The sequence below is a fragment of the Nocardia tengchongensis genome, assembly GCF_054781395.1.
The window spans coordinates 1,366,410-1,423,919 of record NZ_BAAGUM010000006.1 but is presented as its reverse complement, the minus strand read 5'-3'; the positions used below and the strand labels follow the sequence as shown (position 1 = coordinate 1,423,919).

At 66.6% G+C, this 57,510-nt stretch carries 54 protein-coding genes and 4 tRNA genes (2 of these 58 running past the window's edge); 41 read left to right on the top strand and 17 right to left on the bottom strand.

Going from position 1 to position 57,510, the window contains the following annotated elements:
* The 3 genes from ACYVKL_RS17425 to ACYVKL_RS17415 all read right to left on the bottom strand — a co-directional run.
* On the bottom strand, window positions 1-118 hold the 5' portion of the coding sequence (locus tag ACYVKL_RS17425; protein WP_379164585.1) for a bifunctional nitrate reductase/sulfite reductase flavoprotein subunit alpha. Its footprint begins 4,289 nt before the window's first position; the window shows 118 of its 4,407 coding nt (coding positions 1-118); its start codon is at window positions 116-118; its stop codon lies off the left edge, out of view.
* 146 nt (window positions 119-264) lie between these two features.
* Complete coding sequence (locus ACYVKL_RS17420) at window positions 265-978, bottom strand: demethylmenaquinone methyltransferase (RefSeq protein WP_379164583.1); 714 nt, start codon at window positions 976-978, stop codon at window positions 265-267.
* A 9-nt stretch (window positions 979-987) separates the two neighbouring features.
* Entirely contained in the window at window positions 988-1,506 is a 519-nt protein-coding gene (locus tag ACYVKL_RS17415; protein ID WP_379164581.1) for a DUF3592 domain-containing protein, read from the bottom strand.
* A 39-nt stretch (window positions 1,507-1,545) separates the two neighbouring features.
* Between ACYVKL_RS17415 and ACYVKL_RS17410 the strand changes: the two genes are divergently transcribed.
* A complete protein-coding gene (locus ACYVKL_RS17410; protein ID WP_379164579.1) occupies window positions 1,546-2,049 on the top strand; it encodes a DUF2505 domain-containing protein in 504 nt (167 codons plus the stop codon).
* Window positions 2,050-2,100: 51 nt separating this feature from the next.
* On the opposite strand, the gene ACYVKL_RS17405 is transcribed toward ACYVKL_RS17410, so the two are convergent.
* Entirely contained in the window at window positions 2,101-2,544 is a 444-nt protein-coding gene (locus ACYVKL_RS17405; RefSeq protein WP_357192370.1) for a VOC family protein, read from the bottom strand.
* Between the two features lie 223 nt (window positions 2,545-2,767).
* On the opposite strand from ACYVKL_RS17405, the gene ACYVKL_RS17400 reads away from it, so the two are divergent.
* Complete coding sequence (locus ACYVKL_RS17400) at window positions 2,768-4,411, top strand: purine-cytosine permease family protein (protein WP_379164577.1); 1,644 nt, start codon at window positions 2,768-2,770, stop codon at window positions 4,409-4,411.
* A gap of 3 nt (window positions 4,412-4,414) precedes the next feature.
* Here ACYVKL_RS17400 and ACYVKL_RS17395 read toward each other — a convergent pair whose 3' ends face one another.
* Both ACYVKL_RS17395 and ACYVKL_RS17390 read right to left on the bottom strand, forming a co-directional pair.
* Window positions 4,415-4,834 carry a helix-turn-helix transcriptional regulator gene (locus ACYVKL_RS17395; protein WP_213559188.1) on the bottom strand — a complete coding sequence of 140 codons (420 nt, stop codon included), beginning with the start codon at window positions 4,832-4,834 and terminating at the stop codon, window positions 4,415-4,417.
* Window positions 4,831-6,105 carry a geranylgeranyl reductase family protein gene (locus ACYVKL_RS17390; protein ID WP_379164575.1) on the bottom strand — a complete coding sequence of 425 codons (1,275 nt, stop codon included), beginning with the start codon at window positions 6,103-6,105 and terminating at the stop codon, window positions 4,831-4,833. Before ACYVKL_RS17390 ends, ACYVKL_RS17395 begins: the two co-directional genes overlap by 4 nt.
* A 178-nt stretch (window positions 6,106-6,283) precedes the next feature.
* Here ACYVKL_RS17390 and ACYVKL_RS17385 point away from each other — a divergent pair, with 178 nt between their 5' ends.
* A complete protein-coding gene (locus ACYVKL_RS17385; RefSeq protein WP_379164573.1) occupies window positions 6,284-7,306 on the top strand; it encodes a polyprenyl synthetase family protein in 1,023 nt (340 codons plus the stop codon).
* 178 nt (window positions 7,307-7,484) lie between these two features.
* Window positions 7,485-8,369, top strand: a complete 885-nt coding sequence (htpX, locus tag ACYVKL_RS17380; protein ID WP_213559190.1) for a zinc metalloprotease HtpX — start codon at window positions 7,485-7,487, stop codon at window positions 8,367-8,369.
* On the opposite strand, the gene ACYVKL_RS17375 is transcribed toward htpX, so the two are convergent.
* Window positions 8,370-8,861 (bottom strand): YajQ family cyclic di-GMP-binding protein, encoded by a 492-nt coding sequence (locus ACYVKL_RS17375; protein WP_213559191.1) that lies wholly within the window; start codon window positions 8,859-8,861, stop codon window positions 8,370-8,372. It abuts the gene before it with no gap.
* A gap of 138 nt (window positions 8,862-8,999) precedes the next feature.
* Here ACYVKL_RS17375 and ACYVKL_RS17370 point away from each other — a divergent pair.
* The 10 genes from ACYVKL_RS17370 (at window position 9,000) to rplA (ending at window position 13,987) form a co-directional block, all read left to right on the top strand.
* Window positions 9,000-9,084: transfer RNA gene (locus tag ACYVKL_RS17370), tRNA-Tyr, on the top strand.
* A 209-nt stretch (window positions 9,085-9,293) separates the two neighbouring features.
* Window positions 9,294-9,366 (top strand) — tRNA-Thr (locus tag ACYVKL_RS17365).
* 55 nt (window positions 9,367-9,421) lie between these two features.
* A tRNA-Met gene (locus ACYVKL_RS17360) sits at window positions 9,422-9,494 on the top strand.
* 42 nt (window positions 9,495-9,536) lie between these two features.
* A complete protein-coding gene (rpmG, locus tag ACYVKL_RS17355; RefSeq protein WP_029925945.1) occupies window positions 9,537-9,707 on the top strand; it encodes a 50S ribosomal protein L33 in 171 nt (56 codons plus the stop codon).
* 198 nt (window positions 9,708-9,905) lie between these two features.
* The gene (locus tag ACYVKL_RS17350; protein WP_379165766.1) at window positions 9,906-10,952 is read left to right on the top strand and encodes a fused (3R)-hydroxyacyl-ACP dehydratase subunits HadA/HadB; all 1,047 of its coding nucleotides are present in this window, start codon (window positions 9,906-9,908) and stop codon (window positions 10,950-10,952) included.
* 213 nt (window positions 10,953-11,165) lie between these two features.
* Window positions 11,166-11,238 (top strand) — tRNA-Trp (locus ACYVKL_RS17345).
* 29 nt (window positions 11,239-11,267) lie between these two features.
* Window positions 11,268-11,657, top strand: a complete 390-nt coding sequence (gene secE, locus ACYVKL_RS17340; RefSeq protein ID WP_213559192.1) for a preprotein translocase subunit SecE — start codon at window positions 11,268-11,270, stop codon at window positions 11,655-11,657.
* 138 nt (window positions 11,658-11,795) lie between these two features.
* Entirely contained in the window at window positions 11,796-12,608 is an 813-nt protein-coding gene (gene nusG / locus ACYVKL_RS17335; protein WP_357190492.1) for a transcription termination/antitermination protein NusG, read from the top strand.
* A 163-nt stretch (window positions 12,609-12,771) separates the two neighbouring features.
* Entirely contained in the window at window positions 12,772-13,206 is a 435-nt protein-coding gene (gene rplK / locus ACYVKL_RS17330; protein WP_379164570.1) for a 50S ribosomal protein L11, read from the top strand.
* Between the two features lie 70 nt (window positions 13,207-13,276).
* Complete coding sequence (gene rplA, locus ACYVKL_RS17325; RefSeq protein WP_213559195.1) at window positions 13,277-13,987, top strand: 50S ribosomal protein L1; 711 nt, start codon at window positions 13,277-13,279, stop codon at window positions 13,985-13,987.
* Window positions 13,988-14,074: 87 nt separating this feature from the next.
* On the opposite strand, the gene ACYVKL_RS17320 is transcribed toward rplA, so the two are convergent.
* Window positions 14,075-14,347, bottom strand: a complete 273-nt coding sequence (locus ACYVKL_RS17320; RefSeq protein WP_379164568.1) for a hypothetical protein — start codon at window positions 14,345-14,347, stop codon at window positions 14,075-14,077.
* A 386-nt stretch (window positions 14,348-14,733) separates the two neighbouring features.
* Between ACYVKL_RS17320 and rplJ the strand changes: the two genes are divergently transcribed.
* The 16 genes from rplJ to ACYVKL_RS17240 all read left to right on the top strand — a co-directional run bounded on the left by rplJ (window position 14,734) and on the right by ACYVKL_RS17240 (window position 36,168).
* Window positions 14,734-15,297 (top strand): 50S ribosomal protein L10, encoded by a 564-nt coding sequence (gene rplJ, locus ACYVKL_RS17315; protein WP_213559196.1) that lies wholly within the window; start codon window positions 14,734-14,736, stop codon window positions 15,295-15,297.
* 64 nt (window positions 15,298-15,361) lie between these two features.
* On the top strand, window positions 15,362-15,739 hold the full coding sequence (gene rplL, locus ACYVKL_RS17310) for a 50S ribosomal protein L7/L12 (protein WP_213559197.1): 378 nt from the start codon (window positions 15,362-15,364) through the stop codon (window positions 15,737-15,739).
* A gap of 277 nt (window positions 15,740-16,016) precedes the next feature.
* Window positions 16,017-17,075, top strand: coding sequence for an ABC transporter ATP-binding protein (locus ACYVKL_RS17305; RefSeq protein WP_379164565.1), 1,059 nt, complete (start codon window positions 16,017-16,019; stop codon window positions 17,073-17,075).
* Between the two features lie 10 nt (window positions 17,076-17,085).
* Window positions 17,086-17,880: an MlaE family ABC transporter permease gene (locus ACYVKL_RS17300; protein ID WP_379164563.1), complete on the top strand. Its 795-nt coding sequence runs from the start codon at window positions 17,086-17,088 to the stop codon at window positions 17,878-17,880.
* A gap of 82 nt (window positions 17,881-17,962) precedes the next feature.
* Window positions 17,963-18,751 carry an MlaE family ABC transporter permease gene (locus ACYVKL_RS17295; protein WP_213560828.1) on the top strand — a complete coding sequence of 263 codons (789 nt, stop codon included), beginning with the start codon at window positions 17,963-17,965 and terminating at the stop codon, window positions 18,749-18,751.
* On the top strand, window positions 18,748-20,082 hold the full coding sequence (locus tag ACYVKL_RS17290; protein WP_379164561.1) for an MCE family protein: 1,335 nt from the start codon (window positions 18,748-18,750) through the stop codon (window positions 20,080-20,082). The genes ACYVKL_RS17295 and ACYVKL_RS17290 overlap by 4 nt, the downstream gene beginning before the upstream one ends.
* A gap of 8 nt (window positions 20,083-20,090) precedes the next feature.
* Window positions 20,091-21,167, top strand: a complete 1,077-nt coding sequence (locus tag ACYVKL_RS17285) for an MCE family protein (RefSeq protein ID WP_379165765.1) — start codon at window positions 20,091-20,093, stop codon at window positions 21,165-21,167.
* A complete protein-coding gene (locus tag ACYVKL_RS17280; RefSeq protein WP_379164559.1) occupies window positions 21,168-22,175 on the top strand; it encodes an MCE family protein in 1,008 nt (335 codons plus the stop codon).
* Window positions 22,176-22,178: 3 nt separating this feature from the next.
* Complete coding sequence (locus ACYVKL_RS17275) at window positions 22,179-23,438, top strand: MCE family protein (RefSeq protein ID WP_379164557.1); 1,260 nt, start codon at window positions 22,179-22,181, stop codon at window positions 23,436-23,438.
* Window positions 23,435-24,667 (top strand): MCE family protein, encoded by a 1,233-nt coding sequence (locus ACYVKL_RS17270; RefSeq protein WP_213559203.1) that lies wholly within the window; start codon window positions 23,435-23,437, stop codon window positions 24,665-24,667. The genes ACYVKL_RS17275 and ACYVKL_RS17270 overlap by 4 nt, the downstream gene beginning before the upstream one ends.
* Window positions 24,664-25,908: an MCE family protein gene (locus tag ACYVKL_RS17265; protein WP_213559204.1), complete on the top strand. Its 1,245-nt coding sequence runs from the start codon at window positions 24,664-24,666 to the stop codon at window positions 25,906-25,908. The genes ACYVKL_RS17270 and ACYVKL_RS17265 overlap by 4 nt, the downstream gene beginning before the upstream one ends.
* Before the next feature lie 29 nt (window positions 25,909-25,937).
* Entirely contained in the window at window positions 25,938-26,657 is a 720-nt protein-coding gene (locus ACYVKL_RS17260) for a hypothetical protein (RefSeq protein WP_379164554.1), read from the top strand.
* Between the two features lie 12 nt (window positions 26,658-26,669).
* Window positions 26,670-27,446 carry a hypothetical protein gene (locus ACYVKL_RS17255; protein ID WP_379164552.1) on the top strand — a complete coding sequence of 259 codons (777 nt, stop codon included), beginning with the start codon at window positions 26,670-26,672 and terminating at the stop codon, window positions 27,444-27,446.
* Window positions 27,447-28,022: 576 nt separating this feature from the next.
* Entirely contained in the window at window positions 28,023-31,511 is a 3,489-nt protein-coding gene (rpoB, locus tag ACYVKL_RS17250; RefSeq protein WP_213559207.1) for a DNA-directed RNA polymerase subunit beta, read from the top strand.
* A 95-nt stretch (window positions 31,512-31,606) separates the two neighbouring features.
* A complete protein-coding gene (locus tag ACYVKL_RS17245; RefSeq protein ID WP_379164550.1) occupies window positions 31,607-35,560 on the top strand; it encodes a DNA-directed RNA polymerase subunit beta' in 3,954 nt (1,317 codons plus the stop codon).
* A 134-nt stretch (window positions 35,561-35,694) separates the two neighbouring features.
* The gene (locus ACYVKL_RS17240; protein WP_379164548.1) at window positions 35,695-36,168 is read left to right on the top strand and encodes a hypothetical protein; all 474 of its coding nucleotides are present in this window, start codon (window positions 35,695-35,697) and stop codon (window positions 36,166-36,168) included.
* A 1-nt stretch (window position 36,169) separates the two neighbouring features.
* On the opposite strand, the gene ACYVKL_RS17235 is transcribed toward ACYVKL_RS17240, so the two are convergent.
* The 3 genes from ACYVKL_RS17235 to ACYVKL_RS17225 all read right to left on the bottom strand — a co-directional run bounded on the left by ACYVKL_RS17235 (window position 36,170) and on the right by ACYVKL_RS17225 (window position 38,660).
* Complete coding sequence (locus tag ACYVKL_RS17235) at window positions 36,170-36,736, bottom strand: universal stress protein (RefSeq protein ID WP_379164546.1); 567 nt, start codon at window positions 36,734-36,736, stop codon at window positions 36,170-36,172.
* A gap of 83 nt (window positions 36,737-36,819) precedes the next feature.
* Window positions 36,820-37,443: a response regulator gene (locus tag ACYVKL_RS17230; protein WP_379164544.1), complete on the bottom strand. Its 624-nt coding sequence runs from the start codon at window positions 37,441-37,443 to the stop codon at window positions 36,820-36,822.
* The gene (locus ACYVKL_RS17225; RefSeq protein ID WP_379164542.1) at window positions 37,440-38,660 is read right to left on the bottom strand and encodes a sensor histidine kinase; all 1,221 of its coding nucleotides are present in this window, start codon (window positions 38,658-38,660) and stop codon (window positions 37,440-37,442) included. The genes ACYVKL_RS17230 and ACYVKL_RS17225 overlap by 4 nt, the downstream gene beginning before the upstream one ends.
* A gap of 748 nt (window positions 38,661-39,408) precedes the next feature.
* On the opposite strand from ACYVKL_RS17225, the gene ACYVKL_RS17220 reads away from it, so the two are divergent.
* From ACYVKL_RS17220 to ACYVKL_RS17190, 7 genes are all read left to right on the top strand, one after another.
* Window positions 39,409-39,690, top strand: coding sequence for a phosphopantetheine-binding protein (locus ACYVKL_RS17220; RefSeq protein ID WP_357190519.1), 282 nt, complete (start codon window positions 39,409-39,411; stop codon window positions 39,688-39,690).
* Window positions 39,687-41,390 carry an AMP-binding protein gene (locus ACYVKL_RS17215; protein ID WP_379164540.1) on the top strand — a complete coding sequence of 568 codons (1,704 nt, stop codon included), beginning with the start codon at window positions 39,687-39,689 and terminating at the stop codon, window positions 41,388-41,390. Before ACYVKL_RS17220 ends, ACYVKL_RS17215 begins: the two co-directional genes overlap by 4 nt.
* Before the next feature lie 33 nt (window positions 41,391-41,423).
* Entirely contained in the window at window positions 41,424-43,031 is a 1,608-nt protein-coding gene (locus tag ACYVKL_RS17210; RefSeq protein WP_379164538.1) for a class I adenylate-forming enzyme family protein, read from the top strand.
* A complete protein-coding gene (locus ACYVKL_RS17205; RefSeq protein WP_379164536.1) occupies window positions 43,022-43,912 on the top strand; it encodes a hypothetical protein in 891 nt (296 codons plus the stop codon). Before ACYVKL_RS17210 ends, ACYVKL_RS17205 begins: the two co-directional genes overlap by 10 nt.
* Window positions 43,913-44,058: 146 nt before the next feature.
* Window positions 44,059-44,427: a hypothetical protein gene (locus tag ACYVKL_RS17200; protein ID WP_379164534.1), complete on the top strand. Its 369-nt coding sequence runs from the start codon at window positions 44,059-44,061 to the stop codon at window positions 44,425-44,427.
* Window positions 44,428-44,452: 25 nt separating this feature from the next.
* The gene (locus tag ACYVKL_RS17195) at window positions 44,453-46,699 is read left to right on the top strand and encodes an MMPL family transporter (protein ID WP_379164532.1); all 2,247 of its coding nucleotides are present in this window, start codon (window positions 44,453-44,455) and stop codon (window positions 46,697-46,699) included.
* Complete coding sequence (locus ACYVKL_RS17190) at window positions 46,696-47,784, top strand: NAD(P)/FAD-dependent oxidoreductase (protein WP_379164530.1); 1,089 nt, start codon at window positions 46,696-46,698, stop codon at window positions 47,782-47,784. The genes ACYVKL_RS17195 and ACYVKL_RS17190 overlap by 4 nt, the downstream gene beginning before the upstream one ends.
* Here the strand turns inward: ACYVKL_RS17190 and ACYVKL_RS17185 are convergent.
* From ACYVKL_RS17185 to ACYVKL_RS17175, 3 genes are all read right to left on the bottom strand, one after another.
* Entirely contained in the window at window positions 47,754-49,286 is a 1,533-nt protein-coding gene (locus tag ACYVKL_RS17185; protein ID WP_379164528.1) for a flavin-containing monooxygenase, read from the bottom strand. The genes ACYVKL_RS17190 and ACYVKL_RS17185 overlap by 31 nt on opposite strands.
* Window positions 49,287-49,475: 189 nt before the next feature.
* Window positions 49,476-50,168: a DUF8020 domain-containing protein gene (locus tag ACYVKL_RS17180; RefSeq protein WP_379164526.1), complete on the bottom strand. Its 693-nt coding sequence runs from the start codon at window positions 50,166-50,168 to the stop codon at window positions 49,476-49,478.
* A 79-nt stretch (window positions 50,169-50,247) separates the two neighbouring features.
* Complete coding sequence (locus ACYVKL_RS17175; RefSeq protein WP_379164524.1) at window positions 50,248-51,204, bottom strand: EamA family transporter; 957 nt, start codon at window positions 51,202-51,204, stop codon at window positions 50,248-50,250.
* A 39-nt stretch (window positions 51,205-51,243) separates the two neighbouring features.
* Here ACYVKL_RS17175 and ACYVKL_RS17170 point away from each other — a divergent pair, with 39 nt between their 5' ends.
* From ACYVKL_RS17170 to ACYVKL_RS17160, 3 genes are all read left to right on the top strand, one after another.
* Window positions 51,244-51,780, top strand: a complete 537-nt coding sequence (locus tag ACYVKL_RS17170) for a CGNR zinc finger domain-containing protein (protein WP_379164522.1) — start codon at window positions 51,244-51,246, stop codon at window positions 51,778-51,780.
* 141 nt (window positions 51,781-51,921) lie between these two features.
* Complete coding sequence (gene mqo / locus ACYVKL_RS17165; RefSeq protein WP_379164520.1) at window positions 51,922-53,427, top strand: malate dehydrogenase (quinone); 1,506 nt, start codon at window positions 51,922-51,924, stop codon at window positions 53,425-53,427.
* A gap of 123 nt (window positions 53,428-53,550) precedes the next feature.
* Window positions 53,551-54,021 carry a PaaI family thioesterase gene (locus tag ACYVKL_RS17160; RefSeq protein ID WP_379164518.1) on the top strand — a complete coding sequence of 157 codons (471 nt, stop codon included), beginning with the start codon at window positions 53,551-53,553 and terminating at the stop codon, window positions 54,019-54,021.
* Window positions 54,022-54,031: 10 nt separating this feature from the next.
* Here ACYVKL_RS17160 and ACYVKL_RS17155 read toward each other — a convergent pair whose 3' ends face one another.
* On the bottom strand, window positions 54,032-55,039 hold the full coding sequence (locus ACYVKL_RS17155) for an aldo/keto reductase (RefSeq protein WP_379164516.1): 1,008 nt from the start codon (window positions 55,037-55,039) through the stop codon (window positions 54,032-54,034).
* A 250-nt stretch (window positions 55,040-55,289) separates the two neighbouring features.
* Here ACYVKL_RS17155 and ACYVKL_RS17150 point away from each other — a divergent pair, with 250 nt between their 5' ends.
* Window positions 55,290-56,129, top strand: coding sequence for a helix-turn-helix transcriptional regulator (locus tag ACYVKL_RS17150; protein ID WP_379164514.1), 840 nt, complete (start codon window positions 55,290-55,292; stop codon window positions 56,127-56,129).
* Window positions 56,130-56,169: 40 nt separating this feature from the next.
* Here ACYVKL_RS17150 and ACYVKL_RS17145 read toward each other — a convergent pair whose 3' ends face one another.
* Together ACYVKL_RS17145 and ACYVKL_RS17140 are read right to left on the bottom strand one after the other, a co-directional pair.
* Window positions 56,170-57,180 carry a pirin family protein gene (locus ACYVKL_RS17145; protein WP_379164512.1) on the bottom strand — a complete coding sequence of 337 codons (1,011 nt, stop codon included), beginning with the start codon at window positions 57,178-57,180 and terminating at the stop codon, window positions 56,170-56,172.
* Between the two features lie 15 nt (window positions 57,181-57,195).
* On the bottom strand, window positions 57,196-57,510 hold the 3' portion of the coding sequence (locus tag ACYVKL_RS17140) for a GNAT family N-acetyltransferase (RefSeq protein ID WP_246598326.1). 6 nt of this gene lie beyond the right edge of the window; 315 of the gene's 321 nt are visible here — the last part of the coding sequence; its start codon lies beyond the right edge, outside the window; the stop codon is at window positions 57,196-57,198.

Below are 57,510 nucleotides of genomic sequence, written 5' to 3'. Positions count from 1 at the left end.
TGGTGATCACCGGCAGGCCGAGCGGGCCGGTCGTGGTTTCGACGGTGATGCCGCAGCCCACCCCGCAGTACGAGCACGCGGTCCGGGTGCTCGTCGGGGGCATGGGCTGCTCGGGCATGCTTCCGAGTTAAGCCACCCCGAGTTGCGGGGGATTTACCAAACGTTATCGGCAGATGACGATCCACCTCACAGCCGTTTTTCGCGGCTGTGAGGTGCAGGTCGGCCCGCTACCGTGAGTAAGGCCACAGGCCGGACCTTGGGGTATCAGCCCAGCTTGTAGCCGCGGTGCAGGGCCACGATGCCGCCGGTGAGATTGCGCCACCGTACCGAGGACCAGCCCGCGTCGGCGATCCGCATGGCCAGCTGCGGCTGGTTCGGCCAGGCCCGGATGGACTCGGCCAGGTAGACGTAGGCGTCCGGATTGGAGCTGACCGTGGTGGCCAGCTTCGGCAGCGCCTTCATCAGGTATTCCATGTACACGGTCCGGAACGGCGCGAAGGTCGGGGTGGAGAACTCGGCCACCACCAGCCGGCCACCGGGCTTGGTCACCCGCAGCATCTCGCGCAGCGCCAGGTCCGGGTCGGACACATTGCGCAGACCGTAGGAGATGGTCACCGCGTCGAAGGAGTCGTCGGCGAAGGGCAGGGCCATCGCGTCGCCCGCCACCATAGGCACGTTCCGCCAGCGTCCGGCGGCGAGCATGCCCTGGGAGAAGTCGGCGGCCAGGCACCAGGCCCCCGATTTGGCCAGCTCCACCGTCGAAACACCGGTTCCGGCCGCCAGATCGAGCACCCGCTCACCGGGACGCAGCGCCAGCGACTTCCGCGTCACCGACCGCCAGTAGCGGTCGATGCCGCCGGTCATCACCGTGTTGGTGATGTCGTACCGCTTGGCCACCCCGTCGAACATGGACGCGACTTCATTCGGCTGCTTGTCCAGCTGGGCCCGAAACGACTCCCGCTGCCTGATTTTCGCCACCTTCGCACCCTAACCGGCGACGCCCGGACGCGACGATCGCGTCCGCACGCCACGCAGCCGCGTCCGCGCCGCCCGCAGCCACCGCGTCGGGGGCGAGCCGCACAGCCAGAGCGCGGGGATGGCGATGGCCCAGGAGACCACGATGACCGACAGTGCGGGAATGATGGCGACACGCGCATCGCGACCCGCCACACGCACCAGATCGGGATCGCTGCGCCGGTATTCGACGTTGATGCGTTCGCCGACGGTCAATTTGGTCGGGTACAGCACGCCGGTCTTCGGATTGTGGGTCTCACCGTCGGGCGTGACGAAGATGACCGCGGACCGCAGGGTGCCGGCCGACAGCACTTCCGCGCTGGTCACGCCCCGATCGGCATTGATGAGGTGGTCGTCGCGCCAGGCCGCGAGCACCAGCAGCACGGCCAGGAAGCTGACCGAGGCGGCCGCGATGACGATCCCGAGCCGAGCCCGCCGCCACTGAACCGCCTGCCGCTGTTCAGTCCTGGGAGACTGGCTAGTTTCCGACACTTCAGCAGGCTATTCCATCGCTGGGCTACGGTCTTCGCCATGTCCCGAAAATTCAGCTTCACCGTGCAGTACAGCGTCCCGGTCGAAGAGCTTCACCGGGCACTCACCAATGACGAGATGTGGCAGTCCCGCTTCGCCGATGCGCCGACCGCCACGCTGGAGCTCAGCCACCCGGACGGGCCCGGCACCATCCAGATCCAGATGACCGAGAAGGCCCCCGAGGACCAGATTCCCGGCATCGTCAAGAAGGTCCTCAAGAGCGAGCTCATGCTCGAGCGCACCGACATCTGGGGCCCGCTGGCCGACGGCGTCGCGCGGGGCAGCTTCAACGGCCGCTCCGGCGGCATCACCACCGAGATGGCGGGCGCGTTCGAATTGCGGCCCACCGCCGAAGGTTCCGAGATCGAGGCCACCGGCACCGTCGACGTGAAGGTCCCGCTGGTCGGTGGGGCCATCGAACCGCTGGTCGAGAACCTGCTCAAGAAGGTCATGAACAGCGAACGCAAGTCCGTCGAATCCTGGTTCGCCGCACAGAACGCCTGATCCCGGTAAATCCGTGGATGCGGGGGTGGTCCCGCATCCACGGGGGACGGGTTACTCCGGGCCGAACTGGGCGGTGGCCGGGTCGAAGTCACGCGGTTCCACCAGGACCAGCCAGTTGCCGGAGTTGTCGCGGACGATGGCCTCCACGCCGTAGGGACGTTCGGCAGGCGGCTGCACGAACTCCACGCCCTTGGCGGTGAGTTCCTCGAAAGCCTTCTGGCAGTTGTCGGTTCGCAGGCCCAGCGCGCCGTGCGTGCCATTGGCCATGGAGCGCCGGATCGCCTCGGCCAGCTCATCGGTCAGCGGGGGACCCGGGATCATGAGCGTGACCTCCAGCTCCGGATGATTCGGGTGCACCACGGTGACCCAGCGGAACCCGTTGTCGCCCATGGTCACATCGCTGGCCTCCACGAAACCCAGATTGTCGATGTACCACTGTTTGGCCGCGGACTGATCGGTGACGTACACGGTCACGAGCGAGACATTGGTGATGATCGTCATGCCCCCAGGCTATGGAAGGCCGGGCGCCGCGTGCTTCTCCGAAATTGCGCGATTCCCCGGCCGCCGGATTCACGCTCCGATAGCTGAGTTCACACACTCGGAACCTCGGTGAGGCTGACGTAACAGACGCGCAATGGCTCGGAAAGCCATGATCAACATTCACTGACCACTCTCGAATCGGAAAACAGCTCGCGACGAGCCCGAACGAGGAGTGCCGGTGGTTCAAGTAGAAGCCCCGACTGCCAACGCGGTCGCCGCGTCCAAGGAGACGCTGGAGGATTACACGCTGCGGTTCGCGCCCCGCAGCTACCGCAAGTGGAGTCCGGCGGTGGTCGGCGTCTCGGCCCTCGGCGGCATCGCCTACCTGGCCGACTTCTCGATCGGCGCGAACATCGGCATCGCCAACGGCACCGGCAACGCGCTGCTGGGCATCGGAATCTTCGCCGTCGTGGTCATGCTGACCGGCTTCCCGCTGGCCTACTACGCCGCGCGCTACAACATCGACCTGGACCTGATCACCCGCGGCAGCGGCTTCGGGTACTACGGGTCGGTGGTGACGAACATCGTGTTCGCCTCCTTCACCTTCATCTTCTTCGCGCTCGAGGGCTCGATCATGGCGCAGGGCCTGAAACTCGGCCTGCACGTGCCACTTCCGCTCGGCTACCTGGTGTCCACGGTGATGATCTTCCCGCTGGTCATCTACGGCATGAACACCCTGGCCAAACTGCAGGTGTGGACCACCCCGCTGTGGCTGGTGCTGATGGTGCTGCCGTTCGGCTTCCTGCTGGTGCGCCACCCCGACTCGGTCGGCACCTTCCTGTCCTACGGCGGCCAGGACGGCAAGGGCGTCAGCCTCTCGGGCGCGCTGCTCGCCGCCGGCGTCTGCCTCTCGCTCATCGCCCAGATCGCCGAACAGATCGACTACCTGCGCTTCATGCCGCCCCGCACCCCGGAGAACGCCCGCCGCTGGTGGGGCTGGATGCTGCTGGCCGGACCCGGCTGGGTGCTGTTCGGCGCGATCAAGCAGGTCGTCGGCCTGTTCCTGGCGGTCTACCTGATCGCGAGCCTGCCCGGCGCGCAGGACATCGCCAACCAGCCGGTGCACCAGTTCCTGGAGATCTACCGCGACATGATGCCGGCCTGGCTGGCCATGACCCTGGCCGTGGCGCTCGTGGTCATCAGTCAGATCAAAATCAATGTGACCAACGCGTATTCGGGTTCGCTGGCATGGACCAACTCCTTCACCCGGGTCACCAAGACCTACCCGGGCCGGCTGGTGTTCCTGGGCCTGAATCTGGCCATCGCGCTGATCCTGATGGAAGCCAACATGTTCGACTTCCTCAACAACATCCTCGGCTTCTACGCCAACTGCGGCATCGCCTGGATCGTCACCGTCGCAACCGATATCGCGGTCAACAAGTACGTGCTGAAGCTCTCGCCCAAGGAGCCGGAGTTCCGGCGCGGCATGCTCTACGACTTCAACCCGGTCGGCCTGGTCGGCTTCGGCCTGTCGGCGGTGTTGTCGATCATGACCTTCTTCGGCCTCTTCGGTGACACCCTGAAGCCGTACTCGCCCATCGTGGCCGTGGTGGTCTCGTTCCTCGCCACCCCGGCGACCGCCATCCTCACCAAGGGCAAGTACTACCTGCGCCGCGACCACGACGGCATCGAACTGGACATGTTCGACGAGCACGGCAACCCGTCGGGGGAGACCCTCACCTGCGCGGTCACCGGCATGGAATTCGAGCGCCCCGACATGATCGCCTCCGCGGTCCCGGGACCCGAAGGCGAGATCCAGTACATCAGCTCGCTGGCCCTCTCCACCGACAAGACCGGCATCCACGTGCTGCCACCGAAGTAGCTGCTAGCCAGGCGGTTTCCGATCCGAGAGACCGTGCATGAAGACGTAGCAACCCGGGATATGGGGTGCGCCCTCGGCCGCGAATTTCGCTTGATACTCCGAGGGCGACATCCCGACCAGGTCGGTGAACTTGCGGCTGAACGAGCCCAGACTGCTGTAACCGACCAGCATGCAGGCCTCGGTCACCGTCACATTGGTGGCGCGCAACAGATCCTGCGCCCGCTCGATGCGGCGCTCGGCCAGATACAGGGCGGGCGTCTTGCCGTAGGTGGCGGCGAAACACCGCAGGAAGTGGTATTTCGACACCCCCGCGGCCGCCGCCAGCGCCCCCAGATCCAGCGGTTCCGCGTAATTCCGATCGGCCAGATCCCGCGCTCGCCGCAGATGCGGCAGCAGCTCCTCGGGAACCGGCCGCTCCGTCATGCGAACGGCTGGATCTTGTCGGCCCGCATCGAGGCCCGGCCCGCACCCCGCCACAGCCGGGCGGTCAGATCCAGATCCTCGTCGGTGACCAAATTGCCCATCACCCGGACCGCGGTGCGCTGCAACAGCTTCGACCGCATCAGCGGCGGCCCGCCCAGCGGCACCGTGCGCGGATTGGTGGCCAGCGCCGCCAGCCGCCGCGCCACCGAATAGGTGCGGCCGTAGCGTTCCCGCAGCAGCTCCGGCCAGCTGTGGGTGAGATCGGGCTGGTCCAGCAGGCCGGCCAGCAGGTGCCCGCCCTCCAGGCCGTAGTCGATGCCCTCACCGTTGAGCGGGTTCACACAGCCCGCGGCATCGCCGACCAGCGCCCAGTTGCGGCCCGCCAGATTCGAGACCGCGCCGCCCATCGGCAGCAGCGCCGACGCCACCGCCCGCGCCTCGCCCTCGAAACCCCATTCCGCGCGGCGCTGGGAAACGTAGTGCTGCAACAGCGGTTTCAGTGCGATATGCGAGGGCCGCTTTTCGGTGGCCAGCGAACCGACCCCGATATTCACCTCGCCATTGCCGAGCGGGAACACCCAGCCGTAGCCGGGAATCAATTCGTTCTGCGCATCACGCAATTCCAGATGTGAGGTGATCCACTCGTCGGCACTGCGCTCGGACCTGATGTACGCCCGCGCCGCCGTCCCGTACGCGTACTGCCGATGCCAGGTCCGGCCCAGCATCTTCCCGACGGGGGAGCGCACGCCGTCGGCCACGATCAGCGTCCGGCACGACACCGCCCGCAGGCCGGCATCGGTCTTGATCGTCACCCCGGTCACCCGGTCACCCTCGCGGGCCACCTCCACCACCTTTGCGCCGTCCACCATCCGGGCCCCCGACTTCACCGCGGTCTCGCGCAGTTTGTCGTCGAGTTCGGTTCGCGGAACAGCACTTCCGTAACTGGGGAAGGACCCTTCGGGCCAGGGCAGCAGGGCCTCGCGTCCGAATCCGGCCATCCGCAACCCGCGATTGACCGTGTGCGCCCGCACCCAGTCGCCGAGCCCCAGATGCTCGAGCTCGGCGGCGGCCCGCGGGGTCAGTCCGTCGCCGCAGGTCTTGTCCCGGGGGAACAGCGCGGAGTCGGTCAGCAGTACGTCACGGCCCGCCCGGGCCGCCCACGCGGCCGCCGCGGAGCCCGCCGGACCAGCCCCGACGACCAAGATATCGGCGTGCGCCGGCAGAACATCCGATGATTTCCCCTGCTCGGGCGCGACTTCCGGTGAACCCATGCGACCAATACTCGCAGCACATCACCGCGTGTGCCTATTCACCCCGCGCTACATCACAGGCGTTTCGATTCACGTGGCGGCTGTTTCGTTGGTCGCACTACGGTGGTGTCCATAGGGGGTTATCGATGCACACGCTAGGTTCTTTGGCGTGGGGTCGGACGCGGCACTGGGAGAAGAAATGAGCGCATCAGCTGTGAGCGATGAGAGCACCGTGGTCGCGGGGGTGGATCTCGGTGATCCCGAGCTCGCCGCCACAGTGCGCAAGGGCCTGATCGAAGTCGAGGACCTGCTCATCACCGAGCTGTCCGACGGCGAGGAGTTCCTGCAGGAAGCGGCGCTGCACCTGGCCAAGGCCGGCGGCAAGCGCTTCCGCCCGCTGTTCACCATCCTCACCGGTCAGCTCGGACCCGACCCGACCAGCCCCGACCTGGTCGTGGCCGGCACCGTGGTGGAGCTCGTGCACCTGGCCACCCTGTACCACGACGACGTCATGGACGAGGCGTCCATGCGGCGCGGGGCGCCCAGCGTGAACTCCCGCTGGGGCAACAGCGTCGCCATCCTGGCGGGCGACTACCTGTTCGCGCACGCCTCCCGCCTGGTCTCCACGCTCGGACCCGACGCGGTCCGGATCATCGCCGAGACCTTCGCCGAACTGGTCACCGGCCAGATGCGGGAAACCATCGGCGCTCGGCAGTCCCAGGACCCGGTCGAGCACTACCTGCGCGTGGTGTGGGAGAAGACCGGCTCGCTGATCGCGGCCGCGGGCCGCTTCGGCGGCACCTTCTCCGGCGCCGGCCTCGACCACGTGGAGCGGCTGGCCCGCCTCGGCGACGCGGTGGGCACCGCCTTCCAGATCGCCGACGACATCATCGACATCTCCTCGGCGTCCGAGCAGTCCGGCAAGACCCCTGGCACCGACCTGCGCGAGGGCGTGCACACCCTGCCGGTCCTCTACGCCCTGCGCGAGGAGGGCTCCGAGGGCGACCGGCTGCGCAAGCTGCTGGCCACCCCGCCGCAGACCGACGCCGCCGTCGACGAGGCCCTGTACCTGCTGTCCCGCTCGCGCGGCCTGGTGCTGGCCAAGGAGAAGCTGCACGGCTACGCCGACCTCGCGCACGCCGAACTCTCCGCCCTGCCCGGTGGCCCGGCCAACGACGCCCTCGAACAGCTGGTCCGCTACACCATCGAACGCGTCGGCTGACGATTCCGGGGGAACCGCAGGGCTAGCTTTATCGTTGACCTGATGTAACGACCTGGTGGTTCGCGGCCCGTCTCGTTCTGGACTGAGCGGAGCGGGGGAGCGAAGCGGAGGAGCGGAGGGAGGGAAGAACGAGACCTCCAGGGCCGCGAACCCGCCCGGAGCGAAGCGGAGGGCAAATATGCACAGCCACGGGTATGCGAACGGGTTGAAGACGTTCGGACTTCTGGTCGGGATGTCGGCCCTGATCGTGTTCGTTGGGGCGCTGTTCCGCAGCCCCACGATCCTGATCCTGTCGATCGTGCTGGCCGTGGGCATGAACGCCTACGCCTACTTCAACAGCGACAAGCTCGCGTTGAAGGCCATGCACGCGCAGCCGGTGACGGAGCTGGAAGCGCCCGCCATGTACCGCATCGTGCGCGAACTGGCCACGGCCGCCCGCCAGCCCATGCCGCGGCTCTACATCAGCCCCACCAACGCGCCCAATGCCTTCGCCACCGGCCGTAATCCGCGCAATGCCGCGGTCTGCTGCACCACCGGCATCCTGCAGATCCTCGACGAGCGGGAACTGCGCGCGGTGCTGGGTCACGAGCTGTCCCACGTCTACAACCGCGACATCCTGATCTCGTCGGTCGCGGGCGCGCTCGCCTCGGTCATTTCCGGCCTGGCGAACCTGGCCTTCTTCGCGGGCGCCTTCGGCGGCGGCAACCGCAATGGCGAGGGCCCGAATGTCATTGCGATGCTGCTGGTTTCGCTGCTGGGCCCGCTCGCCGCCTCGCTCATCAAACTGGCCGTCTCGCGCTCTCGCGAGTACCAGGCCGACCAGGACGGCGCGGAACTCACCGGCGACCCCCTGGCCCTCGCCTCGGCCCTGCGCAAGCTGGAGCGTGGCACCCAGGCCGCCCCGCTGCCCCCCGAGCCGCAGCTGACCGCCCAGTCGCACCTGATGATCGCCAACCCCTTCCGGGCCGGCGACAAGATGGCCCGCTGGTTCTCCACCCACCCCCCGATGGCGGACCGTATCGCCCGCCTCGAGGAGATGGCCGGTGGGAACCGGAACTACTAGCTAGCGGTAGTTCACGAACTGCAGGGCGATCTCGAAATCGCCGCCCTTGAGCAGTGCGATGACGGCCTGCAGGTCGTCGCGGTTCTTGCTGCTGACCCGCAGCTCCTCGCCCTGGATCTGCGCCTTGACGCTCTTGGGGCCCTCGTCACGGATCTTCTTGGCGATCTTCTTCGCGTGCTCGGTGCTGATGCCCTCGACCAGGGTTCCTGTGATCTTGTACACCTTGCCGGAGGCCTGCGGATCGCCGGCGTCGAACGCCTTGAGCGAGATGTCGCGGCGAATCAGCTTCTCCTTGAACACGTCCAAGGCCGCCTTGACGCGGTCCTCGGACTCGGCGCTGAGGACGATCTTCTCCTCGCCGGACCATTCGATGCTCGCGCCGGTGCCACGGAAGTCGTAGCGCTGGCCCAGCTCCTTGGCGGCCTGGTTCAGGGCGTTGTCCACCTCCTGGCGATCGATCTTGCTGACCACATCGAACGACGAATCCGCCACACTCTTCTCCTGTCCGAGATCGGAAATTCCGGGATGTTCCCCGCCGACGCTAGCCGCTCCGGCGTGCCTGTATCCAGCCGGTTTGCATTCCGGGCGTGGGTTCGTTGTATTCTGCTGGAGCGCTGCAAGGCGCACCCTGGCGGATTGCCCGAGCGGCCAAAGGGAGCTGACTGTAAATCAGCCGCGTAATGCTTCGGAGGTTCAAATCCTTCATCCGCCACCACGAAGAGCCCCGTAGACGAGAGTCTGCGGGGCTCTTCTGGTTTCGCGGGGTGCGCGGCTGCGTGGCCGGGTCGGGCGGGTAGCCCCCGGCGAGTGTCTGCCGGTGGCTGGAAACCGGCGGTGACCAGCCGGTTTGGATAGTCGGCGGGGATGTGTGTAATCTCGTTCAAGTCGTCAGCGCCCCGGCCGAGACCGGAGCAAGACAGACACGCCCCCTTAGCTCAGTCGGCAGAGCGTTTCCATGGTAAGGAAAAGGTCAACGGTTCGATTCCGTTAGGGGGCTCGCCGGATTGCCGGTGGTGACCGACCCGTCCCGCCGTCAAGTACCGACACCAGATGGCGGTGTAGCTCAGTCGGTAGAGCAAACGACTCATAATCGTTGTGTCGCCGGTTCAAGTCCGGCCATCGCTACATACTGATATCCCAATCAGGCTGACCGGAAAGAAGGCAATCGTGGCCGCGAAGTCCACTGATATCCGGCCAAAGATCACCTTGGCCTGCGAGCAGTGCAAGCACCGCAACTACATCACCAAGAAGAATCGGCGTAACGACCCGGACCGTCTCGAGCTGAAGAAGTTCTGCCCGAACTGCGGTACCCACCGGGCGCATCGCGAGTCTCGCTAACTTAACCCCGCGCGAATCAACCGCGTGGACAGAGTGCCGGATCGGTAAGTCATCTCGTCTCTTAGAAAGGGACTGTGGCCCCGGTCCGGCACTTGGCGTATATAGCGGTGGTTCAGCGTCTTGCCCGTTCCCTTTGCCGGGATCAGATAGGGACTTCCTGCCGTGACGATCAACACCGATATCGACATCGAGGCCGACATGGTCGAATCCAGCGAGGTTTTCGACCCCGCCGCGCACGCCGCCGCCATGGTCGGCCATCACTACCGCGTCGATGACTACTACGAGGTCGGCCGCGAGAAGGTGCGTGAGTACGCCCGCGCCGTGCAGGACTACCACCCGGTGCACTGGGACGAGGGCATCGCCCGCAGCCACGGCCACGACGCCCTGGTCGCCCCGCTCACCTTCATCTCCCTCGTCGGAATCCTGGCCCAGCGCAAGCTGTTCGAGCAGATCGTCACCGGCTACGACCTGAGCCAGATCATGCAGACCGACCAGATCCTGGAGTTCCACCGCCCGATCCGGGCCGGCGACAAGCTGTCCTGCGTCGTCTACCTGCACTCGTTCCGCCAGGCCTTCGGCGGCGACATCATCGTCACCCGCAACGACGTGCTGGCCGAGAACGACGAGCTGGTGCTCACCACCTACACCACCCTGATCGGCCGCAGCGGCGGTGACATCGATCCCAATATCGGTGACGCCGTGCGCAATGTGCTCATGCACGGAGTCGGCCCGGACGCCGCCGACGCCGGTCAGCCCGTCGAGATCGAGACCCCCGACCAGTCCGTGTCGGCGGTCCCGGCCGCCGCCGTGGTGGCGGGCCCGCACACCCGTCGCTTCGAGGACATCGCCGCCGGCGACGAATTGCCCGCGCGCACCGTGCTGCTCACCCGCGGCGACCTGGTGAACTACGCCGGCGTCTCCGGCGACGCCAACCCGATCCACTGGAGCGACGAGGTCGTGAAGCTGGTCGGCCTGGAAAACGTTGTCGCGCACGGCATGCTGACGATGGGCCTGGGTGGCGGCTTCGTCACTTCCTGGCTGGGTGACCCGGGCGCGGTCAAGGAGTACAACGTCCGTTTCACCAGCCCCGTGTACGTCCCGATCGACCGCCCCGCGGCGATCGAGTACACCGGCAAGGTCAAGTCGGTGGACCCCGAGACCCGCACCGCCGTGGTCGCCATCGTGGCGAAGTCGGAGGGCCGCAAGATCTTCGGCCGCGCCACCGCGACCGTCCAGCTCGCCTGACCAACTTCCCGAGGTACGCGGCGAAACCGCAGGGTCCGCCGCGACACCCCGATTGGCGATCGCCGCGCGGGGTAACGTACACTCGAAAATCTGGGGTCACCAGCCGATGCGCGCTGCTCCGAGGAGCGGCGCGTGTTGTATGAAAAGCCCCGGTGTGCAATGCCGTAGTACAACTGAACAGATCAGTGGCTGGAATCAACCCCGTCCAGCCGAAGGGGCGTAGCTCAACTGGCAGAGCAGCGGTCTCCAAAACCGCAGGTTGCAGGTTCAAGTCCTGTCGCCCCTGCCCTGGATGCCGACTTAGAGAGGATCGACGTGAGCGACGAGCGGGACACTCGCCACGAAGATGGCGATGACACCGCCGCGGTGGCTCGGCCGAGCGGCAAGCGGTCCGCCCGGCGCACACGCGCCGCGTCGTCCAGCGCCGTCGCGACGATCGAACGACCGTCGGATTCGGCCAAGGCAACCACGAAGCAGTCCGGCAAAGGCAAGAAGGCCGGGCAGAGCGGTACGGGCAATCCGTTCAAGCGCCTGATGAAGTTCCTCAAGGAAGTCATCGCGGAACTTCGCAAGGTCATCTGGCCCAACCGCAAGCAGATGGTCACCTATACGAGCGTTGTCCTGGTGTTCGTGATTTTCATCATCTCGTACATCAGCGGGTTGGATCTGGCGTTCATCAAGGGTGTCAACTGGCTTTTCGGCTAGGCGGCACGATGACCGCGTCTGACCGTCGCGGCCGGTGACCGGCCCCCGGGCAGAGGCGGGGAGCGGGACCATCCGCCGGGCTGTTTGTTGCCCCGGCGCGCAGAGGATTACGTGACGACTAAGGAAGCGAGTGCCCCAGTGAGCACCCCGGAGAACGGCACAACCGAGGAATTCCCGGTGGATGACGTGGTGATCGAAGAGACCACCGCGGACGTCGAGGACGACGCTGAGGGCTTCGCCGACGCCGCCGCCGACGAGTTCGCAGCGGACGCCGAGGAAGCCGAGCCCGCGCGCCCGGCCGCCGAGCTCTCCGACGAGCCCGCCGACCCCGTCGCCGAGATGACCGCCGCGCTGCGTCGCGCGCCCGGCGACTGGTATGTCATCCACTCTTACGCCGGTTACGAGAACAAGGTGAAGACCAATCTCGAGACCCGCGTGCAGAACCTCGGTCTCGAGGACTACATCTTCCAGGTCGAGGTTCCGACCGAAGAGGTCACCGAGATCAAGAACGGCCAGAAGAAGAACGTCAACCGCAAGGTGCTGCCGGGTTACATCCTGGTCCGCATGGAGCTGAACGACGAGTCATGGGGCGCGGTGCGCAACACGCCCGGTGTCACCGGTTTCGTCGGCGCCACCTCGCGGCCTTCGGCGCTGACCATCCCCGACGTGGTGAAGTTCCTGGTCCCGGCCGCGCAGCAGAAGAAGGCCGCCGCGCCCGCCGCTGCCGCTGCCGCCGCCTCGACCGGTGGCGACAGCCACGTCGCGAAGCCCATCATCGAGGTCGACTTCGAGGTCGGCGAGTCGGTCACCGTCATGGACGGCCCGTTCGCGACCCTGCCGGCCAGCATCTCCGAGGTCAACGCCGAGCAGCAGAAGCTCAAGGTGCTGGTCTCGATCTTCGGCCGTGAGACCCCGGTCGAGCTCGCGTTCACGCAGGTCGCCAAGATCTGAGCGTAAAGAGGCGGTGGCCCGGGTTTCACCCGGTGTCACCGCCTTTTTTGCGTTCACGTAGACTTGCCGGGTTGTGCCTTGGGCTGAACCTTGACAGTCCCAGGGCGCAAGTCCCGGAAAAGGCTTACGGGTAATCCGTAAGGAACCTAACCAAGGAAGAAAGATGCCCCCGAAGAAGAAGAAGGTCTCTGGGCTTATCAAGCTCCAGATCCAGGCCGGTGCCGCTAACCCGGCCCCGCCGGTCGGTCCCGCGCTGGGCCAGCACGGCGTCAACATCATGGAGTTCTGCAAGGCGTACAACGCGGCGACCGAGTCGCAGCGTGGCAACGTCATCCCGGTCGAGATCACGGTCTACGAAGACCGCACGTTCGACTTCAAGCTGAAGACGCCGCCCGCCGCGCGTCTGCTGCTGAAGGCCGCCGGGATCCAGAAGGGTTCCGCCGAGCCGCACCGCGTGAAGGTCGCGCAGATCACCATGGACCAGGTCCGTGAGATCGCCAAGACCAAGCAGGAAGACCTCAACGCCAACGACATCGACGCCGCGGCGAAGATCATCGCCGGCACCGCCCGCTCGATGGGTATCACCGTCGCGGAGTAGAGCTTTCGAGCTCATGTGGGAGGGACGGCCAGTCCCGCACCACTTCTGACTTAGACAAGGACAGAGAATTATGGCAAAACGCAGCAAGGCTTATCTCGAGGCGGCCGCCAAGGTCGACCGCGACTCGCTCTACGCTCCGCTGGCCGCCGCGCGCCTGGCGAAGGAGACCGCGACCACCAAGACCGACGCGACCGTCGAGGTCGCCGTCCGTCTGGGCGTTGATCCCCGCAAGGCCGACCAGATGGTCCGTGGCACCGTCAACCTGCCGCACGGCACCGGTAAGACCGCCCGCGTCATCGTGTTCGCCGTCGGCGACAAGGCCGCCGAGGCCGAGGCCGCCGGTGCCGACGCCGTGGGCGCCGAGGACCTGATCGAGCGCATCCAGGGCGGTTGGCTGGACTTCGACGCCGCGATCGCCACCCCGGACCAGATGGCCAAGGTCGGTCGTATCGCTCGTGTGCTGGGCCCGCGTGGCCTGATGCCGAACCCGAAGACCGGCACGGTCACCCCCGATGTCACCAAGGCTGTCAACGACATCAAGGGCGGCAAGATCAACTTCCGCGTCGACAAGCAGGCCAACCTGCACTTCGTGATCGGCAAGGCTTCCTTCGACGAGAAGAAGCTGGCCGAGAACTACGGCGCTGCCCTCGACGAGATCCTGCGTGTCAAGCCCTCCACTGCGAAGGGCCGCTACGTCAAGAAGGTGACGTTCTCGACGAACACCGGACCGGGCATCCCGGTGGATCCGAACCGCACCCGCAACTTCGCCGAAGAGGACTGAGTCCCCTTCGCGGAGCTTGCGTAGCAACGCAAAGCAAGCCGAGGGCCCGCACGCAATCGCGTGCGGGCCCTCGGTCTTTGGCGTCGATCAGTTGTAGATGATGTTGGTGCTGCCTGCGGTGAGATCCAGCAGTGCCTGGCAAAGGGAATTGTGTACCTTGCTGTCGCCGTCGGCGAAGCAGGCGCTGAAGATGACGAAACCGAGAGGCCAGGCCAGTGCTGCCTTGGCGGAACCCGTGGCGGATCCGGTCTGGCTGCCGGTATCGGCCACCGCCTCGGGGGCGGGCGCGGCTTCGGCGGGGGCCGCGCCGGCCAGGACTGCGGCGGAAATGGCCGCTGCGGCAAGGGCTTTGGTGAGCATGATGGGAAAGTACCGACCTGCGCGGCATTTTGAAATGCCATAGTTCCATAGTCTTGCGAAGCCGGCCGCGCCCCCGTTTTGGTGTATCGATGCTGGTCGGCTATATTGGACGACGGTCATCGACATGCTCTCCGGAGCTTCCGGTGATCACCCCACATCGTTCTACCGAAGACCGTTGGTTGCTGCCGTCAGGCGGCTGAAGGTCCGGCGATATTGCCGGCGGCCCACGCAGGGAGAGCCGAGGTCGGGAAACCCGCGAGAAATCGCGATTGTTTCTTGTGCGCCCCGGGTTCGCTCTGCGACCGGGGCGTTAGCTTTGTCGCCGGCCCCTGTGGCGGAACTCGGTAGTTCATACGAGAACCGACCATCCAGAGAGGAGGCGAAGTATGGCAAAGCCTGAGAAGGTCACCGCGGTTGCGGAGATCACCGAGCAGTTCAAGTCGTCCACCGCGACTGTCGTCACGGAATACCGTGGTCTGTCCGTCGGCAAGATCACTGAGCTGCGTCGTGCCCTCGGCGCGAACGCTACCTACTCCGTCGCCAAGAACACCCTGGTCAAGCGCGCTGCCGCCGAGGCGGGCGTGGAAGGCCTGGATGACTTGTTCGTCGGTCCGACCGCCATCACCTTCATTACGGGTGAGCCGGTCGACGCCGCGAAGGCGCTGAAGGCGTTCGCCAAGGACAACAAGGCGCTCATCATCAAGGGCGGCTACATGGACGGCGCTGCGCTGTCCGTGTCCGAGGTCGAGCGTATCGCCGACCTCGAGTCGCGCGAGGTGCTGCTGGCCAAGCTGGCCGGTGCCATGAAGGGCAACCTGTCCAAGGCTGCCGGCCTGTTCGCCGCTCCCGGCAACCAGGTCGCTCGCCTGCTGGCGGCCCTGCAGGAGAAGAAGGTCGCGGAGGGTGGCGCTGCCGCTCCCGCCGCCGACGCTCCGGCCGACGCCGAATAAGTCACTACCCCAAACCTCTTCGTCGCCGTTCGCGCGGTGACGGAACTACCGAAAGGAAATATCAATGGCCAACGTTGATGAGCTGCTCGAGACCTTCGCCGGCATGACCCTGCTGGAGCTGTCCGAGTTCGTGAAGGCGTTCGAGGACAAGTTCGAGGTCACCGCTGCCGCTCCGGTCGCCGTCGCCGTCGCCGGTGGCGCTGCCCCCGCCGAGGCCGCCGAGGAGCAGGACGAGTTCGACGTCATCCTCGAGGGTGCCGGCGACAAGAAGATCCAGGTCATCAAGGTCGTGCGTGAGATCGTCTCCGGCCTGGGCCTGAAGGAAGCCAAGGACCTGGTCGAGGGCGCCCCGAAGGCGATCCTGGAGAAGGTCGCCAAGGATGCCGCCGAGGCCGCCAAGGCGAAGCTCGAAGAGGCCGGCGCCAAGATCACCATCAAGTAAGACGGTGTCTTTGCCGGGGTTCACACCCCGGTGGCGTAGCTATTGTGAAAAGGGCGGTTTCCTTTGGGAGGCCGCCCTTTTCGCGTATTCTGCTGCCGTGATTGGCGCGTGATCGGGATAGCAATACGAATGTTGCTACCGACCGGTCAGGTCCCGGTGTCCGAGACGGTATATATGCGATACAGTGACCGGACCTACTGTGACGCGCCACACCGCGCGATATTTGTGGCGGAACGTCCCACATGTAGGGCGCTCGTCGGAGAAAGTGGAGGTTGGCGTGGGCGTCGAGGTCAGGACCGAAGGCATCACGAAGTCGTTCGGATCCCAGCGTATTTGGCAGGACGTCTCGCTGACGCTGCCGTCGGGGGAAGTAAGCGCTCTGCTCGGCCCTTCGGGTACCGGTAAGTCCGTCTTCCTGAAGTCGTTGATCGGTCTGCTCCGTCCGGAGAAGGGCTCGATCTACATCGATGGCACCGACATCACCACCTGCTCGAACAAGGAGCTCTACGAGATCCGCAAGCTGTTCGGCGTCCTCTTCCAGGACGGCGCGCTGTTCGGGTCGATGAACCTGTTCGACAACACGGCCTTCCCGTTGCGCGAGCACACCAAGAAGAGCGAATCCGAGATCAAGAAGATCGTCATGGAGAAGCTCGAGCTGACCGGTCTGCTCGGCGCCGAAGGCAAGCTGCCCGGCGAGATCTCCGGTGGTATGCGCAAACGCGCCGGCCTGGCCCGCGCGCTGGTGCTGGACCCGCAGATCATCCTCGTCGACGAGCCGGACTCCGGTCTGGATCCCGTTCGCACCACGTACCTCTCGCAGCTGTTGATCGATATCAACGCGCAGATCGACGCGACGATCCTGATCGTCACGCACAACATCAACCTGGCCCGTACGGTGCCGGACAACATCGGCATGCTGTTCCGCCGCAACCTGGTCATGTTCGGTCCCCGCGAGGTGCTGCTCACCTCGGAGGAGCCGGTGGTCAAGCAGTTCCTCAACGGCCGCATGCAGGGCCCCATCGGTATGTCCGAGGAGAAGGACGAAGCCCAGATGGCCCGCGAGCAGGCCCTGTTCGACTCGGGTCACCACGCCGGTGGCGCCGAGGAGATCGAGGGCATCATCCCGCAGATGCAGGCGCAGCCGGGCATGCCGGTTCGTGGCGCCGTGCACCGTCGTCGTGAGCGGGTTCGCCAGATCATGCACACCCTGCCGCCTGCCGCGCAGGAGGCGATCCGGGAGTCGATGTCGCAGAACGGCGATGACGACACGCAGGTGATGCCCGCGTATCAGGGTGGCTACGACACCACGGTTCGACAGAACCTAACTAACGGGTAACATACGCGGCGTGAACCCCACCCTGACGCGACTGCGCACCCCGGTCGAGTCGGGACTTGCCCAGGCAGGCAACATTTTCGGACTCTTCTTGGACGTGCTCCGGAAGACGTTCCGCCGGCCTTTCCAGTGGCGGGAGTTCATCGAGCAATCGTGGTTCATCGCGAGTGTCTCGATCCTCCCGGCCGCACTGGTGGCAATCCCGTTCGGCGCCGTGGTGGCCCTGCAGACCGGCTCGCTCATCAAGCAGCTGGGGGCGGAGAACTTCACCGGTGCGACCAGTGTGCTGGCCACGGTCCAGCAGGCCGCGCCGGTCGTCACCGCATTGATCATCGCCGGAGCCGCGGGCTCCGCCGTGGCCGCCGATCTCGGTTCGCGCACCATCCGCGAGGAGATCGACGCCATGGAGGTGCTCGGCATCGATCCCATTCAGCGCCTGGTGGTTCCACGCGTGCTGGGCATGATGCTGGTCGCCTTCCTGCTCAACGGCATGGTCTCGGTCGTCGGCATCTGCGGCGGCTACTTCTTCAACGTGGGGCTGCAGGGCGGCACCCCGGGCGCCTACCTGGCGTCCTTCTCCGCCCTCGCGCAGATCCCCGACCTGGTGATCGGTGAGATCAAGGCACTGATCTTCGGCGTGGTGGCGGGCGTGATCGCCGCCTATAAAGGCTTGCATCCCAAGGGGGGACCGAAGGGCGTGGGCGACGCGGTGAACCAATCGGTGGTCATCACGTTCCTCGTGCTTTTTTTCCTGAACCTCGTCCTCACCCTGATCTATCTTCAGGTCGTACCCGCAAAGGGCGCGTGACTAAATGGTCGTTTCGCAGCGCTCCACCGTTTTCTCCCGGTCGGCGCGCCGGGTCAAGCCCGCGCTCATGGCTCCGGTCAACATGGTCGACAGGGCCGGCGACCAGATGTCGTTCTACTCGCGGGCCATCGGCGCCATCCCGAAGACGATGGTGCACTTCCGCAAGGAGGTCACCCGGCTGCTGGCCGAGGTGACCTTCGGGTCGGGTGCGCTCGCGGTCATCGGCGGCACCATCGGCGTCATCATCTTCATGTCGGCCTCGGTCGGCGTGGTGGTGGGCCTGCAGGGCTTCAAGGCGCTCGACGCGCTCGGCTCCGGCGTGCTCACCGGCTTCCTCACCGGGTACATCAACACCCGTGAGCTCGCGCCCCTGGTTGCGGCACTGGCACTTTCGGCGACAGTGGGCTGTGGTTTCACCGCCCAGCTGGGCGCCATGCGGATCTCGGAGGAGATCGACGCGCTCGAGGTGATGGCGGTGCCGTCGGTGCCGTTCCTGGTGACCACGCGCGCCATCGCGGGCTTCCTCGCGGTGATCCCGCTGTACGTGGTCGGCCTGCTGGGCACCTACCTGGCCTCGCGGTTGATCAGCATCTACTTCAACGGGCAGTCGAGTGGCTCCTACGACCACTACTTCAGCCTGTTCCTGCCACCCGAGGACGTGCTCTATTCGTTCGTGAAGGTGCTGATCTTCGCCTTCGTGATCATCCTCGTGCACTGCTACTACGGCTACAACGCCACCGGCGGCCCCGCGGGCGTCGGCGTGGCCGTGGGCCGCGCGGTGCGTGCCGCGATCGTGCTGATCAACGTGCTGGACTTCTTCCTGTCCCTGGCGATCTGGGGCACGACCACGACGGTGCGGGTGGCCGGATGAGCCACCCCGAGCGCGGGCAGACGCTGCGCAAACGGACCCTCGGCGTGCTCTTCTTCGCCCTGGTCGCGCTGTTCCTGTGGACCACCATCGCCATCTACAACAAGCAGTTCGTGGACACGGTGCGGGTCAATCTGGTCACCGACACCGTCGGCAACGCGCTGACCCGCAACGCGGACGTGAAGGTCCGCGGCGTCACCGTCGGCGAGCTGCGCTCGAGCAGCTACGACGGCAAGAACGTGCACCTGGACCTGGCCATCGATCCGTCCAAGGCGGAGAAGATCCCGTCCAACGTGACCGCGCGACTGCTGCCCAAGACCCTCTTCGGCGAGCGCTACATCGACCTGGTGTGGCCGGACAGCCCGCAGGGCCACCTGACCGCGGGCGCCACCCTGCACCAGGACACCTCCGGCAATGCCGTCGAGGTGAGCCAGCTGCTCGACCACATCCTGCCGCTGCTGCAGGCGATTCCGCCGCAGTACCTGTCCTCCACACTGGGCGCGCTGTCCAACGCGTTGCAGGGTCAGGGCGAGGAACTGGGCAAGACCATCGACCGGCTCGACGACATCGTCACCCAGGTGAACGGCGAGATGCCGACGCTGCAGGACGATCTGAAGAGCCTGGCCGACGTGGCCACCACCTATGCCGATGCCGCGCCGCAGCTGGTGTCCGCGCTGGACAACCTGCGCACCACCAACGCGACCGTGGTGCAGAAGAAGTCGCAGATCGACACCCTGCTGGCGACGCTCACCCCGAGCGCCCAGACCACCGCCGACTTCCTGGTGCTCAACCGCGACAACATCATCGACGTGGCCGCGGACTCGCGGCCCGCGCTGGAGGCGCTGGCCAAGTACTCGCCCAGCTACAGCTGCGCGCTGGCCGGTTTCGCGGAGCTCAAGCCGCGCATCGACACGCTCTTCGGCAAGGGCACCGATATGCCGGGTTCCCGGGTGAGCGTCTCGATCGTGAACCCCCGCGGCCGCTACGTCCCCAACCAGGACGAGCCCCGCTGGTTCGATTCGCGCGGCCCGCTGTGTGTCCCGATGTACCCGCCCTTCACCGATCCGGGCCAGTACACCGACGGTTCCGCCAATGACGGCTCCTACCAGCCGCCGAGCCGGAACCCGGGCGACCAGAACATCGGCCGCATGCAGCAGCCGCAGTACAAGGTGTACGGGCCCCAGACGCCGACCACCGCGTACTCGCCGGCCGAGTCCCAGGCGCTGGGCACGATCTACGGTGCCGCGCACGGCGTTTCGCCCGAGGAGGTGCCCAGCTGGGTCACCAGGATCGCGGCTCCCGCCTTCCGCGGCAGTGAGGTGAGCGTCAAGTGAAGGATGTGTTGCGCGGCCTCGGGCCGACGCTGACCAAGCTCATCGCCTTCATTCTCGTCACGGTCTTCCTGACGGGCGTGCTGGCGCTGACCATCGCCAACTACGGTGGCGGCGGCACCAAGTTCAATGCCCGCTTCACCGACGTCACCTCCCTGAACAAGGGTGACGAGGTGCGCGTCGCGGGTGTCCGCGTCGGCAAGGTGACCAATGTGGCCATCGTGGACAAGCGCCTGGCCAATGTGGAATTCGAACTGACCGACCGGGATTGGCTGCCCGCCTCGGCCACCGCGACCATCAAGTACCGGAACCTGGTGGGCCAGCGCTACATCGCGCTCGACCAGGGCACCGGTGAGCAGGGCCGCAAGCTGAACAAGGGCGGGACCATCCCGCTGGAGCGCACCAAGCCCGCGGTCAACCTGACCGAGCTGTTCAACGGGTTCCGGCCGCTGTTCCAGACCCTCACGCCCGAAGACGTGAACAAGCTGTCCTACGAGATCATCCAGGTCTTCCAGGGCGAGTCCGGCACCATCGCGGACCTGGTGGCCAACACCGCCTCGCTGACCAACAAGATCGCCGACAAGGACGCGGTGATCGGCGAGCTGATCAAGAACCTGAATCTGGTGCTGGACAGCATCAATTCGCGCGGCGACCAGCTCGACCAGTTGATCGTGAACACCGAGGCGCTGGTCTCCGGCCTGAACGCCGAGCGCGGCACCATCGGTTCGGCGGTCTCCTCGCTGGGCAGCCTGGCCTCGGCCACCGCCGACCTGCTGGTCCCGGTCCGGCCGAACCTGCAGGGCGCGATCGCGGGCCTGAACCAGCTCACCGGCACGCTCAACGACCGCAAGGACGAGGTCGACGAGGGCCTGACCAACCTGCCCATCAAGATGGAGAAGCTGGGCCGCGCCGCCTCCTACGGCTCCTGGTTCCAGTTCTATCTGTGCGGCATCGACATCGTCGCCGGCCCGGGCCTCAAGGACGCGCCGCAGCTGAACTTCCCGCCCGCACTACAGAACATGCCGACGGTGAATCAGCCGATCTACACGAATCCGGCCCCGCGCTGCCACGGGAAGGGAGGCCGCTAGATGGATGACCGCATTGTCATGGGCAAGCGCAGTCCGGCATTCATGGGCGGGCTCGGCCTGATCCTGGTGCTGCTGGTGACCTTGTCCGCGTTCAACCTGGACAAGCTGCCGCTGATCGGCGCCGGCACCAAGTACACCGCCGAGTTCTCCGAGGCCGCCGGCCTGAAGAAGGGCAACGAGGTCCGCATCGCCGGCGTGAAGGTGGGCGCGGTCTCCGACGTCCGCCTCGACGGCGACAAGGTGCTGGTCGACTTCCGCACCCAGGACGCCTGGATCGGCAACGAGACCACCGCGTCCATCCAGATCAAGACGCTGCTCGGCCAGAAGTACCTGGCGCTCGATCCCAAGGGTGACCGCACCGCGAATCCGCGCGACCGGATTCCGCTGTCGCGCACCGTGTCTCCCTACGACGTGGTCGACGCCTTCAGCGACGCCGCGAAGAACATCGAGGAGACCAACACCGGTCAGCTGGCGCAGAGCTTCCAGGTGCTGTCGGACGCCTTCTCGGCGACCCCGCCGCAGCTGCGCGGTTCCATCGACGGCGTGGCCCGGCTCTCGGAGTCGCTGGCCAAGCGCGACGACCAGCTCAAAAAGCTGTTCGCCGCCACCAAGACCACCTCCAAGGTGCTCGCGGACCGCAATCAGGAGTTCGAGCGGCTGCTCGCCAACGGCGGCCAGCTGATCGCGGAACTGAACGTGCGCCAGCAGGCCATCCACCAGTTGCTCACCGGCGCGAAAACCGTTGCGGCGGAACTGACCGCGCTGGTCAAGGACAACGAGGCGCAGATCGGCCCGGCGCTGACCAACCTGAACAAGACGATCGACCTGCTCAACAGTCACCAGGCCGACCTGTCCAAGACCCTCACCCTGGCGGCGCCCTTCTACGGGCTGTACTCCAATGTGCTGGGCACCGGCCGCTGGTTCGACGCGGTCATCACGAACCTGATTCCGCCCGCGCTGCCGGACATTCCGGGCAACCGCGATCCGATTCGCAAGTTGGGAGGGTAACCCGTGGCGAAGAATCCGCTGACCGCGTTGAGCGGCACCAGCCGTAAGAGCAAGATCATCGCCCTGGTGGCCGCCCTGGCGGTCGCGCTCGCGGGGGTCGCGTGGTGGAGCTACGACCGGCTCGAAACCACCAAAATCACCGCCTATTTCGACAAGTCGATCGGCATCTACAAGGGCTCGGATGTCCGGGTCCTGGGTGTGCCGGTGGGACACGTGGATTCGGTGACACCCAAGGGTGACGTGGTCGAGGTCGTCATGAAGGTCGACCGCAAGTACGACATCCCCGCCGACGCCAAGGCCGCCCAGATCACCCCGTCGGTGGTCTCGGACCGCTACATCCAGCTCGCGCCCGCCTACAAGGGCGGACCGAAGATGGGGCGCAACGCCACCATCCCGAAGGAGCGCACCGCGACCCCCGTCGAGGTGGACCGGCTCTACAAGAGCATCACCGAACTGTCGCAGGCGCTCGGCCCGACCGGCGCCAACAAGGACGGCGCGCTGAACCAGCTGGCCCGCACCGGCGCCGAGAACCTCTCCGGCAACGGCGAGGCGCTGGGCAACAGCTTCACCCAGCTGTCCAAGGCCGCGCACGCGCTCTCCGATTCGCGCACCGACATCTTCGACACGGTCAAGAACCTGCAGACCTTCGTGCAGACCCTGGCCGACAACGACGCGCAGGTGCGGACCTTCAACACCCAGCTGGCCTCGCTGGCCGGGTTCCTGTCCGACGAGCGCCAGACCCTCGGCGACGCGCTGAGCCTGCTGTCGGTCGCGCTCGGCGACGTGGCCCGGTTCATCGACGACAACCGGGACCTGGTGCAGTCCAACGCGGACGCGCTGACCAAGCTCACCCAGACCCTCGCCGATCAGCGCGACGACCTGGCCAAGGCGCTGCCGCTGATCCCGACCGCGCTGAGCAACCTGATCAACGTGCACAACGGTGAGACCGGCACGCTCGACATGCGCCCCAACTTCACCGACCTGCAGGACCCGTTCGGCGTCATCTGCAAGATGCTGGACCTGGGCAAGCTGCGTCCCGGCGACCCCAAGTTCGAGGCCATCTCGCGGCAGCTGGGTCCGATCCTGAACAACTGCAAGCTGATCACCGATCAGCTCACCGCGGGCGTGAAGACGCCGTCGCTGGTGCTGCCCTTCGGCATCCTCAGCGGCGAGAACGAACAGCGCAACGCGGTGCCCGGCTCGGTGCCCGGCAATCCGTCCGGCCAGCTGCCCCCGTCGCAGCAGGAAGGTGGACAGCGATGAGCGCCAACCGGATTCGCGTGAAGCGGGCGGGCCTGCTGGCCACCTCGCTCGGCGCGGTGACGCTGCTGGCCACCGGCTGTGGCGCGGAGAGCATTCCGCTGCCCGGCGGCCCGAACATCGGCAAGCACCCGCTGCACCTGGACATCCGCTTCGGTGACGTGCTCGATCTGGTCCCGCAGTCCACCGTGAAGGTGGACGGCGTGGCCGTGGGCCGGGTCGACAAGATCCGCATCGCACCCGACAACGCCTGGGAAGCCAGCGTGCAGGTGCTGGTCAACGATGACGTCGACCTGCCCGCCAATGCCCGCGCCGAGGTCAAGCAGACCAACCTGCTGGGCGAGAAGTACATCGAGCTCTCCGCCCCCGCCAAGGATGCCGACACCGCGCGCCTGAAGGACGGGGCCAAGATCCCCGTCGAGAACACCCGCACCGCCACCGAGGTGGAGCAGGTGCTCGGCGCGCTGTCGCTGCTGCTCAACGGCGGCGGCGTCGCGCAACTGCAGCCCATCGTGTCCGAGCTCAACAAGGCCCTGGCGGGTCGCGAGGGCAAGGTCCGGGATCTGCTGAACCAGGCCAACATCCTGATCAAGGGCCTCGACGACCAGGTCGGCAACATCACCCGCGCGCTGGACAGCCTCAACACGCTGAGCAGCCGGGTCAGCACGCAGACCACCCAGATCTCCAAGATCCTCGACGAGCTGCCCGGCGGCATCAAGATCCTCAATGAGCAACGGCCGCAACTGATCCAGCTGCTCACCCAGCTGGACCGGGTGGGCCAGGCCGGGATCGACGTGCTCGACAAGTCCAAGGAAAACCTGATCACCGACCTGTCCTCGCTGCGGCCCACGCTGCAGGCGCTGGGCGCGTCGGCCGGCGACCTGGTGACCGCCTTCCCGCTCATCCCGACCTATCCGTTCCCCGACGAGGCGATCAAGTCCGCCTTCGGCGGCCAGGTCAACACCTGGCTCTCGGTGGACCTGCAGATCGGCACCCTGCTGTCGAATCTCGGTGTGGGCAAGGGCGATCCGCAGTACCTGCCGCCCTCGGGCCGCCAGGTGAACGTGGATCCGACCAACCCGTACTACAACGGCAACGGGCCGCGCGGCGGCTGGCCGACGGTCTCGCTGCTGCCCCTGCCGCCCACCGTGGCGCGGCCGACCGGGCAGCCGGGACCGACCGATCCGCTCGGATCGATCCTCGAGCAGCTGGGAGTGGGTGGTCCGCGATGACTCGTCTGGTGCGCAATCAGCTGATCGCCTTCGCGATCATCGCCGTGCTCGGCGTCGTCTTCGTCGGCGCCAAGTACGTGCGGCTGGACAATATGCTCGGCTTCGGGCTGTACAAGGTGAAGGTGCAGGCCACCGAGACCGGCAACCTGTCCAAGGGCGCCGAGGTCACCTACCGCGGCGTCCCCGTGGGCCGGGTCGGCGACCTCGACATCACCCCCGACGGCGTGCTCATCACCCTGGAGATGAACTCCTCCAAGCCCAAGGTCCCCGCCAACGCCAAGGCCGTGGTCGCCGACCGCTCCGCCATCGGCGAGCAGTACGTGGACCTGATGCCCTCCAGCGACGGCGGACCGTACCTGAAGGACGGCTCGGTCATCTCCGGCGCGCAGCTGCCGATCCACGTGGAGGAACTGCTCACCAGCGTCGACACCTTCGCCGGTACCACCGACCTGAAGGCGTTGTCCACCACAATCACCGAGCTGGGCAAGGCCTTCGACGGCAAGGGCGACGACCTCAAGATCCTGGTCGACTCGCTCAACAAGTTCACCGCCACCGCCAGCGGCGAGAACCTGCAGCAGACCCTGGCCCTGATCCGCTCCGCGCACACCGTGCTGGGCACCCAGGCCGAGCAGTCCCCGGCGATCCTGCAGTTCAGCGACGGACTCGACAAGCTCACCGCGCAGCTGAAGTCCAGTGACCCGGACATCCGCCGCCTGATCGGCACCGGCACCGACGCGGGCTCCGCGATCAACCGCCTGCTGCAGGAGAGCGGCCCGGCCCTCACCAAGGACCTCACCAACCTGCGCGTGCTGTTGCAGGCCATCTCGCCGAAGTTCTACGCCCTCGGCCCGGTCCTGCAGATGCTGCCGCTGCTGCCGCTCGGTGGCTCCTCCACCGCGCCCGGTGATGGCACCACCCACTTCGGCCTGGTGCTCGAGACCAACAACCCGCCCGCCTGCACGCTGGGATACGAAGGCACGCAACGGATTCTGGATCAGATGAAGGCCCAGAACCCGAACTTCGACGACAGCCGCGACGACTTCCCGTTCAACACCCAGGCCGGGTGCACGGTGCCGCAGGGCAGCGAGTCCGCCGTTCGCGGCGGGGCCCGCGCCGACCTCGCCGACCCCAGCGTCGCGCAGCCGTGGGACGACAAGCCCAAGTACGACCCGGACAAGCTCAACCTGAACCCGGTGGCCACCCAGCTGTCCACCCTCATGGGCGTCACGCCCAAGCACTGACGTACAGGAGAGGTAAGTATGGTGGCGGCGTGAGCCAGGACAAGGACAGCGAATCGGGGGCGAACCTCGAGAAGCCGGCGACCGAGCCCGTGGACGGGCCCGAAGTGACGGTTCCCGAAACGACCCCGGACGCGTCCCCGGCCGACGCCGTCACCGCCGAGGCCCCTGCGCCCCCCGAACCCACCGACGTCCGCAAGCTCGCCCGCATCGGCGCGGCCGCCCTGCTGGCCGTGTCGGTCGTCGCGGCCGGCGCGATCGGGTTCCTCTGGATCGGCGACCGCAAGGACGAGTCCCGGGCGCAGGCCCGCGACAGCGCCCTCACCGACGCCCGTCAGGCCGCGGTAAACCTGATGTCGATCAATCCCGACGATATCGACGGGTCGCTGGCGAACATCCGGTCATCGATGACGGGCGACCTGCTCAAGCAGCAGGAAGACGGTCAGGAACAGCTCAAGAAGACCGCCCAGGACTCCAAGACCAAGATCGAGTCCGCGGTCGAGGGCATCACGCTCACCTCGCTCAACAGTGAACGCGACCACGCCTCGGCCTTCGCGGTCCTGAAGATCACCCGCAGCTGGCCCGGCGGCCAGCCCGCCACCTTCCGCCAGCTGTGGACCCTCGACATGATCAAGCTCGGCAGCACCTGGAAGGCCGAGAAAGCCCAGAACCTGGGTGAGCCGGTGCCGCTGGGCACCGGTCAGCCGAGTGCCACCCAGCAGCCGACTTCGGCCCCCAAGCCGGGCAACTAGGAGGGAGTGACCATGGCCAACCGGAAACGACCCGTCAATCGCGTCACCCCGCGCCGCCCGGCCGCCCAGCGCGGCACCGCGTCGCGAACCACCGCCGCGGACGTGCGGGGCACCGAATCCGAACAGGCGACCGGGTCGAGCGCCCGGTCCACCACCGAGCGCTCCGATCGCACCGCTGCGCGCGCCACCCCGCGCGGGCGGGTCCCGGCCGGTATCCGTGGTCGGGGCCCGGCCAAAAACCGTGCCTCGCAACAGTATTCCAAGTCGAGCGGGTCCGGCGGGTTTTGGCCCGACTGGGGCATCGCCACCGTGTGCGCGGGTCTGTCGGCCCTGCTGCTGGCCTTCGCGATCGTCGGCGCGGTCAATCACTGGGTGAGCAAGCCCAACTCCGACTCGGGCAATCTCGCCTACGTCGACAACGCGGCCACCGACGAGGTGAAGGCCGCCGCCGACCACGCCCTGACCACGCTCTACGGCTACAAGGCCGCCGAGATCGACAAGTGGAAGGGCTCGGTCAACTCGGTCCTCACCGAGAAGATGCAGAAGGACTTCGCGAAGTTCGTCGACACCACCGTCGAGACCATCAAGCAGACCCAGACCGACACCCAGGTCAAGACCGACCCGATCGGTGTCACCCTGCTCACCGGCGACCGCGCCGAACTGCTGGTCAACCTGAACATCTCCGCCGTCAAGGACGGCAAGCCCGAACCCCTGGCCTCGGGCCCGATCGTGCTGCGCATGCAGAAGACCGACGGCCACTGGCTGGCCTCGGAGATCACCGACAAATAGGCCGTGCGGGTCCCCGGCGAGAGCCGGGGATCACCGGTAAGTCGCTCGTCACACCCCGTCCCGGCCGGTGTCTTTCCGGCATCGCGCGACGTCGGAAGGTGATCTTGCTCTGGGACAGGCGATCTCGCGTTTTGTCAACTCGTGCCGCCACTTGACGACTTTCGTCCGAGCCGTCACGCTATTCACAACAGCGGCGGCTGTCACAGGAGACAACTCGCCGGCGTGGGCCATGTGAACGCAGCCAGCGGACTCTGGAGCCCGGCCGGACACTTGTGAAGACCGCCACTCGGCTGTGCTGATATCGGCGCTCGGACGCCGGGAATATCGACACAGACACACCGGGGCGAAGTTGCCGCCCGCGGATCGCCACGGGTGGTACTTTGACACCCCCGTAGGTTTGGGTGTAGTTTTGGACGTTGCGCTGGCTGCCTCCTGTCCATACCTCGATCGCATCACGAAAGTTTCGCCTTCCGGTGTTACTTCCGCTGTCTGCTGTTCGGGTTTCGTTCGGGTCGTAACCAGCGGAATTCGTAGCAGACAAGCGACGGTCGCGGACCACCACGCGACGCGCGTTAGGTGCTGGAAGGACGCATCTTGGCAGTCTCCACCCAGACCAAGGCCGGTATCCCCGGAGCCCCGAAGCGGGTGTCTTTCGCGAAGATTCGTGAACCCCTCGAGGTTCCCGGACTTCTCGATCTACAAACCGAATCGTTCGCCTGGCTGGTCGGTTCAGCAGACTGGCGTGAGCGTGCCACCGCGCGCGGCGACGTCACCAACCCCACCGGGGGCCTCGAGGAGGTGCTCGAGGAGCTGTCTCCGATCGAGGACTTCTCCGGCTCCATGTCGCTGTCCTTCTCCGACCCGCGCTTCGAAGAGGTCAAGGCCTCCATCGAGGAGTGCAAGGACAAGGACATGACCTATGCGGCTCCGCTGTTCGTGACCGCGGAGTTCATCAACAACAACACCGGTGAGATCAAGTCTCAGACGGTCTTCATGGGTGATTTCCCGATGATGACCGACAAGGGCACGTTCATCATCAACGGCACCGAGCGCGTCGTCGTGTCGCAGCTCGTCCGTTCGCCGGGTGTGTACTTCGACTCCTCCATCGACAAGTCGACCGAGAAGACGCTGCACTCCGTGCGTGTCATCCCGTCGCGTGGCGCGTGGCTGGAGTTCGACGTCGACAAGCGCGACACCGTCGGTGTCCGTATCGACCGCAAGCGTCGCCAGCCGGTCACCGTGCTGCTCAAGGCGCTGGGTCTGACCACCGAGGAGATCACCGAGCGCTTCGGTTTCTCCGAGATCATGATGTCCACCCTCGAGAAGGACTCCACCCCGGGTCAGGACGAGGCGCTGCTCGACATCTACCGCAAGTTGCGTCCTGGCGAGCCGCCGACCAAGGAGTCCGCGCAGACCCTGCTGGAGAACCTGTTCTTCAAGGAGAAGCGCTACGACCTGGCGCGCGTCGGTCGCTACAAGATCAACAAGAAGCTGGGCCTGAACCTGGACCAGCCGGTCACCGGCTCGACGCTGACCAAGGAAGACATCGTCGCGACGATCGAGTACCTGGTCCGTCTGCACCAGGGCGATCGCATGATGACCGCCCCCGGCGGCTCCGAGGTCCCGGTCGACGTCGACGACATCGACCACTTCGGCAACCGTCGTCTGCGGACGGTTGGCGAGCTGATCCAGAACCAGATCCGCGTGGGCCTCTCGCGTATGGAGCGTGTCGTGCGTGAGCGCATGACCACCCAGGACGTCGAGGCGATCACCCCGCAGACCCTGATCAACATCCGCCCGGTCGTGGCGGCGATCAAGGAGTTCTTCGGCACCTCGCAGCTGTCGCAGTTCATGGACCAGAACAACCCGCTGTCGGGTCTGACCCACAAGCGTCGCCTCTCGGCGCTGGGCCCGGGTGGTCTGTCCCGTGAGCGCGCCGGCCTGGAAGTTCGTGACGTCCACCCGTCGCACTACGGCCGCATGTGCCCGATCGAGACCCCGGAAGGCCCGAACATCGGCCTGATCGGTTCGCTCTCGGTCTACGCGCGGGTCAACCCGTTCGGTTTCATCGAGACCCCGTACCGCAAGGTCGTCGACGGCCGCGTCACCGATGAGGTCAAGTACCTCACCGCCGACGAAGAGGACCGCCACATCCGCGCCCAGGCGAACTCGCCGGTCGACGCGGACGGCAACTTCCTCGAGGCGCGCGTTCTCGCCCGCCACGGCAACGAGGAAATGGAATACGTCGACGCGCACGCGGTCGACTACATGGACGTCTCGCCGCGCCAGATGGTGTCGGTCGCGACCGCCATGATTCCGTTCCTCGAGCACGACGACGCCAACCGTGCCCTCATGGGCGCGAACATGCAGCGTCAGGCCGTGCCGCTGATCCGTTCCGAGTCGCCGCTGGTCGGCACCGGTATGGAGCTGCGTGCCGCGGTCGACGCCGGCGACGTGGTCGTGAACCAGAAGGCCGGTGTGGTGGAAGAGGTCTCGGCCGACTTCATCACCGTCATGCACGACGACGGCACTCGCCGCAGCTACCGCCTGCGCAAGTTCGAGCGCTCCAACCAGGGCACCTGCGCGAACCAGCGTCCGATCGTGGACGAGGGCACCCGCGTGGAGGCCGGGCACGTGCTCGCCGACGGTCCTTGCACCGAGAACGGTGAGATGGCCCTGGGCAAGAACCTGCTCGTGGCGATCATGCCGTGGGAAGGCCACAACTACGAGGACGCGATCATCCTGTCGCAGCGCCTCGTGGAGGACGACGTGCTCACCTCGATCCACATCGAGGAGCACGAGATCGACGCTCGCGACACCAAGCTCGGTGCCGAGGAGATCACCCGGGACATCCCGAACGTCTCCGACGAGGTCCTGGCGGACCTGGACGAGCGCGGCATCGTGCGCATCGGCGCGGAGGTCCGTGACGGCGACATCCTGGTCGGCAAGGTCACCCCGAAGGGTGAGACCGAGCTGACCCCCGAGGAGCGCCTGCTGCGCGCCATCTTCGGTGAGAAGGCTCGCGAGGTTCGCGACACCTCCCTGAAGGTGCCCCACGGTGAGTCCGGCAAGGTCATCGGCGTGCGCGTCTTCTCGCGTGACGACGACGACGATCTGCCCCCGGGTGTGAACGAGCTGGTGCGCGTCTACGTCGCGCAGAAGCGCAAGATCCAGGACGGCGACAAGCTCGCCGGTCGCCACGGCAACAAGGGTGTCATCGGCAAGATCCTCCCGCAGGAGGACATGCCGTTCCTCCCGGACGGCACCCCGGTCGACATCATCCTGAACACCCACGGTGTGCCGCGTCGTATGAACATCGGTCAGGTGCTGGAAACCCACCTGGGTTACATCGCCAAGACCGGTTGGCAGGTCGAGGGTTCTCCCGATTGGGCGAAGAACCTGCCGGCCGAGATGATCGGACAGCCCGCCGACACGAACATCGCCACCCCGGTGTTCGACGGTGCGCGCGAGGAGGAGCTGACCGGCCTGCTCGGTTCGACTCTGCCGAACCGCGACGGCGAGAAGATGATCAACGACGACGGCAAGGCGATCCTGCTGGACGGCCGCTCCGGCGAGCCGTTCCCGTACCCGGTGTCCGTCGGCTACATGTACATCCTGAAGCTGCACCACCTGGTCGACGACAAGATCCACGCGCGTTCGACCGGTCCGTACTCGATGATCACGCAGCAGCCGCTGGGTGGTAAGGCGCAGTTCGGTGGTCAGCGCTTCGGTGAAATGGAATGTTGGGCCATGCAGGCGTACGGCGCGGCCTACACCCTGCAGGAACTCCTCACCATCAAGTCGGACGACGTGGTCGGCCGCGTGAAGGTGTACGAGGCCATCGTCAAGGGCGAGAACATTCCGGAGCCGGGTATCCCGGAGTCGTTCAAGGTTCTGCTCAAGGAGCTCCAGTCGCTGTGCCTGAACGTGGAGGTGCTGTCCTCGGACGGCGCCGCCATCGAGATGCGCGACGGCGACGACGAGGACCTGGAGCGCGCCGCGGCGAACCTGGGTATCAACCTGTCCCGCAACGAGGCTGCGACGGTCGACGACCTGGCGCAGTGAGCGATCGGTCGCGGAGCGCCCTGAAAAGCGCTCCGCGGCAACGGATTTAGCGAACTTTTGCTCATACTCAACCCGAACAGGGGAAAGGAAGTTACGTGCTAGACGTCAACTTCTTCGATGAACTCCGGATCGGCCTGGCGACCGCCGAAGACATTCGTAATTGGTCGTTTGGTGAGGTCAAGAAGCCGGAGACCATCAACTACCGCACGTTGAAGCCGGAGAAGGACGGCCTCTTCTGCGAGAAGATCTTCGGTCCCACCCGGGACTGGGAGTGCTACTGCGGTAAGTACAAGCGCGTCCGCTTCAAGGGCATCATCTGTGAGCGCTGTGGCGTCGAGGTGACTCGCGCCAAGGTGCGTCGTGAGCGCATGGGCCACATCGAGCTGGCCGCCCCGGTCACCCACATCTGGTACTTCAAGGGTGTCCCGTCGCGTCTGGGCTACCTGCTCGACCTGGCGCCGAAGGATCTCGAGAAGATCATCTACTTCGCCGCCTACGTCATCACCGCTGTCGATGACGAGCTGCGCCACAACGAGCTGTCCACGCTCGAGGCGGAGATGGAGGTCGAGAAGAAGACCGTCGCCGATCAGCGTGACGCCGACCTCGAGGCCCGCGCGCAGAAGCTGGAAGCCGACCTGGCCGAGCTGGAGGCCGAGGGCGCCAAGTCCGACGTCCGCCGCAAGGTCAAGGACGGCGGCGAGCGCGAGATGCGTCAGCTGCGCGACCGCGCCCAGCGGGAGCTGGACCGGCTCGACGAGATCTGGACCACCTTCACCAAGCTGGCCAAGAAGCAGCTGATCATCGACGAGGTGATCTACCGCGAGCTGCAGGACCGCTACGGCGAGTACTTCACCGGTGCCATGGGCGCCGAGGCGATCCAGAAGCTCATGCAGGATTTCGACATCCCGGCCGAGGCCGAGAACCTGCGCGAGACCATCCGTACGGGCAAGGGTCAGAAGAAGCTTCGTGCGCTGAAGCGTCTGAAGGTCGTGGCCGCGTTCCAGACCAACGGCAACTCGCCGATGGGCATGGTCCTCGACGCCGTTCCGGTGATCCCGCCGGAGCTGCGCCCGATGGTGCAGCTCGACGGTGGCCGCTTCGCGACCTCCGACCTGAACGACCTGTACCGCCGCGTCATCAACCGCAACAACCGTTTGAAGCGACTGATCGATCTGGGTGCGCCCGAGATCATCGTGAACAACGAGAAGCGCATGCTTCAGGAGTCGGTGGACGCGCTGTTCGACAACGGCCGTCGTGGCCGTCCGGTCACCGGTCCGGGTAACCGCCCGCTGAAGTCGCTGAGCGATCTGCTCAAGGGCAAGCAGGGTCGTTTCCGTCAGAACCTGCTCGGTAAGCGTGTCGACTACTCCGGCCGTTCGGTCATCGTGGTCGGTCCGCAGCTGAAGCTGCACCAGTGTGGTCTGCCCAAGCTGATGGCGCTCGAGCTGTTCAAGCCGTTCGTCATGAAGCGTCTGGTCGACCTGAACCACGCGCAGAACATCAAGTCCGCCAAGCGGATGGTCGAGCGTCAGCGTCCCCAGGTGTGGGATGTCCTCGAAGAGGTCATCTCCGAGCACCCGGTGCTGCTGAACCGTGCGCCCACCCTGCACCGCCTGGGTATCCAGGCCTTCGAGCCGCTGCTGGTCGAAGGTAAGGCCATCCAGCTGCACCCGCTCGTGTGTGAGGCGTTCAACGCCGACTTCGACGGTGACCAGATGGCCGTGCACCTCCCGCTGTCCGCGGAGGCGCAGGCCGAGGCCCGCATCCTGATGCTGTCCTCGAACAACATCCTGTCGCCGGCGTCGGGTCGTCCGCTCGCCATGCCGCGTCTGGACATGGTGACCGGCCTGTTCTACCTGACCCGCCTGGAAGAGGGCGCGGTCGGCGAGTACAAGGCCGCCACCAAGGACGAGGCCGAGTTCGGCGTCTACTCCTCGCCCGCCGAGGCGCAGATGGCCGTGGACCGCGGTGACCTGACCGTGCGTTCGCTGATCAAGGTCCGCCTGACCGAGCAGCGTCCGCCGAAGGACGTCGAGGCCGAGCTGTTCCCGGACGGCTGGCAGCGTGGCGACGCGTGGATCTGCAAGACCACCCTGGGTCGCGTGATCTTCAACGATCTGCTCCCGGCGGACTACGCGTTCATCGACGAGCCGATGCCGAAGAAGCGTCAGGCGGCGATCATCAACGATCTCGCCGAGCGCTACCCGATGATCGTGGTCGCGCAGACCGTCGACAAGCTCAAGGACGCCGGCTTCTACTGGGCCACGCGTTCGGGTGTCACCGTCTCGATGTCGGACGTGCTCGTTCCGCCGGAGAAGGCGGAGATCATGGCGCGTTACGACGCGCAGGCCGATCAGATCGAGAAGAAGTACCAGCGTGGTGCTCTCGATCACCAGGAGCGCAACAACGCCCTGGTCAAGATCTGGCAGGAAGCGACCGAAGAGGTCGGTAAGGCGCTGCGTGCGCACTACCCGGCCGACAACCCGATCATCACGATCGTCGACTCGGGCGCCACGGGTAACTTCACCCAGACTCGTACCCTCGCCGGTATGAAGGGTCTGGTGACGAACCCGAAGGGTGAGTTCATCCCGCAGCCGATCAAGTCCTCCTTCCGTGAGGGTCTGACGGTTCTGGAGTACTTCATCAACACCCACGGTGCGCGTAAGGGTCTGGCCGACACCGCGCTTCGTACCGCCGACTCGGGTTACCTGACCCGTCGTCTGGTGGACGTGTCGCAGGACGTCATCGTGCGCGAGACCGACTGTGGCACCGAGCGCGGCATCGTGGTGCCGATCGCGGAGAAGCAGGCCGACGGCTCCGTCATCCGTGACGCGCATGTCGAGACCAGCACCTACGCTCGTACGCTGGCCACCGACGCGGTGGACGCCAAGGGCAATGTCGTCGTCGAGAAGGGCCACGACCTGGGCGATCCCGCCCTGGAGGCGCTGCTCGAGGCCGGCATCACCGAGGTGAAGGTCCGCTCCGTGCTGACCTGCACCACCGGCACCGGCGTGTGCGCCACCTGCTACGGCCGCTCGATGGCGACCGGCAAGCTGGTGGACATCGGTGAGGCCGTCGGTATCGTCGCCGCCCAGTCCATCGGTGAGCCCGGTACCCAGCTGACCATGCGTACCTTCCACCAGGGTGGTGTCGCGGGTGACGACATCACGGGTGGTCTGCCCCGCGTGCAGGAGCTCTTCGAGGCTCGTGTGCCCAAGGGCAAGGCCCCCATCGCCGAGGTGTCGGGTCGCGTGCGGCTCGAGGACGACGACCGCTTCTACAAGATCACGATCATCCCGGACGACGGGTCGGACGAGGTCCTGTACGACAAGCTGTCGAAGCGTCAGCGTCTGCGGGTGTTCAAGCACGAGGACGGCTCCGAGCGTCTCCTGGCCGACGGTGACCACGTCGAGGTCGGTCAGCAGCTGCTCGAGGGTTCGGCCGATCCGCACGAGGTGCTGCGCGTGATGGGTCCGCGTCAGGTGCAGGTCCACCTGGTCCACGAGGTCCAGGAGGTGTACCGCTCGCAGGGTGTGTCCATCCACGACAAGCACATCGAGGTGATCGTTCGCCAGATGCTGCGCCGCGTCACCATCATCGATTCGGGTGCGACCGAGTTCCTCCCGGGTTCGCTGGTGGAGCGCGCCGAGTTCGAGTCCGCCAACCGCCGCGTGGTCGCGGAGGGTGGCGAGCCCGCCTCGGGTCGTCCGGTCCTCATGGGTATCACCAAGGCGTCGCTCGCGACCGATTCGTGGCTGTCGGCGGCCTCCTTCCAGGAGACCACCCGCGTGCTCACGGACGCCGCGATCAACTGCCGCTCCGACAAGCTGATCGGCCTGAAGGAGAACGTGATCATCGGTAAGCTGATCCCCGCCGGTACCGGTATCAACCGTTACCGCAACATCCAGGTTCAGCCCACCGAAGAGGCGCGCCAGGCCGCGTACGCTGTCCCGTCCTACGACGACAGCTACTACAGCCCGGACGGCTTCGGCACCTCCACCGGTGCCGCGGTCCCGCTGGACGACTACGGCTTCAGCGACTACCGCTAAGCATGTAGCCAGGCAATGGAATTCGGCCCCCGCTCCGTTCGGAGCGGGGGCCGAACTCTTTTCCGGCCCTGGCTGGAGTGCGGGGTCTATGCTGATTGCGCCGATGTAGCCAGCCCCGTCCATGGGAGAAGCCGATGTCGCGTGGTCGTTCGATCGATGTTCGTCAGGGTGTCGTCGCGGCCGCCGCGGGGCTGGTGTTGCTCGCCCTCGCGGCTCCGCCCGCGGCGGCCGATCCGGGGCTGGGCGGTTGTAGCCACGGTGGAATGCTCAGCGGCGCCAGGATTCCGGGCACCGGCAGCGCCGGGCAGAGCGTGCGCCGCGAAGCGGACGTGTGGGGGTGTTCCAGTCCACTGCTGCCCGGCATCGAGTCGGGCCATTTCAGCGCCGAGCTCCCGTTCAACAGCCTGACCGCGCCGACCCTGGGCCAATTCGCCTGGGGCGACGGCAGTGTCAGCTCGGTGATCGGTCAGCCCAACGGCCTGTGGACGATCACCGGCGGCCCGGGCGGCGGTCACACCTTCCGCTTCGACCTCGCGCACGAGATGAATGTGTGGTGGTACCACTGGGACGACAGCATGCCGGTGCGGTCGGTGAGCTTCCTCGAGTGAATCACGCTGGGGGAGTGGTCAGTTGGCGGCCGGCGTACCAGCTGCGCCGGACTGCCGGCGCGGTTCCGCGGGTGTCCGTGACGACGACGAGCTCGGTCGGGGTGTGGCGCCGGATCTCGCCGGACAGGGTGCCCAGCAAGCGGCCTTTCCTGGTGCCCGCGTCGTGATCCGCGACGACCAGTACCGCGGCGCCGGTCTCGGCGGCGACACCGAGCAGGGCTTTGACCAGTGAGCCGGGTACGGCGCGTCGGACGATGCGCTGCACCCCTCGCGCTGCCGCCCGTTCCCCGGCCGTTCGCAGGATCTCGTCGACGGCGGCGCTGCCGTGCATGAGGTAGGCCTCGTTCTTCAAAATGTCTGCCGCACCGGTGATGTCACGGCGTCGCTTGCCGTCGTAGGCGCAGACGAGCACCAGCGGCGCGCCGGTCGTGGCGGCGAGGCTCGCCGCTTTGTCGACGGCCGCGTCGGAGAGTCCGGAGCCGTCGACACCCACCAGGACGGGTCCGTGCGGGGGCAGGGACGTCCCTCGATGACCGGACCTGTTCTCGGTGAGCACATTTCGTGTCATGGTGCAATTGTTCGCGGGATTGCCCCGGCGCCGTGACGTCCGGCAGGTTGATCTTCGTGTCCACCCATCGGTGGACAGTGCCGTCAGAAATCGAGCAGGCCGCGCGCCATCGCGGTGGTCACCGCCGCCGTCCGGTCGGATACCTCGAGTTTGCTGAAGACCCGCAACAGGTGCGTTTTGACGGTCGCTTCGCTGATGTGGAGCTCGTGCCCGATGTCCGCGTTCGTCTCGCCCATCGCCACGCGGGCGAGCACCTGCAGTTCGCGGGCCGACAGGGTGGGCTGCGCGGGTCGGCGCAGCCGGTTGACCAGACGGTCGGCGACGGTGGGCGCGAGGACCGTCTCGCCGCGCGCCGCCGCGCGGATCGCATTGGCCAGTTCGACGCGTGAGGCGTCCTTCAGCAGGTATCCCGCCGCGCCGGCCTCCACGGCGCGCAGGATGTCGCTCTCGGTTTCGTATGTGGTGACCACGATGATCCTGGTTTCGGGCAGGATCGTGAGGATCCGTTCGGTCGCCTCCACCCCGTCGCCGCCGGGCATGCGCAGATCCATCAGCACGACGTCCGGTCGCACCGTCGCGGCCAGGGCCAAAGCCTCTGTGCCGGAACCGGCTTCGCCGCTGACGGTGAGATCGGCCTCGGCCTCGAGCATGCCGCGCAGGCCCTCGCGGACCATGGGGTGGTCGTCGACGAGCATCACCGTGATCACGCGGGAATCTCGACTTCCACCGTGGTTCCGTGCCCTGGCCGGCTCGATACCGCCATCGTTCCCCCTACCTGTTCGGCCCGTTCCCGCATCCCGCGCAGGCCGAAGCCGGTGGATATGCGGTCGAAAGCGAAGCCGGTCCCGTCGTCTGTCACCGACAGCCGGACACCCGCGCCGGTCTGCCGCATGTCCACGGTCACCGCCGAGGCCTCGGCGTGCTTGCGCACGTTCGAGAATGCCTCCTGCGCGACCCGCAACAGCACCACCTCACCCGCGGTGTCGAGGGCGGGGAAGGTCTCGGCCGCGTTGACCGTCACGGTGATGCCGGTGGCATCGGCGAGCCGGTCGCCTTGGCGCCGAACGGAATCGACGAGTGAACCCTCGCTCAGCACCGACGGCGTCAGTTCGACGACCATCGACCGGGCCTCGGCGAGGTTCTCCCGCGCGGTGTCCCGGATGAGTCCTATATGTCGGCGCGCCGTTTCCGGGTTCGCGTCGATCTCCGACTCGACCGCCTGCGCGAGGGCGACGATGCTGGTGAATCCCTGCGCCAAGGTGTCGTGGATTTCCCGTGCCAGCCGGGCTCTTTCGTCCGATCGACCGGCGACGTGCGAGAGCCGGGCCGTTTCGGCCCGGCTCTGCGCCAGCTGCTCGAGCAGCGCCGCCTGTTGTTCGCCGCGTTCGACCGCCACGGTGATCGCGCTGCCGACCATCGGGCTGAGGACCAGCCCGATCAGCGAGAGCGACAGTGCCAGTGGCACATCCGGACCGTGGGCGCCCTGGGTCGCGAGGGCTGCCAGCGGGATGATCGCGCTGACGGCGGTACCCGTCATCAGCGCGGTGCGCAGCGGCAGCGCCAGGTAGATGAGGGAGTAGACCACGGGAAGTACGGCTACCGCGCCGGCGGAGAGATTGATGGCGACGATGAACAGGGCCACCACACCGAACGTGAATCCCGCTGTCCGGCCGTTCAATTCCCGGGACGAGTAGGACTCGCCGCGGCCGACGTGGACCTTGCCGAGCACCAGGGTCCAGACCACGATGCCGGCCAATGCGGCGCAGGCGCCGAGCCGGCCGGCGGTGGAGTGGCTGTGGATCAGGAAGACGACCACGCCCGCCGCGAGACAGCCGATGACGACGAAGCCGGCCCAGAGCGGATACCAAGGACCTGGCGGTGGGCCGGTCGTGGCTTCGGTGCCCTGTTCCGACGCGCCGTTCATTCTTCGAGGCTAGCCGAGCCGGATGGCAGCGGCGTCCACCGATCGGTTGACGGCGCGCACGCGTCGGTGCCGGTCGATCGAACAGCAGTTGAACACGATATCTCCGGCTCGGATGCGGCGCTGTGAGAAAGATCGGAGAGTGAAGCAAATAATCTATCCATATATCACCCGAAGTCCGCTGTAGCACCTCCGGTCGGGAGCGGCGGTAAAGCGGAAACAGCAATTGTCTACGATTGAAACTGCATCATTTCAGTGTTACTCGCGGTGACGGCAACCAGGTGACCTCCATCACAGTTGCGTTTTTCAGAATGCTGTGTGTACCTTCGTCGAAGACATTGGGCGGTCGACTTTAAGTCGGGTTGATTTACTTGTGCCATTGCTGGTGCGGGTAAATCATTGTGTATTTTAGCGGGGTATCTCCAGGGGATGACCATCACTTCTTTCGGTATGCGTAACCAGCGCAACGTGCCGCGCGGCAGATAAACGGCCGCGCGAAAGTATCCGAGGCGGAAATCAATTCGAGTCGACAAGTGACAGCGTCCTCGAATGATTGGCTGTCGGCCACCTGAATTCCGGGCGACAACGACTGTTGTCCCAGCTAGATGGGTATAACCACGACACAGGCGGGTCGTCTGGGCGGTGGTCTCCTCCAGTTGTGGGTGCGTCATGCCGTAATGCAATCCGTAGCAAGAGGACGTGGGTGTCAACCCGCTCTTGTCATTGAGGACAATCCTCGACCGAAATCGATATGGTTGCCAATACATTGATTACTATCGACGACGTCCGTTTCATGGTTCGCGAAGGGCTGGCGGGAAGCATCTCGCCGGACGATGAGATCTCCGAGGACACTCGAATCGAAGATCTCGGACTGACGAGCCTGCAGATCGCCGAACTGATCATGCGAATCGAGGACGACCTCGATATCGACCTCGATTCCACCCGGCTCGCCGAGGTGCAGACCGTGGGTCAGTTGCTTCTGACAGTCGACCTTTCTATGAATCATGCGCAGAATGAGGCAATTCGAATTTGAACGAGATCGAAGTCGAAACCCCGGGCTCGGAACAGTTCTGGGGTCGACTGTTTGAAACGTCACTCACCTACGAACATCCACTGTATTTCTGGGAGCACGGCCGGTACCGGAGCTACACGCGGGCCGAGCTCATGGTCGGCGGCCGCGCGGTGGCCGGCAACCTGATCGACCGCGGCGTGCGGCGCGGCGATATCGCGGCGGTCGTGCTGAACAACTCGGCCCAGGCGGTCTCGATCCTGATGGGCTGCTGGTTCGCCGGCGTCACCCTGGCCTCTTTGCCCGAACGGGCGGTCGGCAGCGATGTGGGCGGCTACCGGGATCAGATCGACGCGATCTGCGCGCAGTTGCGACCGGCGGCGGCCTGCTGTGCGGCGGACGTCCTGGGTGACCTGGGCCCCGAGCACGTCGCGACGACCGCGTTCACCAGCTTCGACGAGCTGCTGTCCGGGCCGGCCGACCCCGAGGTCGAGGCCCGCTTCCTCGACTATGACCACCCGATCTTCATCCAGTACTCCTCCGGGAGCACCGGAGTGCCCAAGGGATGCGTGCTGTCCGCGCGGGCGATCGACAATCACATGTACATGCTCGAGGATTCCAGCAGCGGCGGCCGCCCCGGCGAGATCGGCGTCAGCTGGGCGCCCTTCTCCCACGACATGGGCTTCTTCGGCGGCCTGATGTGCGGTTGGCGCAACGACGGCACGGGCTACTATTCCACGCCGGAACGATTCCGGATGTCCCCGCGCACCTGGCTGGACGACCTGGCTCGCTTCGGGGCCACCTACACCAGCGCCTCGCCCACCGCGTTGCAGGTCGCGTCGAAGGTCATGCGGTTGCGCAAACGCGGCCTGCCCGGATCGCTGGATTCGTTGCGCTGCATCCTGATCGGCGCCGAACGCGTCAACTGGTCGGTGATCGAGGACGCCCTGGAATGCCTGACACCGCACGGTCTGCGTCCGGAGGCATTGATGCCCGCCTACGGTCTGGCCGAGGGCACGCTGGCCGTGACCGTGGTGAGCCCGGATCAGCGGCCGACCTACGTCAGTGTCGACGCCATCGCGCTGGCCGACGGCGAGGTCCGGATCGTCCCCGACGACAGTGCGTCGGCGACCCGGGTGGTCAGCTGCGGTGTTCCCATCCACGGCGTGAAGCTGGAGATGGAAGAGAATTCCGATGCGCTGGTCCCGATCAAGTTCCGATCCCTGTCCGCCGCGAGCGGCTATCACGCGCGCGACGAGCTGAGCCGGGTCCGGTTCACCGCCGACGGCCTGGTCGACAGTGGTGATCTGGGGTTCCTGCGGGACGGTCAGTTGTATCCGGTCGGCCGGGCCGACGACATGATCCCGGTCGGCGGACGGAACGTCTACGTCAGCGCGATCGAGGCGGAGATCGAATCGTCGATCGCCGCGTTCCGGCACGGTTGCACGGCGCTGATCGACGCGACTCCGGACGGTTCGGAGCGGCACCTGGTGCTGCTCGCCGAGATCGGCCCCAAGGATTCGGCTCGGGCCGCGATAGCCGACGAAGTGGCGGCCATCTGCCGCCGCAGTGGCGGGCTGAAGATCGACGAGGTGGTGTTCATTCCGCGGCGCACGCTGCCGCGCACTCCGTCCGGCAAGATCCAGCGCCACAAATGCCGGCTGCTGGTCACCGGCCAGGGCCCGGCCTCCGACATCGCGATAGTCGAATCCGTTCGGCTGTAATCCATTTCGTAACTTTCAGGTGAGGAAGCATCAGTGACCCCGCGACCGAAGAACATCGGTGCAGTTTTCGATTGGCACGCTGCCCAGAAACGTCAGACCGTCGTGTACCTCGACCGGCCGATGGATATCACGCCCCACGACACCAGCGTGCGCTACGACGGCGCCGCGCTGGCGAACCTGGTCGCCGAGGTGTCCGGCTGGCTGTATGCCGCGGGTGTGCGGCGCGGCGACCGTATCGCGGTGGTGAAGGAAAACCACTTCGACATGATCATGCTGGTGGCGGCGGCGGCCCGGATCGGCGCGGTCGCGGCCGCGATCTCCGGCGGCAACCTGCCAGAACATCTGGCGCCGCTGCTGGAACGGGTTTCGCCCAAGCTCACCGTGTTCTCCCGCAGCGTGCTGGAGCGGGCGGCGCAGGTGCATCCGCATCTGCTGGAGGTCCCCAACTCGCTGGTGCTGGCCCCGGCCGGGGTGGAGAAATTGCACCCGGATCACCTGACCGTCGACGACCTGCGCGGGTCCACGGTTCCGGTGGCGAACCTCGCCGCGGACGACGAGCCGATGTTCATCACCCACACCTCGGGCACCACCGGGGTGCCGAAACTGGTGGTGCACTCGGCGCGGTCGAACTACTACGGCAGCCGCCTGGAACTGAACCGCCTGCCGATGGTGGTCAACAGGCACACCGATGTCTCGCTGGTCTCGATCTCCTTCGCCCATTCGCGGTCGCAGGCGTGGATCGGCGCCCAATTCAAGTGGGCCCCGGCCAAATTGGTGGCCGTCGGCAGCCACAGCCCCGACGTGGTCGAGAGGATGTTCGAGCAGCACCGGCCGACCACGGTGGAATCCACGCCCGCGGTCTACCAGCGCTGGCAGACCCTGGTCGAGTCGAAGCCGGAGCTGTTCGCCTCGGTTCGGCTCTACGTCAACACCTTCGATCTGATGCATCCCTCGACCGTGCGGGCCTTTCTGGCCGCGTCGCGGCGGCGGTTCCCGCTGTGGGCGCAGTGCTGGGGGCAGAGCGAGGTCGGTCCGATCGCGGGCACCATCTACACCCGGGCGATGGTCCGCAAGGTCGGCAGCGCCGCGACGAACACCATCGGCTGGTCGGTGCCGGGCCTGATGCGGACCAAGGTCGTCGACCCGGACACGGGGCGCCGGGTGCGCTGGGGCCGGAAGGGAGTGCTGTTGTCCTGCAGCGAGTCCCGCTGCATCGACTATCTCGGTGAGACCGACCGGCACGCGTTCAAGCAGGCCGGCAAGTGGTGGAACACCGGCGACATGGGATACAAGGACTCGCTCGGCCGCATCCACTTCGTGGACCGTGCGGTCGACGAGATCCCCGGCATGAGCGGCACCGAGCTGGAGAGCATCCTGCTGGATCGGCTGACCGGCGTGTCCGAGGTCGTCGTGCTCGGGGTGAAGGGCCAGGACCCGATTCCGGTGCTGTGCTACGACGAGTGCGAATTCGACAAGGTGCAGTGGGCCGCGGTGGTGTCGGATCTGCCGCGGATGGCCGAGCCGGTCGTGGTCTCCTGGGACGATCTACCGCGCACCTCCACCTGGAAGATCCGCCGGGCCCAGTTGCGGCAGCGGCTGGTCGGTGCCGAGCACGGCCATGGAGTCGCGAAATGGACGTAATAGAAGACATTTTCGGCACCGCGCTGACCGACACCCTGCGGCAGACCCCGTACAACAGCGCCAGCCAGTTCCTCTCCTTGTTCGGGTCGGAGAAGCCGAAGCCCAGCCTGGGTGTGGCCTGCGTCTTCCAGACCTTCGATGTGAGCCGCCGGGTCGTCGAGTCGGGTCTGCCCGAGCCGATCTATCTGGGTGACGGCCGCCATCTGGCCGCGTTGTTCTCGCACGAGGGTGATCTGGTGCTGCTGGATCCGTATCTGCTGCACACCGAACCGATCCGGATCACCGCGGCGGACATCGAGCGCGGGTCGGCCAAGGTGGTCGTGCCCGCGGCGCCGGTCCGGGTCGCCGCCGACGGGACCGCCAAGCCGTCCCGGCTGACGGCGCGCTATCACCGCTCCGGAGACCAGTACGCGATCCGGCTGGAGTACTCGAAGTTCAGCCGCGCGTCGAACAGCTACGTGATGTCGCGAATCTTCAATCTGTTGTCCGCGTCGGGGTTTCGGATGCCGCTCGCCGAGGTGAAGAACTTCGACGCGCTGCCCGATGACGCGCTGCGTGCGGTGCTGACCGATCCCGAGCAGACCAGCTTGTCCATCCGCACCCTGGATCTCGAGCTGCGCCGGATGTCGGAAGTGATTCTCCCGCTGCAGGGTTACGCGCGCGGCCCGTTCGTTCCGGACGACATCTGGGTCCGGGATTTCGAGGGCCAGGTGAGTCGTCAGTCGAGCGCCGCGGCCCAGGATGTGTGGCCGGAGCTGGAGGCCGCGACGCAGTGCACGCGGGACGACATAGTCGAGCACCTGATCGCGGCATCGGAGGTGTATCGGAAGATCGCGGATCCGAATCTGGACGTGGCCCCCTATTCGCTCGAGAACGAGTGACCGGCGCCGTGCGCTATTTCATCGCGGGGACCATGCAGGGAGCGAATCGGGGTGTCCGAATTCGCAACCAGGACTATCGGATACAGATATCCGACATCGTGCGCCGTTACCACCCGGATGCGGAATGCTTCGATCCGCATCCGGCGATGCGGAGCTTCGTGCGATCGAGCCGGATTCCGCTGGGCCTCGGCTTCGCGCGGTTGAAGACCTCGAACGGTTTCGACGAGGGACGCGCGTCGACGGCCGTACTGGAATTGCGCGACAAGTTCCGGGAGCTGACCGCCGAAGCGGGTCGATGCGATCTGGTCATCGCGTATCTCCCCGGGCGGGTGCCGAGTATGGGATCGGCCATGGAAATGTACTCGGCCCATCTCGGTGGCGCGACGGTCGTGAGCATCACCAAGATGCGTGAAAACCTGTCCGTGCTCTCGACTTCCGATGTGATCGTTCCCGATCTACGTCGATTCGACAGCTGGTTGGCCGGCGGCCCGAATATCCGCCGGCAGTTCAATTGATTACGGGAGTCCTATGATCGCCGCGATGACGAATGTCGTCATTCGATCGCCACGCGCCGTGCTGGCCTGCTGGGTATTTCTCATGCTGGCACTCGGCGTGGGCGGTATCGGCGTCGAATCGCACCTGGATTCCGGCGGATTCGTCTCCGATGGCGCCGAATCCAGCCGGGCGCTGATGCAGCTCCAGGACACATTCGATCGCGGCGGTCAGATCCTGGTATTCCAGATCCGGGCCGACGGCGGCGCGAACTCGGACGCGGCGAAAGCCAAGGGCACGGACCTGGTCGCCGGCCTGCGCGGTGACCCTCGGGTCACCTACGTCCAATCACTCTGGGACACACCGTGGGCGGCGCCGGCACTGCGCAGCAAGGACGGCTCGACCGGTCTGGTCGTGGCCGGTGTGCGCGGCTCGGACAACTCGGGGGTCAAGAATTCGCACGAACTGGCCGCGAAGTTCGGCGGTGATGCCGCGGGCGTGACAGTGCGCATCGGAGGGGACGGCGTCACCTACGACTGGCTGAACGTCAGGCTGAAGCGGGATCTGCTGATCGCCGAACTGGTGGCGATCCCGATCACCTTCCTCGTGCTGGTGTGGGTGTTCGGCGGTCTGGTCGCGGCGTCGCTGCCGATCGTGTTGGGCCTGTGCGCCATCGCGGGCACCACCGGGATTCTGCGCGGCGTGTCCGCGTTGACCGACGTCTCGATCTTCGCGCTCAACCTGACCGTGGCGATGGGGCTGGCCCTGGCCATCGACTACACGCTGCTGGTGCTGAGCCGCTATCGCGAGGAAGTCGCCGCCGGTCAGGATCGTGAGTCCGCACTGCGGTGCACGATGCGCACCGCCGGCCGCACGGTGATCTACTCCGCGATGACCGTCGCGCTGAGTCTGCTCGGCCTGGCCGCGTTCCCCATGTACTTCATGCGATCGTTCGTCTACGCCGGTATCGCGGTGGTGGCCTTCACCGCCCTGGCGACCCTGATCGTGACGCCGGCGATGATCACGCTGCTCGGTGATCGGGTCGATGCGTTGAGCGTGCGCACACTCCTGCGCCGCCCGGCGCGGCCGCTGCCTCCGGTGCAGGCCGGCGGTTGGTACCGGATGACCATGGCCGTCTTGCGGCGCGCCCTGCCGATCGGCCTGGTCGTGACGGCGGTACTGCTGGTCCTGGGTGCGCCGGTGCTCGGGATGAAGCTCGGCTACCCCGATGACCGGGTGCTGCCGCAATCGGCCGAACCGCGCGAGGTGGGTGACGCCGTGCGGGACGACTTCACGCAGAGCGTGCTGGCCGGCACGCAGATCGTGTTGCCTTCCGGCGGCGCTTCCATCGAGGCGGTCGACGACTATGCCGGTCGCCTGTCCCGGATCTCGGGTGTGGGGGCGGTGGTCGGGCCCGACGGCCTGTTCGTCACGGGCGCCAAGGTGGGCCCCGGCGATCCGCAGGCCCGGCGCGGCGATGCGGTGATGCTGATGGTGTCGACCTCGATCCCGGCGACCGACAGCGCGAACGAGCGGCTGCTCGACGACCTGCACGCCGTCCCGGCTCCGGGCCAGACGTTGTTCAGCAGCAAGGCCCAGCACGATCGCGACGCCGTCCACGACATCGTGTCCCGGCTGCCGTTGTTCCTGGCCCTGGTCGCGCTGACCACGGTGGTGTTGTTGTTCCTGCTCACCGGCAGTCTGCTGCTGCCGGTGAAGGCGCTGGTCATGAACATGCTGTCGATGTCGGTGGTGTTCGGATTCCTGGTCTGGGTGTTCCAGGACGGTCATCTCGACGGCCTCGGCACCACCGCGACGGGAAGTCTGGTCGCGATCGTTCCGGTCCTGATGTTCTGTGTGGTTTTCGGTCTTTCGATGGATTACGAGGTATTCCTGCTGGCCCGGATCCGGGAATTCTGGGAGGAATCGCCGACCAGGAACCGGGAAGCGAACAGTCGTGCCGTGGCTCTGGGAATCGGGCATACGGGCCGGGTCGTCACGGCCGCGGCACTGCTGATGGCGATCGTCTTCGCCGCGCTGGCCGCATCGTCGGTGGCGATCATGCGCATGCTGGGCCTCGGTCTGGCGCTGGCGGTGATTCTCGATGCCACGGTGATTCGGATGCTGCTGATGCCGTCGTTCATGAAACTGATGGGCACCGCGAATTGGTGGGCGCCAAAACCGTTGCGGGCCTTCTATGATCGCTTCGGCCTCGAAAGAGACGTGGATCCGGTGCCGGTGATCGGCAGCGGCCGCGAGTGTATCGATGGAAATGTAACTGGAGGACGATCGTGAGTGTTGTAATTGTCGGCGCCGGCTATGCGGGGACGATCGCGGCGAACCGGTTGAAGAAGAAGTCGCCGGATGTCGATATCACGGTTGTCAATCCGCGATCGGAATTCATCGAGCGGGTCCGCCTGCACGAGGAGATCGCCGGGACCGGCGCCGCGGCAACGCCACTCACGTCGATCCTTTCGGACGGTATTTCCCTCCGGACCGGATCGGTGCGGAAAGTCGGCGACGGCGCGGTCACGCTGGACGACGGCGAAACCCTCTCCTACGAATATCTTTTCCTCGCGGTCGGTAGCACGGTCACGCCGATCCCGGGCGCCACGCCGGTCGGCACCTGGGAGGGCGCGCGCGAGGCTCGGGAACGCCTCGCGGCGCTACCGAACGGAGGCACCGTCACCGTCATCGGTGGTGGACTGACCGGTATCGAAACCGCTTCCGAATTGGCCGAGGCCCGGCCGGATCTGGAAGTGCGCCTGGTCGCCGACACGGTCGGCGGGAGCCTGTCCGCCGGTGCCCAGCAGCGGGTCCGGAAGGCGTTGGAACGGTTGCACGTCACGATCGTGAGCGGCTCGGTCGCGGAGGTCGAGCCGGGACCCGGCGGTGTGGTCCGGCTCGAATCCGGCGCCGAACTCGCCTCCGACCTCACCCTGTGGGCCGTGGTGTCCGGGATTCCCGATCTCGCCGCCCGCAGTGGGCTGACGGTCAACGGCGAGGGCCGCGCGGTGGTCGACGGGTATCTGCGCAGCGTCGACGACGAGCGGATCTTCGTGGTCGGTGACTGTGCGGCCGTGCCGGGAGCCCGGTTGTGCTGTGCCACCGCCTCACCGCAGGGCGCGCATGCCGGCGACACCCTCGCGCGGATCCTGGCCGGCAAGCAGCCGAAGCCGTATTCGATGGGCTACACGGGTCAGGCGCTGAGCCTGGGCCGCAAGAACGGCCTGGTCCAGGCCAGCAGTCGCGACGACCAGGTTCGCCGGCTCTATGTCAGCGGCCGAATCGCCGCGATCTCCAAGGAGTACATCTCCCGGTACGCGAAGTTCGGTTCGCGCACCGCGACCTATTTCTGGCTGCCCGGCAAGGGCGCCTGACCGTATCGGTAGTGGTCGAGGTCGAAGGTGCGGCTGGCGAGCTCGAGTGCGGGTCCCGAGATGGGGCGCACGAAGGGCGCTTCACCGTGGCGGTCGAAGTAGTAACTGTTCGCCTGTGAGCAGCTGGGCTGAGCGAACGAGGTGTGCCGCACCTTCTTGTGCATGCTCCGCATATAGGCGTCGTGGGGCTCCTGTCGGACGACCATCTGGGTCGCCCCACGCCGCCGGGCCTCGTCGAGACAGCGCACGATGTGCCGGCTCCCGGACTCGATCACGCTGAACCAGGACGCCCCGGCGGCGGCCCACGGCCCGTTCATGAGCCAGAAATTGGGCGCCAAGGGGCTCGAAATGCCTTCGTAGTTCTGGTATTTGTGCTCGTCCCACCACTGCCCGACCTCGATGCCGTCCGTGCCGTGCAGCGGGAACGGAGGCACCACGCCCAATTGCATGGTCTTGAAACCCGTTGCTAGCAACAGGATCTCGACCTCGTGCAGCGTCTCGGTGACCTCACCCGAAGCGTTGTCGGTCCTCGCGGTGACGATGCCCTCGGGGACGATGCGCACGATGCGGTCGGTGACCAGCTCGACGTTGTCGCGGTTGAAGGTTCGGAGGTAGGTGTTCGAGAAGGAAGGGCGCTTGCAGCCCAGGCCGTACTTCGGTGTCAGCCGCTCGCGGATCTCGGGGTCGGCGACCTGCTGCTCGAGGTGCCACAGGCACAGCTTCTCGACGCTGCGCACGAACAGCGGAACGCGCATGTGATAGGCGATGCCGGCGGTCATCACCAACTCGGCCAGCAGCGAGGTGGCCATGCGCAGCACCCGTTGGGTGACCGGGACGCGTTCGAACAAGCGCCGCATCGGCGGTGCGATGGTGGTGTTCGGCTTCGGGATCACCCAGATCGGGGTCCGCTGGAAAGCGGAAAGCCGCGCGACCTCGGGTGCGATCTCGGGAATCAGTTGCAGCGCAGTGGCTCCGCTGCCGATGACGGCGACCCGCTTGCCGCGCAAGTCGACGGCCGGGTCCCAACGTGCGGTGTGCACGGTTGGCCCGGCGAAGGTGTCGAGCCCCGGGATGTCCGGATACTTCGGCTGGTCGAGCGGCCCGACCGCCGATACCAGAAACCGCGCGGTGAGTGATCCGCCGCTCGTTCGGACATTCCAATGGTGTTGGTCGGCATCGTATTTCGCCGTCTCGACGCGCGTGTGCAGTCGGACGTGGTTCGTGACGCCGTACTTGGCGGCGCAGCGCCTGGCGTAGGCCGCCAGTTCGTCGCCGGGCGCGAACAATCGCGACCAGGACGGATTCGGCTCGTAGGAATAGGAATAGGTGGTCGACGGAATGTCGACGGCGACCCCCGGGTATCTGTTGTGGTGCCAGACGCCGCCGATATCGTCGGCCGCCTCCAGGATCGTGAAGTCGGTGATGCCGGCCTTGCGTAACTGGATACCGAGGCCGATGCCGGAGAACCCCGCGCCGACTATGACGACTTCCTTGTCAACCACCGAAACATCCCCCTTGCGACAGAACTGTGGCGTCCAACACTAATGGTTCTGCCTCGCTGCTGAGCTGGATATCAGTGATGCGGTATGTCGCGGACGGAATCGCTCAGATGCCCCGAATTCGCTGTGCACCAATAGCATTCGGCCCGGACTCCGATGCGGAGTCCGGGCCGGTTCGCGGTGGGGGAGGGGTCAGTTGGCCGTGGGCGGGACGGGGATGGCGGCGAAAGCCGGGCGGAAGATGGTGGACGCGCCGGGGGCCAGGGTGTCGACGTAGCTCAGGGCGGCTTCGGTCGCCTGCGGGCCGCCCGACATCTGCAGGCCGATCGCGCCGCCGATGACGCCGCCGACCACCGCGAGCAAGGGCGCCGTGATGAAGTCGAGGACGAACAGGCCCAGCGGGAAGCCGGCGATGAAGCCGATCGTCGCGCCGATGGCTGCGCCGGTGGCCACCGCCGGCATATTGGCCTGGACGACGTCGAAGAAGTGCTGCTGGGCGTCGATGTCGCGGAGCTGGGTGTCGGCGGCGGCGACGGGGGTGAGGGTGAGGCGGCGGTTGCTCTCGTCGATCTTGGGGGTGAATTCGGCGGTCTTGCCGTCGATGTCGTACTTCAGGGGCACGGTGGAGATCAGGCTGCCCTTGTCGTCGGTGACGATGACGGCCTCGCCGTCCCAGGTGGCGAGGAACTGCCCGGCGCGCAGGGTGCTCACGGCGGAGCGGTGATCGGAGGAGAGGGCCACGTCGTAGCCGATGCTGTGATCGGTGCCCTCGAGCTGCAGGGCGGGTTGCGCGGGGGCCTGCACCGGTTCGGCGGTGGCGGTGCCCGCCACGGTGGTCGCGGTCAGGCAAAGCAGTGCGGGCGCAACGTATTTGGTGATACCCATGGTGGCTTGTCCTCGAGTTTGCGGATAGGTTTCCCGACCTTTGCGACAAACTACCGTTATCAACTCGAGATGTGAAGGGTTATGGCGCAGTCGTGTCGTGATCGGGTTCGCCGAGTCGCACAACTACGACACCGGTGAGAATCAAAGCGCCGCCGAGCAATTGGATCGGGGCCGGGGCCTGACCCAGCAGCGCCCAGGAGAACAGGATGGCGGCCACCACTTCGGCGAGCGCGGCGAAGGAGGCCAGCCGCGATCCGAGCAGCCGGGTGGCGGCGATGCCGGTGACATAGGAGATGGCGGCGGTGACCACGCCCAGCGCCAGCAGTGGCGTCCACCAGTCCGCGGTGAGGCCCTGATAGGTGACCGATGCGGCGGTGGTGGCGTGCAGCGGCACGACGCCGAGCAGTCCGGCGATCAGGATGCCGACCCCGCCGATCAACAGGCCGCCGGTCGCCAACACGGTGCCGGGCACCTGGTCCCCGGCGTGCGCCGAGAGGATGAAATACCCTGCCCCGCCGACCATCGAGGCCATGGCCCAGGCGATGCCGACCGGGCTGGTGGCGGTGCCGGCGGTCAGGTTCAGCACCAGGACCAGTCCGATCAGGCCGATCGCCGCGCCGAGTACGGTCGCGCGCCCGGGCTGCTGGCGGTGTCGCAGCCAGAGATAACCCACGACCGCGATGGGTGAGGTGTATTCGATCAGCAGCGCGACCGCGACGTCCATGTGGGCGACGGCGTTGAAGAAGCACAGCTGGGCGGTGACGACGGCGAGCAGTCCGTATCCGGCGAGCAGTCCGGCATTGCGGCGCAGCAGGTTCCAGTCCCCGCGCAGTTGCAGCACGGCCGCGGGCAGCAGCACGAGCGCGCCCAGCAGTACGCGCACGATGACCACGGCCGCCGGACTCCAGCCCGCGTCGAAGAGTCCGCGGGCCAGTGGCCCGGAGAGCCCGAAGGCGGTGGCCGACAGGGCGGCGCAGAGCAGTCCCGAACGCAGCCGGTTCGACGCCACCGCCTTGTCATGAGTCACAGTCGCCATGACAAATGACAGTAAGGAGGTCGCGTGTAATCTGTCAAAGTGATTTTCGCTGATGACACGGTGGCGGCGCTGGCGGCCGCCGTGGAACTGGTCAACTCGGCCGAGGACCCCGACACCCTCACCGAGATCGCCCAGCTGGACGAATTCTTCGCCAAGCACGGCTACACCGGTGCGCACGCCCGCACCCGCGCCGAACTGGCCGCCGTCCGCGCCCAGCGCGCACCCCTGCGCCGCCTGCTCACCGCCGACCGCGACACTGCGGCCGACCTGGTGAACGACCTGCTCGCCGCGCATCGCGCGGTCCCGCGCCTGGTCCGCCACGACGGCCTCGACTATCACATTCACGCGGTTGCGCCGGACGCTCCGCTGCAGGTTCGCATGGTGGTCGAGACCGCCATGGCCATGATCGACCTGATCCGTGCCGACGAACTCTCCCGCCTGGCCGTCTGCGCCGACGCCGGCTGCGCGGGCATCGTGCTGGACCTGTCCCGCAATCGTTCCCGCCGCTACTGCTCGACGGCGTGCACCAACCGCAATGCGGTCGCGGCCTATCGGGCCCGCAAGACCGTCGGCTGATTCTGTGGGTGGCGGGTTGCTCCGGGTGCGCGGCGCCGGGTTGGGCATTAGTGTTCTCCAGGCCGCCCTGGCGGGCCGGTCGATGGTGCTAGCGTGCCCGTACGCTGTACGAGTTCAATCGGGGTTGTCCAGGTAATGACGATGAGAACACAACTGCCGCTGCGTCCCTACGACGTCGTGTTGATCGGCGGCGGCATCATGAGCGCGACGCTCGCGGTGCTGATCAAGCATTTGGAACCCAGTTGGACGATCGCGGTCTACGAGCGATTGCCCGAGGTCGGGTCCGAAGCCTCGGCGGCCTGGAACAATTCGGGCACCGGGCACGCGGGTCTGTGCGAACTCGATTACACCCGCGAGCATCCCGACGGCTCCATCGATATCGAGCCGGCCCTCGAACTCAATGAGCAGTTCCAGCTGACCCGGCAATTGTGGGCGTCGCTGGTGGGGTCCGGGATCCTGCGCAAGCCGGAGACCTTCATCAATCCGGTTCCGCACATGACGCTGGCGCGCGGGAAGGACGAGGTCGATTTCCTGCGCCGCCGCCACGAGACCATGTCGGCGCATCACCTTTTCTCGAATATGCGTTTCAGCGACGATCCGGAAGTGATCGCCGAATGGGCGCCGCTGCTCACCGCGGGCCGGGATGCCTCCGAGCCGATCGCCGCCACCCGCGATATCACCGGCAGCGATGTCGATTTCGGTGAGCTCACCGGGCAGTTGTTCCATTGGCTGCGCTGGCAGGACGTGGAGATCCACCGCAATTGCGAGGTGCGCGGGCTGCGCCGAAACAATGACGGCACTTGGCAGTTGCGGGTCGACTGGCGGACCGAGAACGATCGGCTCACCCGCAAGGCCGACGCGCGCTTCGTCTTCGCGGGTGCCGGCGGCTGGGCGTTGAAGATCCTGCAGAAGGCGGGGATTCCGGAGGCGGAGGGCTACGGGCTGCTGCCGGTGAGCGGCCGGTTCCTGCGGTGCGACAATCCGGAGGTGGCGGCCGGGCACGAGGCCAAGGTGTACGGCCGGGCGCGGCCGGGTGCGCCGTCGATCGCCATGCCGCACTTGGACACTCGCATCGTGAACGGTGAGCGCGCGCTGCTGTTCGGGCCCTACGCGGGCGCGAATCCCCGCTTCCTGAAACAGGGTTCGCTGTTCGACGCACCGGGGTCGCTGCGCCCGGCCAATGCCGGGTCGATCGCCGCCATGCTCAAGGCGAATACCGAACTACTCCGGCTGCTGGCCGGGCAGGTGGCCTCGACCCGCAAGAAGAAGCTGGCGGCGCTGCGCGAGTTCGTGCCCGAGGCGCGGGCCGAGGACTGGTCGCTGATCACCGCCGGGCAGCGCGCCCAGTTGGTGAAGCCGGATGCCGAGCGCGGCGGCGTGCTGGAGTTCGGCACGGAGGTGGTGGCTGCGCAGGACGGTTCGATCGCCGCGGTGCTGGGCGCCAGCCCGGGCGCGTCGACGGCCCCGGTGGTCCTGCTCGAGGTGTTGCAGCGCTGCTTCCCGCGGTACGCCCGGATCTGGGAGCCGCGGTTGCGGGAGCTGATGCCGACGTTGGGGCAGAACCTGGCCGATGATCCGCGCCTGGCTCGGCAGACCATGGCCCGGACCGCGGAGGCGCTGGGCCTGGCGGGCCGGGTGGTGGGCTGATCCGGCAGGAAGCTGCCGCACGCGAACCCGCTCGGACCGTGGACAAAGTCGCTGCTCACCCGGTATGCCTGTAGTTGTTCCAACGGTGGAACACGTTTCAATTTCTGATCGGCGGGAGACGCGATGGACAGCGCGACCATGGGCGACATGGTGATGGCGGGCTTCAAGAAGCTCGGCTTCATCCAGTTCACCGGCATCGAGAGCGTCGAATACGCTCCGGGCCGCAGCGTGGTGCAGATGCCGGCGCGCGCCGAGCACTTCAACCACAACGGCGACATCCACGCCGCCCTGCTGTTCGGCCTGGCCGAGACCGCCGCCATGGGCGCGTCCATCTCCGGCATCGTGGACCTGCTGGGCGAGACCTTCATCGTCGCCCGCGACGGCCGCATCGAATACCTGGCCCGCGCCAAGGGGCAGGAGGGCCCGTTCACCGGCACCGCCGAGCTGACCCCGGAGACGATCGCCGAGACCCGCGCGAACATCGAGTCCCACACCGAGATCGAGCTGGAGGTGCCGGTGATCATCGCCGACGTCACCGGCAAGCCCGTGGCCCGCGCGGCCTTCACCGCGGTCATCCGGCCGCGCCGCACGTAACCGAGACGCGTCAGCGCTCACTGTCGAGCATGGCCATCTGCGCCGGGGCGTAGCGGCCGCCCGCCACCTGATCGGCGGGCACCGCGGCCTCGATGGTGGCCAGCTCGGCCTCGGAGAGCCGAATGTCTGCCGCCGCAACGGCTTCGGCCCAGCGCTTGGGCTTCCGCGCACCGATCAACGGCACGATGTCGGTGCCCCGCGACAGCGCCCACGCGATGGCCAGCTGGGCCACGCTCACCTGGCGCTCGGCCGCGATCTTCGCGAGCGCGTCCACCAGCCGCAGGTTGGCGTCGAGGTTCTCGCCCTGGAAGCGCGGGCTGTGGGCGCGGAAATCGCTGGGCGCGAACTGCTGCCCGGACCGCACCGAATCGCTGAGCAGCCCGCGCGACAGCACCCCGTAGGCGGTGATGCCGATGCCGAGTTCCCGTGCGACGGGCAGGATCTCGGCCTCGATGCCGCGCGAGATCAGCGAGTACTCGATCTGCAGATCCGCGATCGGATGCACGGCCGCGGCCCGGCGCAGCGTCTCCGCGCCCACCTCGGACAGGCCGATGTGGCGGATGTACCCGGCCTGCACCAGCTCGGCAAGCCCGCCGATGGTCTCCTCGATCGGGACGTTCGGGTCCAGCCGCGCGGGCCGGTAGATGTCGATGTAGTCGGTGCCGAGCCGCTGCAGCGAATAGGCGAGGAAGTTCTTGGTCGCCGCCGGACGGGTGTCGACGCCGCCGAAACTGTTGTCGGGTCCGCGCAGCGCGCCGTACTTCACGCTGAGCAGGACGTCCTCCCGCTTGCGGCCGACCAGCGCCTGCCGGATGAGCAGTTCGTTGTGGCCCATGCCGTAGAAGTCGCCGGTGTCGATGAGGTTCGCGCCGGAGTCCAGGGCGGCGTGCACGGTCGCGATCGAGACGGCGTCGTCGGCCGTGCCGTACATGCCCGACATTCCCATGGCGCCCAGCGCGATTCGGGAGACGGCGGGCCCGGTCTTGCCGAGCTGGACGGTGCTGAGGTTCGTGGTCATGTGGACAACTCTGCGCCTCCGCGCAGAGGTGCGGGAGAGGAGTCTCGATCCAGGGATCGGCGATCCCTGGTTACGGATCACGGCCGAGCCCGCCCCAGCCCTGTGGATGGCCGGGTGCGGGGCCTGTGGATGATTCGACCTGGCCGTTCCACCGGATCGACCCGGCTGTGGACCGCTGTGGATGGATCCAAGCCGAGGCTGGGACCGCCGATACCTGGCTACCGGCCCGGGGACAGGGGACAGTGGTGAGGTGGATCGAACCGAGCTCGCAGACTTCCTGCGCCGCCGCCGTGAGCAGCTGCAACCCGGGACCGTCGGACTGCCGCCCGGCGCCCGCCGCCGCACCCCCGGCCTGCGCCGCGACGAGGTCGCGCTGCTCGCGGGCATGTCGACCGACTACTACACCCGGCTGGAACAGGCCCGCGGGCCGCGGCCGTCGGTGCAGGTGCTGGCCGCGCTGGCGCGTGCCCTGCGGCTGACCGACAGCGAACGCGACCACCTGTACCACCTGTCCGGGCATCAGGCCCCCGCCCGCGGCGGCGACAGCCACGTGGGCCCGGGCATCCTGCACGTGCTGTCCAAACTCGACGACACCCCGGCCGTGGTCATCTCCGACCTCGGCGAGGTGCTGGTGCAGAACCGCATGCACACCCTGCTGACCGGGGACTACACGCAACAGCGTGGACTCGACCGCTGCATTCCCTGGCGCTGGTTCACCGAGCCGGGCTCGCGCGCCATCTTCCCGCCCGAGGACTGGGCAGCGCTGAGCCACAAGCACGTCGCCGATCTGCGCGCCGTCTCCGCCCGCCGCGCCGGCGACGCCGACGTGACCGAGCTGGTGGCGCGGCTGCGCGCGGCCAGCCCGGAGTTCGAGCGGTTGTGGCACGAGCACGAGGTTGGCACCGGCATCGGGCACATCAAACGCATGATCCACCCGGAAGTCGGTGTGCTGGAGCTGATCTGCGAACCGCTGCTCACCCCCAGCGCCACCCGGCACGTGTTGATCTACTACCCCGCGCCCGGCACCGACACCCAGGACAAGCTGGATCTGCTGCGGATCATCGGAACCCAGTCGATGACCGGCAGCTGAGCCGCACTCGCGCGGTACTGCTCGTGCGGCACCCAGGCTGCTACTCGTGCGGTACGCCGCAGCGCCGCTTCCGAGGCTTCAGATGCAGCCCCGGCAGCGGGGGAGCGGGGATCCGCTGCTCCGGCGTGTGCCCGGCGATCTCGGCGAAACGGCCGACATCCTGCTTCTCCCAATCGTTTCGGGCCTGCTCGATCTCCTCGTGACTGCGCGCCACGAAGTTCCACCACATGACCAGGTCCTCGCCGAACGGTTCCCCGCCGAGCAGCAGCAGATGTGCGCCCGCGGTGTCGTGCAGGCGAATCGATTCCCGGTCACTGCCCAGGTAGAACAGGTTGCCCGGCTCGATCAGGGTGCCGTCGACGGTCAGCGCGCCCTCGATCACCAGGATCGCGTGCTCGAACACCGGATTCAACGGCAGCTCGGCATTCGCTCCGGCCTCGACGCGCAGGTCCGCGCCGACGATCGGGGTGTAGGCGATCGCCGGTGAGGTCACTCCACCCAGCGACCCGATCAGCACGGTGCCCCGGACCTCGGCGCCCCGCGCGTCGGGCAGATCGTTGATCGAGAACGTCGGCAGCTCCCGGTGCTGCTCGAAATGCGGTGCGATATCCCTGGATTCGCCCGGCAGCGCCACCCACAGCTGCAACCCGTGCCCCGAGACATGGCCCGGCACCCGATACTCCGAATGCGCGATGCCGTGCCCCGAGGTCATGATGTTGAGCTGTCCCGGCGCGATCTCCACATCCGAGCCCACCCCGTCGCGGTGCCGGATCCGGCCGTCCAAAGGCCAAGTGACCGTTTGCAATCCGATGTGCGGATGCGGGTCGATGTCGTGGCCTTCGGGATTGGCTTCCGACCCGGAACCGAAATTGTCCAGGAAGCACCAGGCGCCGACGGTCGGCAGATCCCGTTGCGGCAGTGACCGGAACACGGTCACCCCGCGGACGCCGCCCAGCGGCACCTCCCGCGCCGGAAAGAACTCCGCCCGCGGACCGGGCCGGCCCGACGACTCGCACAGCGACTCCTCCGGCCGCGGCTCCAGATCACTCACACCCACACCTCCTGCTCAACGTTCCCGCTTGATGCCTTTACCTACCACGTATTCGTCGAACTCCGGGTGCTTGTCCAGCCAGCTCTTGATGAACGGGCAGCGCGCCACAATGGTGCGGCCCCGGGCGATCACGTCCTTGATCGCCTCCTGCGCGAGCAGATTCGCCAGGCCCTTGCCGCTGAATTCCTGATCCACCTCGGTATGAATGAAGGTGGTGTCGTTGTCGTCGCGCTCGCGGTACTCGCTGAATCCGGCGAGCGAATTCCCGTACCACACCTCGTACCGGTGTTGCGCGTCGTTACGAACGACAGTTGCCGCTACGGCCTGTTC

Bases quoted from the DNA above. Each gene is read 5' to 3' on its own strand.
- ACYVKL_RS17200 (WP_379164534.1), top strand. From the start codon at position 44,059: ATGCGGAGCTTCGTGCGATCGAGCCGGATTCCGCTGGGCCTCGGCTTC.
- ACYVKL_RS17395 (WP_213559188.1), bottom strand. From the start codon at position 4,834: ATGACGGAGCGGCCGGTTCCCGAGGAGCTGCTGCCGCATCTGCGGCGA.
- ACYVKL_RS17255 (WP_379164552.1), top strand. From the start codon at position 26,670: ATGGCCAACCGGAAACGACCCGTCAATCGCGTCACCCCGCGCCGCCCG.
- ACYVKL_RS17220 (WP_357190519.1), top strand. From the start codon at position 39,409: ATGGTTGCCAATACATTGATTACTATCGACGACGTCCGTTTCATGGTT.
- ACYVKL_RS17290 (WP_379164561.1), top strand. From the start codon at position 18,748: ATGAGCCACCCCGAGCGCGGGCAGACGCTGCGCAAACGGACCCTCGGC.
- rplL (WP_213559197.1), top strand. From the start codon at position 15,362: ATGGCCAACGTTGATGAGCTGCTCGAGACCTTCGCCGGCATGACCCTG.
- ACYVKL_RS17160 (WP_379164518.1), top strand. From the start codon at position 53,551: ATGGACAGCGCGACCATGGGCGACATGGTGATGGCGGGCTTCAAGAAG.
- ACYVKL_RS17240 (WP_379164548.1), top strand. From the start codon at position 35,695: ATGTCGCGTGGTCGTTCGATCGATGTTCGTCAGGGTGTCGTCGCGGCC.
- mqo (WP_379164520.1), top strand. From the start codon at position 51,922: ATGAGAACACAACTGCCGCTGCGTCCCTACGACGTCGTGTTGATCGGC.
- ACYVKL_RS17180 (WP_379164526.1), bottom strand. From the start codon at position 50,168: ATGGGTATCACCAAATACGTTGCGCCCGCACTGCTTTGCCTGACCGCG.
- ACYVKL_RS17205 (WP_379164536.1), top strand. From the start codon at position 43,022: ATGGACGTAATAGAAGACATTTTCGGCACCGCGCTGACCGACACCCTG.
- rplK (WP_379164570.1), top strand. From the start codon at position 12,772: ATGCCCCCGAAGAAGAAGAAGGTCTCTGGGCTTATCAAGCTCCAGATC.
- ACYVKL_RS17155 (WP_379164516.1), bottom strand. From the start codon at position 55,039: ATGACCACGAACCTCAGCACCGTCCAGCTCGGCAAGACCGGGCCCGCC.
- rplA (WP_213559195.1), top strand. From the start codon at position 13,277: ATGGCAAAACGCAGCAAGGCTTATCTCGAGGCGGCCGCCAAGGTCGAC.
- ACYVKL_RS17175 (WP_379164524.1), bottom strand. From the start codon at position 51,204: ATGGCGACTGTGACTCATGACAAGGCGGTGGCGTCGAACCGGCTGCGT.
- ACYVKL_RS17350 (WP_379165766.1), top strand. From the start codon at position 9,906: ATGGTCGAATCCAGCGAGGTTTTCGACCCCGCCGCGCACGCCGCCGCC.
- ACYVKL_RS17235 (WP_379164546.1), bottom strand. From the start codon at position 36,736: ATGACACGAAATGTGCTCACCGAGAACAGGTCCGGTCATCGAGGGACG.
- ACYVKL_RS17225 (WP_379164542.1), bottom strand. From the start codon at position 38,660: ATGAACGGCGCGTCGGAACAGGGCACCGAAGCCACGACCGGCCCACCG.
- rplJ (WP_213559196.1), top strand. From the start codon at position 14,734: ATGGCAAAGCCTGAGAAGGTCACCGCGGTTGCGGAGATCACCGAGCAG.
- htpX (WP_213559190.1), top strand. From the start codon at position 7,485: ATGCACAGCCACGGGTATGCGAACGGGTTGAAGACGTTCGGACTTCTG.
- ACYVKL_RS17295 (WP_213560828.1), top strand. From the start codon at position 17,963: ATGGTCGACAGGGCCGGCGACCAGATGTCGTTCTACTCGCGGGCCATC.
- ACYVKL_RS17385 (WP_379164573.1), top strand. From the start codon at position 6,284: ATGAGCGCATCAGCTGTGAGCGATGAGAGCACCGTGGTCGCGGGGGTG.
- ACYVKL_RS17390 (WP_379164575.1), bottom strand. From the start codon at position 6,105: ATGGGTTCACCGGAAGTCGCGCCCGAGCAGGGGAAATCATCGGATGTT.
- ACYVKL_RS17410 (WP_379164579.1), top strand. From the start codon at position 1,546: ATGTCCCGAAAATTCAGCTTCACCGTGCAGTACAGCGTCCCGGTCGAA.
- ACYVKL_RS17280 (WP_379164559.1), top strand. From the start codon at position 21,168: ATGGATGACCGCATTGTCATGGGCAAGCGCAGTCCGGCATTCATGGGC.
- ACYVKL_RS17195 (WP_379164532.1), top strand. From the start codon at position 44,453: ATGACGAATGTCGTCATTCGATCGCCACGCGCCGTGCTGGCCTGCTGG.
- ACYVKL_RS17270 (WP_213559203.1), top strand. From the start codon at position 23,435: ATGAGCGCCAACCGGATTCGCGTGAAGCGGGCGGGCCTGCTGGCCACC.
- ACYVKL_RS17320 (WP_379164568.1), bottom strand. From the start codon at position 14,347: ATGCTCACCAAAGCCCTTGCCGCAGCGGCCATTTCCGCCGCAGTCCTG.
- ACYVKL_RS17265 (WP_213559204.1), top strand. From the start codon at position 24,664: ATGACTCGTCTGGTGCGCAATCAGCTGATCGCCTTCGCGATCATCGCC.